Origin of the sequence: Caballeronia sp. LZ043, from assembly GCF_031451075.1 — a bacterium.
Taxonomy (GTDB): domain Bacteria; phylum Pseudomonadota; class Gammaproteobacteria; order Burkholderiales; family Burkholderiaceae; genus Caballeronia.
Genome location: NZ_JARUXT010000001.1, coordinates 2,830,779 through 2,886,603 on the forward strand (window position 1 = coordinate 2,830,779; position 55,825 = coordinate 2,886,603).

The following is a 55,825-nucleotide window of genomic DNA, read 5'->3' on the forward strand; positions in this document are numbered from 1 at the left end:
GCGAGATTGCGCCGCCTTGCGGGAAGAACCAGCCGCCGCGCGCAACCTCGACGCCTGCCATGCGCGAAGCTGCGCTTCGCGTCATCGGCTGCACATACTCCGATGGATACGCAAAGCGCGCGATGGCGGCCGCGAGGGCCTCCGCGTCTGCGGGCGTATCAGCGATCTGGAGCAGGCCGGCGCTGCTTCGGCGCAAGTCGTGTCCGGCGTGTTCGAGCGGGCGCCAGCGCTGCAGCGCGTGGAGAAAGCCGGCGCGGGTGAGGCGGGCGGCGACGCTGTCGTCGCGCCAGACGATCGGATGGAACACGCCTGCCGGATTGCCCGATGCATCGCGCGCCGGCTGTTCATGCCGGTCGATGAGCGTCACGCGGAAGCCGCGCGCGGTCAGCCGCGATGTCACCGCACAGCCGGCCAGTCCCGCGCCGATGACGATGGCCTCGCGCGCGCCGTCGCCGTCGGGTAGCGGCGGTTCATGCCGACGCACGCGCCAGCGCGGCGCGAAACGTCCCTTGACTTGCTGGCTGGCGCCCGAGGCATGGCATACGAAACCGGCCGCTTTGAGCGCGCGTTCGAACGTCGCATGGATATCGACGGACGCGTTGATGCAAACGGTCGCGTCGTCGCTGGCGAGTCGCGCGAGCGACTTGCACAGCGTTCTCGCATCACGCACGTCTGCGTCGCTCGCATCGGCGTGCAAGGCATCCGCGCGCAGCCATAGCTTCGGCAGCATCTCCTGGCGCTCGCCGACCGCAAGCGTCAACACGACCCGGCCGTCCGCAAACTCCAGGCGATGCAGGCCCGGCACGCGCATCGGCCAAGCGCGCTGCAGCTCGGCTTCAAGGGGCGAACCCGTGTTCGCCGGAGGATGATCGAGCGCGGCGAGCGGTGCGACGGCAACGACATGGAGACGCTCGCAACGCGCTTCGTCGTCAAGCCAGCCTTGCCACGCGGCAAGAAAGCTTTTGCAAGGCGTGAAGGTCAGATCGACGACCGTGAAGACGCGCCGGCCGCGCCAGCGTGCGGGCAGGTCGTGCGACGGGAGAAGCGAAGGCCCAGTCATGCGCTCGGTCATGGGGATGGAGGAAAGGCGCGTTGGCGAGCCAAGGATTCGACGGAGATCAAGTGCGGCATGGGTTGTGCGGCTCGCCTTGGGCTTGCGACGCGCTTGCACCTTCCCGAAGACTGGGACCGACCGACGACCGGACCCATGGCCTTGATGAAAGTGCTTGCAAGAGCGCTGCACGGCCCTGGGCCGCAGCCGTCAAACCCAATGTGGGCAAGGCTGAGAGCGAGGGCGGGGGAAGTGGGCGGGAACGTTGGCAAAAACCAACGGCATCTTGTGATGAGGGATCCGTTTTTGCCACAAGCGTCGAAAGTCGATGTCCCACGCTGAAAAACCCCGCCGGAAGCCCGAAAAATATAAGGGTAAATCTTTGAAACCCTTATCCTGATTGGGTTTGCGCTGCGCTATCATACCAAGCGCTGCCTACAGAGGCGGCGTGAAGGCGACGATGTGGAGCAACGTCCGTGAAGTGACGCCGGAGAACGTCAAATCGTCGGGCGGGCCTGTCAGAAGGCCGTCCCTACTCGACGGCACGGCTTGCGCACGTATAATCGGCGCGTTCGCGCTGTTCGTGTCAACCTAAACTGATAAAGGAACCTTAATGAACAAACAGGAATTGATCGACGCCGTAGCCGCTCAGACCGGCGCCAGCAAGGCTCAAACCGGCGAAACGCTGGACACGTTGCTCGAAGTGATCAAGAAGGCTGTCTCGAAAGGTGACGCAGTGCAGTTGATCGGCTTCGGCAGCTTCGGTTCGGGAAAGCGCGCAGCGCGCACCGGCCGCAACCCGAAGACTGGCGAGTCCATCAAGATTCCGGCCGCAAAGACGGTCAAGTTCACGGCTGGCAAGGCATTCAAGGATGCAGTGAACAAGCGGTAAGTTTCTTGCCGATTGTCCGGCTACCCGTGGTAGCCAGTGATACATGACCCGCCTTTGGCGGGTTTTTTTTGTCTGCGCTCATTGATGCTTTGCCCGGCGACGGCACGCCGCGCAGGCGTGCCGTCTTGCCGGTCAGTGCCGGTCAATGCCGATGATCCTCGCAACCGCAGTCGGGACCATGATCGTGGTCGTGGTGATCGTGATCGTGATCATGGTCTTCGATGTCCCACGCAGGGAACGGATCGGCCAGATGCTTCCAGCCATCCGCGCCGAGCGCCCATTCATCGTCGGTGAGAAGACACGCGTCGAACGTGTCCTGCCAGTACGCCGGATCGAGATCCAGGCCGATCAGCACCAGCTCCTGGCGACGGTCACCGATGCTGTTGTCATCCGGATCGCCAACCCATTCCGCGACGATCTCTGCTTCGAGCTCGGGATCATCGGTGGGCCATTCGCTGCGATCCTGCGCCGCCCACCACACGCCCGCCGGCCCATGCCGGCATGTGCCGCCCGCCTGCGACAGCGAACCGCCCACTTCACTGCGCGTCGCGAGCCAGAAGAAGCCCTTGGCGCGCAGCACGCCGGTCCATTCGCGATGCAGCAGGTGCCATAGACGCTCCGGATGGAACGGCCGACGCGCCCGATACACGACATGACCGACTTCAGTGACGTCCGCTGCATCGTCCGGATTCGTCGATGGCGCTTCGTCGAGGATGGCAAGCCAGCCCGGCGCGCTTGCCGTTGCATCGAGATCGAAGCGTCCCGTGTCGAGAATTTCGCCCGGCGAAACGATGCCGGATTGCGTCGTGATCTGAAGCGCGCGCGGGTTGAGCGCGTGAAGAATTCGCGCGATCTTCTCCGTCTCCGCGGCATCGACGAGATCGGTCTTGTTGATCACGATCACGTCGCAGAACTCGATCTGCGCGATCAGCGTTTCCACGACCGTCCGGTCTTCCTCATCGTGCGCGCCTGTCTGCAGTCCGCGTTCGGCCAGCGAGTCCGACGACATGTAGTCACGCAGGAAATTCGCGGCATCGATCACGGTGACGAAGGTATCGAGCGCCGCGTGGCCGGCGAGTGTGGCGTCATCGTCGTCGCCGAACGCGAGGTTCTCGGCGATCGTCATCGGATCCGCGGCATGCGATGTCTCGACCAGGATCGCATCGAAACGCTGCTGTTCGGCAAGCCAGGTGATGGCGCCTTCCAGCCCGGACATGGATTGATCGCTCAAGGTGAGCAGCAGTCCGCCGTTGGGAAGCTCGGTCGTTTCCTGGTCGGCGGCCGGCGGGGCCTTGCCGCACGTGATCGCGCCGATGCGTACGGCTTCAGTATTGGCAAGCAAGGCATCGACGAGCGTGGTTTTACCTGCGCCTGTGAATCCCGACAGCACGGTGATCGGAAGGGGCGATTGGTTCATTGCAGTGGACCGGACGGGGAAGAAGGCGCGCAAGCGCGGGTCCGCTGCGCTGCGCGCGGCGCGGACGATCGAAGAGGGGATTTTGCATCAATTGCGCCGGACGCGGATGCGGGCGCGGGTGATGTCAGGGATGAGGGACCGCGCGCCCGCTCAGCGCTTGGCTTCGACCAGCTTCCAGCGGCGCAGGATTTCGATGATCTGGGCCGAGTACTTGTCGCGCAGCGCAGGCGTTTCGGAATGGTAAGCGCCGACCGCCTGCCATGAATTGCCGTACTTGTTCATCTTCTGGCGCAGATGCCACGCAGCGACGTAGACGCTCTTGCACGGCTGCATCAGCGTGCCGCTGGAGATGCCGTATTGAGCCAGTGTGTCGAGGTGGATGGAGTTGATCTGCATCAGGCCGTAATCAGTGGACCCGTTGGCGTTCTTGTTGATCGCGTCCGGCCTGTTGTGCGACTCCTGCCAGGCGATGGCGCGCAGGATGAGCGGATTGACCTTCTGATACTTGGCGGCTTCGTCGAAGCAGTCCGCGTGTGCGGAAGCGGCCGCCAGCAGCGACCCGCATAACGCGACGCATGACACAAGTCTGCGCGTGATTCTCTTCATCTTCTTTCTGCTCCATCCGCCCATGCGGAACGTCATGCCGCCGTTGCGGCGCCTTGGCGCCAACGCCAAACAACACACGTCCGCGGCCGGGTTCGCAGGCTCGAAGGGAACCAATGTTTCGGGAAAACCCACCCTTTTCGAGACAGCCCGTCAAGCGGAACCGACCGTATCATACCGGCTGATGTTTCTGGTAATAAGTTGGCTATCAGACATACGCCAATGCGCGCGCGAGAAGGCCGTTCGCGTGCAAGTGTGCCAGACCTGCAGTTGGCTGTGCGCTAAATGTATGAATATTAAGAGTTCTGGACGCGCTACAATTCGGCTCCCGCGCAAATCGGCTCGTTCCTGAAACCTGTTACGAGCATGGTCTAACGGCAAGTTCCTTGAAGGCTTGAGCGCTGGAATGCATCGCGCGATGCAGCTTCAGACAGATTGCGATCTGGTACGAATTGGCATAATTTCGTTACATAAAGCTGTTATCGTCATATTTTTTTACCCGACTGAGACCGTGCGCCCCGCGCGTCCGATCGCGGTCGGCAGCGCATCCCGCTGACGGGCAGCGCTGCCTTGGCCGGCTTCCCGGTGATCCGGCTCTGATATCACATCCATGAGAAGACAACCTATGGCACTGCGTCGCATCGCGACGGCACTGCTGGCGGCGGGACTCATCGTCGCCCAAGTCGCGCACGCGCAAGTGACGTTGAATTTCGTCAACGCGGATATCGACCAGGTCGCCAAGGCGATCGGCGCCGCCACCGGCAAAACCATCATCGTCGATCCCCGCGTCAAGGGGCAACTGAACCTTGTTTCGGAAAATCCGGTTCCCGAAGATCAGGCGCTGAAGACGCTTCAGTCGTCGCTGCGCATGCAGGGCTTCGCGCTCGTGCAGGATCACGGCGTCCTGAAGGTCGTGCCCGAAGCCGATGCCAAGCTGCAGGGCGTGCCGACCTACGTCGGCAATACGCCGGGCGCGCGCGGCGACCAGGTGATCACGCAAGTCTTTCAGTTGCGCAACGAGTCGGCCAACAACCTGCTGCCGGTGCTGCGCCCGCTGATCTCGCCGAACAACACCATCGCGGCCTATCCGGCCAACAACACGCTGGTGGTCACCGATTACGCCGACAACATTCGCCGTATCGCGGGCATCATCGCGGGCGTGGATACGGCGGCGGGCCGCGAGGTCGATGTCGTCACGCTGAAGAACGCGAACGCCATCGATGTCGCCGAGCAGATGAACAAGCTGCTCGATCCGGGCACGATCGGCAGCACCGACGCGACGCTCAAGGTCACCGTCACGCCGGACGCGCGCACCAACTCGCTGATGTTCCGCGCGTCGAGCAGCGCGCGGCTCGAGGCAGCCAAGGCGCTCGCGAAGAAGCTGGATGCCCCGACCGGCCAGCCCGGCAACATGCACGTCGTCACGCTGCGCAACGCCGACGCCACGCGCCTCGCCAAGACGCTGCGCGGCATGCTCGGCAAGGGCAGCGGCTCCAGCGACAATTCCAGCTCGTCGAACTCGAACTCGAATAACGGCTACGGCAACAGCGGCGGCGGCCTCGGCAGCAACTCGTCGCTGTCCACCGGCCAGTCCGGCGTGCCCCCGCTGCCGGGCGGCCTCGGTTCGTCCAGCTCGGGCAGCGGCAACAATCCCTTGACGGGCGGCAGCGGCAACCGCGACTCGAGCTTCTCGTCGAACAAGGACAGCGACAACGGCAACGATCAGGGCGGCGGCATGATCCAGGCGGATTCGGCGACGAACTCGCTCATCATCACCGCGCCGGATCCGATGTACCGCAACCTGCGCGCCGTGATCGACCAGCTCGACGTGCGCCGGCCGCAGGTCTATATCGAGGCGCTGATCGTCGAGCTGGATGCGACGTCCAATGCAAGCCTCGGCATTCAGTGGCAGGGCGCATTGCTGTCCAACAGCGGCAATAACGCGCTCTACGGCAGCACGGGCTTTCCGACTGTCTCGGGCACGAGCAACAACATCGTCGATCTGACGCTGGCGGGCGGTGCGGCCGCGCAGAATACGTCCGCGCTCACGGCGGCGACCGGCTTGCTCGCTCCGGGCCTCAACGTCGGCTTGCTGCACCGTTTCGGCAGCCTGTTCGGACTGGGCGGCCTGCTGCAGGCGCTGGCGACGTCCTCGGACGCCAACGTTCTCTCGACGCCTAACCTCATCACGCTGGACAACGAAGAAGCGAAGATCATCGTGGGCCAGAACGTGCCGGTGGCGTCGGGCTCCTACTCCACGCCGACCGCGAATACGACCACCGGGATCAGCGCCTTCAACACGTACGATCGTCGCGACGTCGGCGTGGTGCTGCACGTCAAGCCGCAGATCACCGACGGCGGCGTGCTGAAGCTCCAGGTCTACCAGGAAGACTCGAGCGTCGATGCCACGACCGTGAACAACGTGTCCGGGCCGACCATCAACACGCGTTCCGTGCAGTCCACCATCATGGCGGACGACGGCGAGATCGTCGTGCTGGGCGGCCTCATGAAGGACGAGTACGACAGCAGCACCAGCAAGATTCCGTTGCTTGGAGACATTCCGTTCATCGGCAGCCTGTTCCGCAGTGAAAGCAAGGTCCGCACGAAGACCAACCTGATGGTGTTCCTGCGGCCGGTGATCGTGCGCGACCAGGCCACGTCCTCGCAGATCGCGAACACGCGCTACGACTACATGCGTCAGCAGCAATACGGCGCGACCTCCGACAACCGCCTCATCAAGGACCAGAATGTCCCGATGATTCCGCCGAAGCCGCTCGGCCCGAGCGAAGGCGGCGGCGCGCCGGCCGACAACCTGCTCGACTGGAGCAGCATGGCGCGCGGACCGGGACCGAGCACGACGCTGCCGCAGAACCCCGATGCGGGACCGGCGCCGCAACCGGTGCAGACAGCGCCGCAGTCCACGTTGCCGTCGCAGAACAGCTATCCGGCGCCCGCCGGCGCAGGCGGCAATACAGGCAACGGCCAGACCGGAGTACGGCCGTGAGCACGGTGAACGGCGCGGAAGGCGCGCACGACCACGCGAGCACGGCGGCGTCGCCGCTGGCGGCGCGGCTCGTGCCCTACGGCTTCGCGCGCAGCGGACAGATCCTGCTGGCGCACCAGCATCCGGACGGCATCGAGGTCTGGATCAGCGAGCGCACCAGCGACGCCGCGCTCGCCGAGGTCGCGCGCAACTTCGGCGCGTTGTCGATCGTGCGCAAGTCGTCCGACGAACTCGCCGCCGCCATCAACGCCGCCTATGCGCGCAATGACGGCAGCGCGGCGCAGGTGGTGGGCGAGGTGGAAGGCGAGGTCGACCTGTCGCGCCTGATGCAGGACATTCCGGAAGTCGAGGACCTGCTGGAGTCGGAGGACGACGCGCCGATCATCCGCATGATCAACGCGCTGCTTACGCAGGCGGCGCGCGAGCAGGCGTCGGACATTCATATCGAGCCGTTCGAGAATGCCTCGGTGGTGCGCTTTCGCGTGGACGGCACGCTGCGCGACGTCGTGCGCCCGAAGAAGGCGCTGCACGGCGCGCTGATCTCGCGGATCAAGATCATGGCGCAGCTCGACATCGCGGAGAAACGTTTGCCGCAGGACGGGCGCATCACGCTGCGCGTCGGCGGACGTCCGGTGGACGTGCGCGTCTCCACGCTGCCCACCGGCCACGGCGAGCGCGCGGTGCTGCGTCTGCTGGAAAAGGACGCACAGCGCCTGAATCTCGAAACCCTCGGCATGGCGCGCGACACGCTCGTCCACTTCGACAAGCTGATCGGCCGGCCGCACGGCATCGTGCTCGTGACGGGGCCGACCGGCTCCGGCAAGACCACCACGCTGTATGCATCGATGTCGCGGCTGGAGACCACCACCACCAACATCATGACGGTGGAGGATCCGATCGAGTACGACCTTTCGGGCATCGGCCAGACGCAGGTGAACGAGCGCATCGGCATGACCTTCGCGCGGGCGCTGCGCTCGATCCTGCGTCAGGATCCGGACATCATCATGATCGGCGAAATTCGCGACCTCGAAACCGCGCAGATCGCCGTGCAGGCGTCGCTGACGGGCCACCTGGTGCTCGCGACGCTGCACACCAACGATGCCGCCTCCGCCGTCACGCGTCTCACCGACATGGGCGTGGAGCCGTATCTGCTGGCGTCGTCGCTGCTGGGCGTGCTGGCGCAGCGGCTCGTGCGGCAGCTGTGTCCGGTGTGCAAGGAAGAGCGCGTGGAAGAAGACGGCGTGCGCCACTGGCATCCGGTGGGCTGCGAGCGCTGCGGCCAGTCGGGCTATGTGGGCCGCCGCGGGGTCTATGAATTGCTGCTGATCGACGACACGATCCGGCCGCTCATCCACCGCAACGCCGCCGATGCCGAGATTCTCGAAGCCGGCCGCAAGCAGGGCATGCGCACGCTGCGCGAGGACGGCGACCGCTGGCTGGCCGCAGGCGTTTCGTCGCTCGAAGAAGTGCTGCGCGTGACCGGCGGCGATTAAGAGCGAACCAGCGCGGAGAACCAACGTATGCCGGCTTTTCGTTTTGAAGCCATCGATTCGGCGGGCAAGACCCAGAAAGGCGTGCTCGACGCCGACAGCGCCCGCGCCGCGCGCAGCCAGTTGCGCACGCAAGGGCTGACGCCGCTCGTCGTCGAAGCGGCGGGATCGCGCACGCGCGGCGAACGGCAGCAGCGGCTGTCGCTCGGGCGCCGTCTGTCGCAGCGCGAGCAGGCCATCCTGACGCGCCAGCTGGCGAGCCTGCTGATCGCCGGCCTGCCGCTCGGCGAGACGCTCGCCGTGCTGACGGACCAGTCCGAGCGCGACTACATCCGCGAACTGATGGCCGCGATCCGCGCCGAAGTGCTCGGCGGCCATTCGTTCGCCAATGCGCTCGCGCAGCATCCGAAAGACTTCCCGGAGATCTATCGCGCGCTGGTGGCGGCGGGCGAGCATACCGGCAAGCTCGGTCTGGTGCTGTCGCGCCTGGCGGACTACATCGAGCAGCGCAACGCGCTCAAGCAGAAGATCGTCCTGGCGTTCACCTATCCGGGCATCGTGACGATCATCGCGTTCGGCATCGTGACCTTCCTGCTGAGCTACGTCGTGCCGCAGGTCGTGAACGTGTTCGCGAGCACGAAGCAGCAGTTGCCCTTCCTTACCATCATGATGATGGCGCTGTCCGCCTTCGTGCGCAGTTACTGGTGGGCGATGCTGATCGGCGTGGCGCTGTTCGCCTGGATCGTGAAGAGCATCCTGGCAAGGCCCGGGCCGCGCATGTCGTTCGACCGCTGGCTGCTCGGCGCGCCGCTGGTCGGCAAGCTGGTGCGGGGCTACAACACGGTGCGCTTCTCCAGCACGCTCGCCATCCTCACCGCCGCCGGCGTGCCGATCCTGCGCGCGCTGCAGGCCGCCGGCGAAACGCTCAGCAACACGGCGATGCGCGACAACGTCGACGACGCCATCGTGCGCGTGCGCGAAGGCTCGTCGCTGTCGCGGGCGCTCGGCAACACGAAGACCTTTCCGCCGGTGCTGGTCCATCTGATCCGCTCGGGCGAGGCGACCGGCGACGTCACCACGATGCTCGACCGCGCCTCCGAAGGCGAAGCGCGCGAGCTCGAACGCCGCACGATGTTCCTGACGAGCCTGCTCGAACCGCTGCTGATCCTCGCGATGGGCGGTGTGGTACTGGTGATCGTGCTCGCGGTGATGCTGCCGATCATCGAACTGAATAATCTGGTGCAGTAATGAACGCCCTGCAAACCCGACTCTTATCGCTGGCCGCCCTTGCGCTCTTTTGCGTGACGATCACCTACTGGGTCGTCACGCTGACCGCGCGCCAGACCACGCCGCTGCCCGGCGCGGCCGCGACGCGCACGCCTTCGGTCGAGCAGGCCGCGACCATCTTCGGCGGACGGCTCGAACGCCAGGCCAACTCCGACGTCCACCTGTTCGGCATCCTGGCGCTGCAGGGCGGCGCCGCGGCCATCGTGAGCTACGGCGGCGAGCCGGCCAAGGCGGTGTCGCTCGGCGGGCCGCTCACGCAGGGCGTGAAGCTGTCGGAAGTGCGCGCGCGCTCGATCATCATCGAGCGCAACGGCGTGAAATCGGAGATTTTCCTGCCGCAGAATCCGCCCGGGCCGACCATCTGGGTGCGCTGAACGCGGCGCGGTCCGGCTCGCTGCGACGCGATGCCCGCATGCGGCGGCCACGCATGATGAAAGCGGATCGATAGAATGAGCGGCGGCGGCGTCCCACGCACGGCCGCGCGATTGTTTCAGAACACCGGACGCGAAAGTCCGGAACGTTATTTTCAATTGAAGAGGGTGTTATGCATATGTTGACCCAACGCCGCATGCGGCTTCAGCAAGCCCAGGCGCAAGGTCGTCGCCAGCGCGGCTTCACGCTGATCGAAATCATGGTCGTGATCGCGATTCTCGGCATTCTCGCCGCGCTGATCGTGCCGAAAATCATGAGCCGTCCGGATGAAGCGCGCCGCGTCGCCGCGAAGCAGGACATCGGCACGATCATGCAGGCGATGAAGCTCTATCGCCTCGACAACGGCCGTTATCCGACCCAGGAGCAGGGCCTGCGCGCGCTGATCGAGAAGCCCTCCACCGAACCCGTGCCGAACAACTGGAAGGACGGCGGCTACCTGGAACGCCTGCCTGCCGATCCGTGGGGCGGCCAGTATCAGTATTTGAATCCCGGCGTGCACGGCGAGATCGACGTCTTCAGCTACGGCGCGGACAACAAGGCGGGCGGCGAGGGCAACGATGCCGACGTCGGCTCGTGGCAATGACCGTCCGGCGGTAGGAAGGAACGCAGCGTGAACAGGCACGGCAGGCACATCGACGCACGGCGCAACGCCGGCTTCACGCTGCTCGAGATGCTCGTCGTGCTGGTGATCGCGGGTTTGCTGGTGTCGCTTGCGTCGCTGCAGCTGACGCGCAATCCGCGCACCGATCTCAACGAGGAAGCGCAGCGGCTCGCGCTGCTGTTCGAAGCGGCAGGCGACGAAGCCCAGGTGCGTGCCCGGCCCATTGCCTGGCAGCCGCAGGACGGCGGCTTTCGCTTCGACATCCGCAGCGAAGACGGCTGGCGCCCGTTGCGCGACGACCTGCTGCGCGCGCGCCACTGGGAAGGCGGCGTGACCGGCGTGAGCATCCAGTTTCTCGATTCGGACAAGTCGGTGAGCCGGCTCGTGTTCGGCACCGAAGCGATCGACACGCCGATGGAAATCACGCTGTTCTCGGCCGCGGGCCGCGCGACCATCGTGGGCAGCGGCAACGGCCGCTTTCAGGTGCGATGATGCGGCGCCGAAGTCATCGAACCGGTCAACGCGGCTTCACGATGATCGAAGTGCTCGTGGCGCTGGCGATCATCGGCGTGGCCCTGGCGGCGTCGATCCGCGCGGTCGGTTCGCTCGCGACCGGCGAGGCCGACCTGCACCGGCGTCTGCTGGCGGGCTGGAGCGCGGACAACGAACTCGCGCAGCTGAGGCTCTCGCATCAGTTTCCGCCGCTCGGTTCGCGCAGCTTCGACTGTTCACAAGGCAATCTCAAGCTCACCTGCACGCAGCGCGTGAGCCAGACGCCGAATCCGATTTTCCGGCGCGTCGAAATGTTCGTCTCGACGCCGGGCCGCTCCGGCAATCTCGCGCAAATGGTCACGGTGGTGGCGAATGAAACGAACCGCTCGCTCTGACCGCCGGCCGCTGACCGGCAAACGCGGGCAGCGCGGTTTCACGCTGCTCGAAATGCTGATCGCCATCGCGATTCTCGCGGTGATCGCGGTGCTGTCGTGGCGCGGACTGGACTCCGTGATCCGCGCCCGCGCGACCATCGAGAATGCGATGGAAGACGAGCGCATCGTGGCGCAATTGTTCGACCAGATGCGTATCGACGCCCGCCAGGCCGCCACTGACGACGAAGCCGGCCAGCCCGCCGTGCAGATCGGCAACGGCTCGCTGCAGATCGTGCGCGGCGTGTTCGCGGCGAATGTGCCGCCGCGCCTGCAGGTGGTGCGCTACCGGCTGTCGAACGGGCGTATCGTGCGCTATGCGTCGCCGCCGCTGGCGAACGTCGGCGAAGTGCGGCGCGCGTTGTCCGGCGACACCGGCGGCTGGAGCTCGATTCCGCTGATGGGCGGCGTGGGGTCGCTCGCGACGCGCGTGTTCATCCCGGAGAAAGGCTGGACGACGCGCATGAGCGACGTGCTCGCGCAGATCAACCAGAACGACAACAACCTGAAGGTGCCGCAACTGGGCAACGCGCCGCTGCCGCGCGCGGTGTCGGGCATTCAGGTGGCGGTCGCCGCGCAGACGTTGAAAGCGCCGCTCACACGCGTGTTCCTGGTCGGAGAATGACAATGCGCCATCGTTCGAACCGTCGGCCGGAAAGGAAGCAACGCGGCGTGGCCATCATCACCGCGCTGCTGGTCGTGTCGCTGACAGCCATCCTCGTGTCGGGCCTGCTGTGGCGCCAGCAGGTGCAGATCCGGCGCATCGAGAACCAGCGGCTGCTCGCGCAGGCGCAATGGATTTCGCGCAGCGCGCTCGACTGGACGCGCCTCATCCTGCGCTCGGAGGCCGATACCTCGCCCACCGTCACCTATCTCGGCGGCGTCTGGGGCGTGCCGATCGCACGGACCAAGCTGTCGGACTTCCTCGGGCAGATCGGCGAGGTGCGCGCGCAGCAGGGCGCATCGACCTATCTGTCCGGCTCGATCGAGGATGCGCAGGCGAAGTTCAACCTGCGCAATCTGGTGTCCACGCCGACGCCCGGCGTGCTCACCGTCAACGTCGAGCAGATCCAGGCGTTCCAGCGGCTCCTGACGATGCTCGGCATCAACGGCTCGCTGGCGAAGACGGTCGCGCTGCAGATCCGCGCGGGCCTGCAGCGTTCGGCGACGCGCTTCCAGACGCAGACCGGCACCACCGCAGGCACCAGCGGCACGACGGCGGAAGCGCAGATTGCCGCGCTCGCGCAGGGCGGCGGCGTGGGCGGCGGCAACTTCACGGACGATCCGGGCCTCAAGGACTCGGATGACAACTCGCCGGTCGCACCGCTGCAGATGATCACGGTCGATTCGCTGCTCGACGTGCCGGGCTTCTCGCCGGAGGCGGTCGCGAAGCTGCGGCCGTTCGTGACGGTGTTGCCCACCACGTCGGCCGTCAACATGAACACCGCGCCGGCGGAAGTGGTGGCGGCGATGGTGCAGGGCATGAGTCTCTCGCAGGCGCAGGCGTTCGTCGCGCGCCGCGAGACGGTGTTCTTTCACGACGTCGGCAACGTGCAGCTCGCGCTGTCCGGCGCGGGCGTGAAGACGACATCGATCGATCCGAACGAACTCGATGTCACGACGAAATACTTTGTGATTCACGGACGCGTCGATCATGAACGCGCGCAGCTCGAGCGCACGACGCTCGTCTATCGCGATCCGACGACGCATGCGACGCGCATCGTCTATACGCGCGATTCGACCTGATGGTCGTGTCGCAGTCATTGTTGAGGGGAAGTGTCGCTTGAGCACACTGATCGTTTCATTACCGCCGCGCGATCCCGCGGTGCGCTCGGAAGAGTGGCATCTGCCGGATCTGCCTTTTCTGCTGCTCGACAAGCGCGGCGAGCCGCAACGCATCGGCCGCGCGGCGCTCGGGCTTCTGCCGCGCGCGAGCGCGACGGTGCTGATCGTCGCCGCGCGCGACACGCTGTTGCTCGCCGCCACCGTGCCGCCGCTCAAGGGTCCGCGCTTGCGGCAGGCGCTGCCGAACGTGGTCGAAGACCAGCTCATCCAGGATCCGCAGACGTGCCATATCGCCGTCGATCCCGTTGCGCTGGCGGACGGACGGCGCGTCGTGGCCGTGATCGACCGCGGCTGGTTCCGCTTTGTCGTCGGCGCCTTCGCGGGTGCGGGGCATCGCAACCTGAAGGCGGTGCCCGCGATGCGCTGCCTGCCGGTACCGACGGCTGCGGCTGCGCCTGTCGAGCCTGATGCCGCGCTCGATGCCGACGCAGATGAGGGCGCGCTGCCCTCGACGCCGTTCATCGCCGGCCTGCTGGGCCCGGTGATCTCGACGGCGCCCGCGCTCATCGGCGAGATGGCCGCGCCCACGCCGGCGTCGCTCGGCGCGCCGCGCATCGAGATCGCGATCGCGCGCGGCGAACGCGCGGCGCTCGGCGAAGGCCTCGCGCTGTCCGCCGAATCCATCGTGCCGACGCTGACGGCGCTCGCCGGCGACCATCCGGCGACGCTCTATTCGCTGGTCGACCTGCCCGGCGACGAGCCGCGTCTTGCGAGCGTACGTCCCGTCGCGGGCCATGTGGACATTCCGGGCGCGCAGCCGATTGCCTTCGAAACGCTCGCGCGCAATGCGCTCGCGAGCCGCTTCGACCTGTGTCAGTTCGAGTTCGCCGCGCAGCCGTGGAAACTCGATCGCGCGACCGTGCGGCGGCTGCGCGTGCCGATCGCGCTCGTGGCGCTGTCCGTGCTGGTGTCGATCATCGGCATCAACGTGCAGTGGCTGCAACTCGCCCGCCAGCGCGACGCGATCAACGCGCAGATGACCGAGTTGCTGCTCAACGCGTTCCCGACGACGACCGTCGTGCTCGATGCGCCCGATCAGATGACGCGCAACCTCGACCGCCTGCGCACGGCGTCGGGGGAACTGTCGCCGGCGGACTTCCTGTCGCTGGCCGACGGGCTCGCGCGTTCGCTCGGTCCCGTGCCGGTGAACGGCATCGCGGGGCTCGACTATCGCGACCGTCATCTGGAAGTGACCTTCAAGCCCGACACCAAGGTCGATCCCGATCTCACCAAGCGCCTCGCCGCGAATGGCCTGAGCGGTTCGATCGACAGCAACACCGGCAAATGGACCATCGGGAGCGGCCAATGAAAGCGGAACTCCTCCGTTCCCTGGCGGAATTCTGGGAAGCGCGCACGCCGCGCGAAAAAACCATGCTGATGTGGGGCGGCCTCGCGCTCGGCATCCTGCTCGTGTATCTGGTGCTGTGGGCGCCGGCGTTCGAAGGCCGCGCGCGGCTGCGCGACACGCTGCCCGGGATGCAGCGCCAGCTTGCGACGATGAACGCGCAGGCCAATGAAGCGCGCTCGCTCGCGCCGGCCGCGGAAGGCGTGACGCCGACCGGCGGCGCGCTGCGCGACGCGTTGCAGAAATCGCTCGCCGACAACGGCATGCAGCCGACGCAGGTGCAGGTGATCGGCGCGGCGGTGCAGATCCAGTTGAAGAACGCGTCGTTCCCGAACTGGACGATGTGGCTCGACGACGCGCGCAAGCAGTTCAAGGTGCAGGTGTCGGAGGCGCACATCACCGCGCTGAAGCCGGATGGCCAGGTGGACCTGACGGCGTCGCTGCAACCGGCCGGCGTGAAATGAGCTACTGGACCCGACGCATCCGGCTGGCGGTGCCGGCGTTGCTCGTGATGATCGTGTCGATCGGCGGGACGCTGCTCGTGATGATGCCGGCCGCGTGGATCGTGCCGCAGTTTTCGAAGGCCACTGATGGCCACGTGAACCTGGTCGATCCGTCCGGCTCGCTGTGGCGCGGTTCCGCCACCCTGATGCTTGCCGCCGGCAGCGATGGTTCGGGCGCGACGCTGCTGCCGGGGCGCATCGAGTGGAGCACGGCGTTCTGGCCGCTCTTCACCGGCCGCGTGCACATGACGATGCGCCAGACACAGGCGATGCCCGATGCCGTGATCGTCGACGCCAGTCCGCGCGGGGCGACGCTCAGCGCGAGCGAGATTGCCGTGCCGGCGACGCTGCTGTCGGGCCTGGGCGCGCCGTTCAACACGCTGAATTTAGACGGCAACGTGCGGCTCGCCTGGACCGAACTGCGTTTGTTGAACCGTAATGCCTACGGGCAGGTGGTGGTGACGCTCGACGACATGGCATCGAGCGTTTCACGCGTGAAGCCGCTCGGTTCATATCGCGTGGCGTTGCAGGCGCAGGGCGGGCAGGCGAGCATCGATCTGTCCACGAGCAAGGGCCCGCTGATCCTCAAGGGCAATGGCTCGATCTCGCAGGAATCGACGTCGTTCCAGGGCACCGCGACGTCCACGCCCGAACAGCGCGAGAATCTGGCCGGGCTGCTCAACCTGCTCGGCCGTCACACGGATCCGGATACCGTCGCGCTCGTGTTCGTGCGCTGAGGCTGAAGCTGGAGTTGTAGCGTTCAGCGCGCGATTGTGCGGCTTGCGTCCGCCGCGTTGGCCACCGGAGCCGATGCAGCCGCGGGCGCTTGCACGTCGCCGGTTTCGTGGTCCATCTGTGCGACGTCCCAGCCGCCGCCCAGCGCCTTTACGAGTCCCACCGACGACACCATCCGCTGCCCCGCGATGTTCGCGAGCTTCTGCTGTGCGGTGAAGGCCGTGGTCTGCGCGGTCAGCACGTTGATGTACGCGACCGTTCCCGCCTTGTACTGATTGTTGATGATCGCCAGTGCCTGTTGCGCGGATTCGACCGCCTGCTGCTGCACGACGATTTCCTTCTCCAGGATGCGCAGCGACGCAAGGTTGTCTTCGACATCCTGGAACGCCGTGAGCACGGTCTGGCGATAGGTCGCGACGTTCTGTTCGTAGGCGGCGCGCGCGGCGTCGGTGCGGGCGGAGCGCAGGCCGCCGTCGAACAGCGTGGCCGCGATATCCGGCCCGAGCGTCCAGAAGCGCGACGGCGCGCGCAGCAGCTGCGACAACACCGAACTCTCGAAACCGCCTTGCGCCGACAGTGTCAGGGTCGGGAAATACGCGGCCATTTCCACGCCGATCTGCTCGTTCGCCGCGGCGGCCTTGCGTTCCGCGGACGCGATGTCCGGACGCCGTTCGAGAATGGCCGACGGCATCTGCACCGGGACGGTCGGCGGGGTGGCGTCGAGCGGAATGGGCGGGATGGAGAAGGTCGAGGCCGGCTCGCCGACCAGCACGGCGATCGCGTGCTCGTATTGGGCGCGCGCGACGCCGTTGTCGATCGCCGACGCCTGTGCCGATTGCAACTGCGTCTGCGCCTGGATCACGTCCGAGCGCGCGACAATGCCTTGTCCGTACTGGTTCTGCGTGAGCTTGAGCGACTGCTCGTAGGCGGCGACGGTGTCGTCGAGCAGCCTTTGCTGGGCGTCGAGCGAGCGCAGCTGGAAGTAGGTCTGCGCGAGCGTGGCCTGCGCGGAGAGCCGGGCGTTGGCGAGATCGGCGGCGGCGCCCTGTTGTCCCGCTTTCTGCGATGCCACCGTGCGCGACACGCTGCCCCACAGGTCCGGCTCCCACGAAGCATCGAGCGAAGCGCTGAACTGGTTGTTCACGGAGCCTTGCTGGCCGAAGCTGGAACTGCTGGTCGAGCGGTTGCCGGCGCCGGTACCCGACCGCGAGCCCGATGCGGACGCGCCGATGGTCGGGAAATAGGCCGCGCGTGCTTCGCCGACGAGCGCGCGCGCCTGCCGATAGGCGGCGGCATATTGCGCGACGGTCTGGTTCGATTGATTCAGCTGGGCTTCGAGCGCGTCGAGGCGCGGGTCGGTGTAGACGGTCCACCAGGTGCCGCGATCCGACTGATCCGCCGGTTGCGCGACCTTCCACCCTTCGGGTGCTTCCTTGTAGCTTGCCGGGAGCGTCACGGACGGACGCTGATAGTCGGGCCCGACCGCGCACCCGGCGATCAGCATCGCGAGCGTGGCGGCGAGCGCCGTGGCAGTGAGCCGGCGCGGGCTGAGGGAAGCGGAGAGGGCGGTACGGTGCGGCATCTGCGGGTCGGAAGTCCTGTCGGCGCCGCGCCGTTCAAAACGACGGACGCGGCAAGCCGGGATGATAGTGGAGCACTCGTGGAACGCCAACGCCGTGCGCTCGGCGCGCGATCAAGGCGCTTTCTGCGCCTGAACAGACCTGGCGGGCGTGTCGGGCAGACGTTAGCGTACCGGGTTCGCCGTAAGCCGGGTGTTACGCGACTGAGGAAATCGGTTACGACGCGTTACCGGCTGGCGTGACGGCCTGGATTCAGGCGCCGGTGGCGCCGCCGTTTCCAGGGCAGGGCGCGCAGGGCGGCTGGAGCAGCGGCCGGGCGGCCACGGGTGACGCTGCAGGAGTTTTCGCAGGCGCGGCTTCCTTGCGCCGATGCCGGTTCTCGTACCAGCCCATGCCCAGCACAATGAACGATCCGCCCGGCAGCAGAAAAACGATCAGATACAGCGCAAATTTCCACGTATTCAGCTTCGGCGGGACGAAGTGACGGGAAGCGTGGGCGATCGTGCTGCTGAGAGTGCCGAAACGTCGGCGGGCGGTGCGTACGAAGCGGGTCATGGGAGGGATCCTGGGGGCGTCGGCGGGCGACGCTGCGGGCGATCAGAACATGGTCTCGGGTGGCGCGGGAAGCGCGTAACTCGTTGCATGAAATAATATTGACTGTGCAAGTATTTTTCAAGATACTTCCGACGGCTTTTTTGTGAGTGTGGCCCCTTTGAAACGCGGTGCAGCATCGCGGGCTTCGCACTCTTAGCAAGACATGAGCCGCGTGCTCGAGGCTTCCATGAACAGCGACCCGCTCTACGATCCATCGACCATCCGGCTCGAAACGAGCCTCGGCTATCTGCTCGCCAAAGCGCGTAACGTGCTCGTCGCGCGGACCGATCAGGCGCTCAAGCCGCTCGATCTCACCGCGCAGCAGATCGGCGTGATGCTGGCTTTGGCTTCGGGCCGCGCGCGTACGCCGCTGGAGCTGTCGCGCGAGATGTCGTATGACAGCGGATCGATGACACGCATGATCGACCGGCTCGAGAAGAAGGGCTTCGTCAGCCGGTCGAGAAGCGAGGCGGACCGCCGCATCGTCGAACTTGCGCTGACCGAGCGCGGGCGCACCGCGGCGGGGCAGCTTCCGGCGATCGGCGCCGCCGTGCTCAATGAGCAACTCGACGGCTTCAGCCGTGCAGAACTGGATCAGTTGACCGGACTGCTGGCGCGCTTCATCGGCAATGCGGCAGCGGGCGACTGTCCCCCCTGTCCACTCGGCGACGAATAGCAGCGAGTCGAAATCAAGGCGTTTGAATGCCCGTATCGCTGTCTGGGCAGAGAATGTCGCGACAAGAGAAAGATTGCATGCGATGCGAGCCTTCACCCTCGCCCCGCTGCTGGAGCTAAAGACGATGTCAACAACGACAACCTCCGCACTACCCGCGCCCATGCCGCTCAAGGGCGGCATCCTGGCCCTGCTGACGCTGGGCCTGGCGCTCGGCACCTTCATGGAGGTGCTCGACACGTCCATCGCGAATGTCGCGGTGCCCACCCTCTCCGGCAGTCTCGGCGTGGCGACGAGCGAAGGCACCTGGGTCATTTCCTCGTACTCCGTGGCGTCGGCAATCGCGGTGCCGCTGACCGGCTGGCTCGCGCGGCGCGTCGGCGAAGTGAAGCTGTTCACCATCTCCGTACTGCTGTTCTCCGTCGCCTCGGCGCTGTGCGGCCTCGCGCACAACTTCGAATCGCTGATCGCGTTCCGGTTGCTGCAAGGGCTCGTGTCCGGACCCATGGTGCCGCTCTCGCAAACCATCCTGATGCGCAGCTATCCGCCCGACAAGCGCGGCCTCGCGCTCGGACTCTGGGCCATGACGGTGATCGTCGCCCCCATCTTCGGCCCGATGATGGGCGGCTACATCACCGACAACTTCACCTGGCCGTGGATCTTCTACATCAACGTGCCGATCGGTGTGCTGTCGGCGGCGCTCGCGTGGTTCCTGCTGCGCGGTCATGAAACGAATACGACGGCGCAACGCATCGACGGCGTCGGGCTCACGCTGCTCGTGATCGGCGTCGCGAGCCTGCAGATGATGCTGGACCTCGGCAAGGACCGCGACTGGTTCAGCTCGCATCTGATCACCACACTGGCGATCGTCTCGGCCATCTCGCTCGCGTTCATGTTCGCGTGGGAGCTGACCGAGAAGGAACCGGTGATCGACCTCTCGCTGTTCCGCGACCGCAATTTCGCGATGGGCGTGCTCATCACGTCGCTGGGCTTTCTGGCGTTCTTCGGTTCGGTCGTCGTGCTGCCGCTGTGGCTCCAGACCGTGCTTGGCTACACGCCGTGGCTCGCGGGTCTCGCCACCGCGCCGGTCGGCGTGCTTGCGCTCGTGCTGTCGCCGCTCATCGGGCAGAACATGCATCGCCTGAATCTGCGTGTGGTGGCGAGCTTCGCGTTCCTGACCTTCGCGTTCGTGTCGCACTGGAATTCGACCTTCACGCTCGACACGCCCTTTCATCAGATCATCATGCCGCGTCTGATCCAGGGCATCGGCGTCGCCTGCTTCTTCGTGCCGATGACGACCATCACGCTCTCCAGCGTCTCCGACGACCGGCTCGCGGGCGCGGCGGGATTGTCGAACTTCCTGCGGACGCTGTCGGGGGCCATCGGCACGGCGGTCAGCACGACCTTCTGGGAGAACGACATGATCCGCCATCACGCGCGGCTCACCGAGTCGGTCACGCCGTATGCGACCGGCACGACGGCCTATTCGGATCTGCTGTCGGGGCTTGGGCTGGGCGGCCAGGCGCTCACGGCGCAACTGGATCGCGTGGTGTCGGCGCAGGCGTACATGATGTCGACCAACGACTTCTTCCGCATTTCGTACTATGCGTTTCTCGTGCTGGCCGTGATGGTCTGGCTGACGCGGCCGAGAAAGGGCGCGTCAGCCTCGATGGGGCATTGAAGGGCGTTACTGCGGTGTGAGCGGAGTCGCGGATTGACCCGGCTGGCTCTCGAGATTGAGCGGCGGCGGGGTGTCGAGCGGACTGACCTGCACGCCGCCCGGCACGGGAGCCGGCACCGGTGCGGGCAGCGTTGCGCCCGACTGCACGGCTTGCGGCGTCGCGGACTTGCGCAGTCCCGGACCATTGCGGATGAACTGCTTGAAATCCGCGCCCGCCTGCCACGGATTCGGCTCGCAGCCGAGCGGGTTGTCGCAATGCGCAGCGAAACCGATGGTCGCGGTGCCCTCGTTGGTCGGCGTCTTGGTGACCTGGTAGGCAAGCGCGCGTTTGCCGCTCGACGGACCGGCCGTCATGATGATCGAGTCGGTGACGGTCTGAATGCGGTATTCCGAATGATTCGTGACCCAGACCTGCGCACGGGCCCACCAGGCGTCGCATTCCGGCTTGCTCATGCAGGTGAGCGGCTGGGTGGCCTGCTCCATCGTCGTGCTGCTGACCTGATCCTGCACCGCGCAGCCGCCCAGTAACGCGAGCGACGCAGCCCCCAGCGCGGCCGCGCCGAAGAACTTCTTGTTCATTGCTCCCCCGATCGTCGAAAAATGAGCCACATTTTGACCCGCCAGACCGGCCGATGTTGCGCTGCGTTGCGCACTGTTGCACACGCCGGTAAGCGTTGCCGTCGGCGCCTGACACCGGCGTGGCAATTCTGCCAGTGAACGGCGAGCGGCCGGTTTAGACGCTTTCGGTGTCCGGCTTGTAGGCCTGATAGGCGGCGACGAAGGCCTCGAACGATTCGCTGTCCCGGCTTTCGGCCTCGACCTGTTCCACCAGCGACTTCGCCGCGAGCTCTTCCATCCTGCGTTCCTCGTCCGCATTAAGCGGTCGTTCGCGAAACGCCGCTGCGTGGCGCGTGCTGAGTTCGAGCGCGAATGCGTCGAAGGATTGCTGCTTGTCGTGCATGATGCGCAGCACGCGCGCCGACGGCGTGAGCGACGCATCCGCCAGCCGCGGCCGCAACGCCGCGAGTGCACGCGTGTGATCGTCACGGCCCGCGAGGGCGTCGAGCGTCTTTGCCACGGGCTCGATGGCATCGAACAGTTGTTCGGCCCATTGCCGCATCGGCACGCTGGCGCCGCCGCGTTGCAAGGCCAGACCCGGCTTGCGCCCTTCCTTCGCCACCGCGCTGAAGTTGGCGTTGGCTTCGAGATTCGCGTCGGGCGGCAGCAGCGGACTCTCTTCCAGTGCGCAGTAAAGCAGATAGGCATCGAGGAAACGCGCGGTTTCGAGCGCGATGCCGGTCGGCTCGAACGGATCGATGTCCAGGCAGCGCACCTCGATGTACTGCACGCCCCGCTCGCACAACGCGTGCAGCGGACGCTCGCCGGAATGCGTGACGCGCTTGGGGCGGATCGTCGAGTAGAACTCGTTTTCGATCTGCAGCACGTTGGTGTTGATCTGCACCCATTCGCCCTCGCGCTGCGTGCCGATCTCCTCGTACGGCGCATACGGCTGGCTGACCGCGCGGGAGAGCACGCGCAGATAGGCGCCGAGGTTGTCGTAGCTCGGCAGCAGGTCGGCCTGTGCAGGGTTGTTGGTGTAGCCGAGATCGCTCATGCGCAGGCTGGTGGCGTGCGGCAGGAAGAACGTGTCGGCGTCGAAGGATTCGAGATGATGCGCGCGGCCTTCGACGAAACGCCGGTTCAACGCCGGCGATGCGCCGAACAGGTACATCAGCAGCCAGGCCGTGCGGCGGAAGTTGCGGATCAGCGCGAAATAGCGCTCGGACTGGAAGTCCTTCGCCGATAACGTGCTGTCCGGATCGAGCGCCTGCCAGGCACGCCAGACGTTTTCGTGCAGCGAATAGTTGTAGTGAATGCCGGCGATGCACTGCATCGTGCGGCCATAGCGCAACGCGAGGCCGCGCCGGTACACGTGCTTCAGCTTGCCGATGTTCGACGTGCCATACGTGCCGAGCGGAATCTCGTCTTCCGCCGGCAACGTGTTGGGCATCGAGTTGTTCCACAGCAGTTCGTCGCCCATGCGCGAATACACGAAGCGATGCAGCACATCGAGCCGTTCGAGCGTGATCGACACATCCGTTTCAGCGGGCGTGATCAGCTCGACGAGCGCTTCCGAGTAATCGGTTGTGAGCAGCGGATGCGTGAGCGCGGATCCGAATGCACGCGGATGCGGCGTCATGGCGAGTTCGCCCAACGGCGTCACGCGCAAGCTTTCTTTCTCGATGCCGCGCAAGCCTTGACGCAAGGCGTCGGCATGCGTGCCCGACGCGAGCGCGGCGAGCCTGCGCTGATAGGCGCCGGCTTGGGGATCAGCGGGATTCTGGTTTGCCATGAAGCAATCTGCGAGGAGCGCGAGCGATGAAGCCCGGGTCGTATTTTTAGGGTAGCGGGCACTTTAACATCTCGGTGTAAGGCGTGCTTGAGCGCAAGACCAGCAAGGGTTTGCGGGTTTTTCGGGGTATTCGCGCGAGGTTTCGCGGAGGATGTCGGAGCCGTCTGGAGCGGCTCGCGAGGAGAACGAAGCGCCGACGGGCGCTTCGGTTCCAATGATGACGAGCGCGTCAGGAACGGTCAGGCGATTTCGTCGGCGGCGTGCTGCGTGCGCTCGGTGTGGAGCAGCGTTTCCTTGCGCGACGCGCCCCAGCGATAGCCCGCAATCGCGCCGTCCTTGCCGATCACGCGATGACACGGAATGGCGAGCGCCACCGGATTCGAGGCGCACGCGTTCGCGACGGCCCGCACCGCGCGCGGCGAGCCGAGCGTTTCCGCGATGTCGCTGTAGCTGCGCGTCTGCCCGTACGGAATGTGGCGCAGCGCATCCCAGACGCGTCGCTGGAACGCGGTCGCGCCGATGTCGAGCGGCAGGTCGAAGCGCTCGCGCGTGCCTTGCAGATAGGCGCGGATCTGCGCGACGAACGGTTCCATCCGCGCGGCGTCCTCGAGGCGCTCGGCCTGGGAGAAATCGGCGGCCAGCTGATCGACGAGCGTGGCGGCGTCGTCGCCGAACGCGATCTTGCACACGCCCTTGTCCGTGGCCGCGACGATCACGATGCCGAGCGGCGTGGCGGCGGTCGTGTAACGCACCGTGAGTCCCGCGCCCTGGCGCTTGTAGGCGGAGGGCGTCATGCCGAGTTCGGCGGGCACGGCGTCATACATGCGCGACGGCGAGCCGAATCCGGCATCGTGGGTGGCGCGCGTGACGTCGCGGCCGCGCTGCAACGCGTCGCGTAGCACCCCGGCGCGCTGCGCGGCCTGATACTGGCGCGGCGAAATGCCGACGATCCGCGAAAACAGCCGTTGCAGATGGAACGGGCTGACGTGTACTTCATCGCTCAGCTGGGCGAGCGTCATGCGCTCCTGCGAATGGGCGTCGAGCACTTTGCACGCACGTTCGACGATGGCCAGGTCGCGCGGCAGACGGGTCGGCTGGCAGCGCTTGCAGGCGCGATAGCCGGCGGTTTCGGCCGCGTCGGTCGTCGCGAAGAACTCGACATTCTCGCGGCGCGGCGCCCGCGACGCACACGACGGCCGGCAGAACACGCCGGTCGTGCGCACGGCGAAGAAGAACACGCCGTCGGCGTGGGCGTCGCGCTGCACGACGGCTTGCCAGCGGCTGTCGTCAGAGGAAAAAACGGGGGCGGTTTCGGTTTTCATCACAAGCCTCGGTGGCGCAGTGGGTATGCGACCACTGTAGAGCCGTGCCGATGAGGTTACGCGCCGATTCTTGCGCTGTCATTGCATGGCCGGGCGCGGAATCTCAGGGGCAGATACCACATAGTGACGCCATAGGGGTTTTTACTAAAATTTCTATTGCGTCGCATCAAGGGGCTGTGTATTATTGGAACTGTCTCCTCCATGTCTCCTCCTGATATGGATTCAGCCCGCCAACCTAGGCGGGCTTTTTTTCGTCCGTACGTTTCGTTTGGCACCCTTCCGAGCACCCACGAAAAAGCCGGGCACACTGGCCCGGCTTGGCTGGATCAGCTTCCTGAAAGGCCGCTCAATTCCTCACAGCACGTAACGCGACAGGTCTTCGTCCTGCGCCACGTCGCCGAGTGCGCGATCCACATACGCCGCGTCGATTCGCACCGGCTGGCCCGCGTGATTGCCGGCCGCGAACGACACTTCTTCCAGCAGCTTCTCGATCACCGTATACAGCCGCCGCGCGCCGATATTCTCCGTTTTCTCATTGACCGAGAACGCGATCTCGGCGAGACGCCGGATGCCTTCCCCGGTGAAATCGAGTTCGACGCCTTCCGTCGCGAGCAGCGCCTTGTACTGCTTGACGAGACTGGCGTCGGTGGAATTCAGGATCGATTCGAAATCGCCCACCGACAGCGAATCCAGCTCGACGCGAATCGGGAAACGGCCCTGCAATTCGGGAATCAGGTCGCTCGGCTTGGCCAGATGGAACGCGCCGCTCGCGATGAACAGAATGTGATCCGTCTTGATCATCCCGTACTTGGTGTTGATGGTCGTGCCTTCTACGAGCGGCAGCAGGTCGCGCTGCACGCCCGCACGCGACACCTCGGCGCCGCCGGCCTCGCTGCGCGACGCGATCTTGTCGATCTCATCCAAGAACACGATACCGTTCTGCTCGACGTTCTGCACGGCGCGGCTCTTGACCTCTTCGTCGTTGAGCATCTTGCCGGCTTCTTCGTCGGTCAGCAGCTTGAGCGCTTCCTTCACCTTCACCTTGCGCCGCGTCTTCTTGCCGCCGCCCATGTTCGCGAACATCGAACGGATCTGCTCGGTCATGTCCTCCATGCCCGGCGGCCCCATGATGTCCATGCCGGTCTGCGGCATCTCGATGTCGAGTTCGATCTCCTTGTCGTCCAGCGCGCCTTCGCGCAGACGCTTGCGGAAGGTCTGCCGCGTGGCGTTGTCGCCTTCGCCCGACGACGCGCCGGCCGACGCATCCGCCGTGCCGAAGCCCACCGGACGCGCGCCCGGCAGCAGGATGTCGAGAATGCGGTCTTCGGCGCGATCTTCGGCCTTGGTGCGCACCTTCTTCATTTCCGACTCACGCGTCTGCTTGACCGAGATTTCGATCAGGTCGCGCACGATGCTGTCCACGTCGCGGCCCACGTAGCCGACTTCGGTGAACTTGGTCGCTTCGATCTTGATGAACGGCGCGTCCGCGAGCTTGGCGAGACGCCGCGCGATTTCGGTCTTGCCGACGCCGGTCGGCCCGATCATCAGGATGTTCTTCGGCGTGATTTCCTGGCGCAGCGGCTCGGCCACCTGCTGACGGCGCCAGCGGTTGCGCAGCGCGACGGCGACAGCCTTCTTCGCGCGGCCCTGGCCGATGATGTGTTTGTCGAGTTCCGAGACGATTTCGGCGGGAGTCATGGTGGTCATCGTCATAGTCCTTTATTCGATCGTCTCGATGACGCGATTGTGATTGGTATAGATGCACATGTCGCCGGCGATGGTCAGCGCCTTCTCGACGATCTCGCGCGGCGAGAGGTCGGTGTTCTCCATCAGCGCCTGCGCGGCGGCCTGCGCGTAGGCGCCGCCCGAGCCGATTGCCGCGATGCCGTGTTCGGGATCGAGCACGTCGCCGTTGCCGGTGATGACGAGGGTGGCATTCGCGTCGGCGGTGATGAGCATGGCTTCGAGGCGGCGCAGCATGCGGTCGGTGCGCCAGTCCTTGGCGAGCTCGACGGCGGCGCGCGTCAGGTTGCCCTGATGTTTCTCGAGCTTCGCCTCGAAGCGGTCGAGCAGCGAGAACGCGTCGGCGGTGCCGCCGGCGAACCCGACGAGGACCTTGCCGCCATAGATGCGGCGCACCTTCTTCGCGCCCCCTTTCATGACGATGTTGCCGAGCGTCACCTGACCATCGCCGCCCAGCGCGACCTTGCCGTCGCGGCGCACGGAAACGATGGTCGTGCCGTGAAATTGTTCCATGTGCGTTCCTTAAGAAAACCGGATGAACGCGGGGCGGTTTCGTGTCTTAGAAGGCCGCCACGCAGTCGAGAATTCGATGGAGTGCACGGCGCGGGGTTCCGTCTATGAGTGGTCACGGACGAACGGCGCCGCGCACGCGCCCGGCCGCACGGATGCCGTACCGTGCGTTTGCGAGGCGCGTCGGATTGATTTTAGGGCGAGGGAGGAATAATCAAGACGTGCGGGGCGATGCATCCGCTTTTTACTGGCAGAAAGCAAAAAAGGCACACGTTCGACGTGTGCCTTTTTGGTGATGCGCGTGACCGTGGTCCGGCTTTTCGCGGCGGCGTGTTCCCCGCTGCGGGCGGTCCCGCAACGAGCGCCCGGTTGCGGCGGGATCAGTCGCCGAAGAGCTTCTGGCGCAGTTCGCGGCGTTCCTGGGCTTCGAGCGAGAGCGTGGCGGTCGGACGCGCGAGCAGACGCGGAATGCCGATCGGTTCGCCCGTTTCCTCGCACCAGCCGTAGTCGCCGGACTCGATGCGCGCGAGCGATTGCTGCACTTTCTTCAGGAGCTTGCGTTCGCGGTCACGCGTGCGCAGTTCCAGTGCATGCTCTTCCTCGATGGTCGCGCGATCCGCCGGGTCCGGCACGATCACCGTTTCCCGGAGATTTTCGGTTGTCTGGCCGGCATTCTTCAGAATGTCCGCTTGCAACTGTTCGAGCCGGTTCTTGAAGAAGGCGAGTTGCTCCGCATTCATGTAGTCCTTCTCGCTCATCTTCAGGATTTCGGCTTCGGTCAAGAGTTTCGTTGTCATCTGCTTGCTTCTTCAATGTGAGGCGCTGTCTTCGCAACGCCCGCAACTGCGTTACCCGCATGCAACGCACCGGTACGCGCGAGCATCAGGCGACACGCCCATGCGGGGCCGAACTCCTCTGGAAACCGATTCTGGATGATGCTCCGGACTGACTGGCGTGTGCTGCAAGGCCCGACATGACCGGCCCCGGTGCTTTGACTTGATTTGCCTTCCCCCGGCAAATCGAGGCATCGTCCCGACGGGACATCCTTTCTCCTGGTCCGCTGACCGAACATCCGAAGATGTGCGTGCAACGAAACTGCCCTTCTCCAGTGGGGCTGTATTGTAACTGAACCGCAATTTCCGACGACAACCGAGGAAAACCCTGTCGATTAGTGCCGGAATCCCAAAAATATAACGCCTGGTCGTTCAAAAAGCGATGCCGAAGCGTGCCCGCGACTACATAACCGTGCCGAAAGCCGATGTCGAAAAAAACGCCGCGCGCGAATGCCCGCGGCGGCGTCTGGTCTTTCAAGGCTGCTTGCGCCGCGCGGAACACGCGCAGGTCAAGCGAGATGCATGCCGGTTTATTTGACGAGGCAGGCGTCGAGACCGTCGATGATCAGATCCTTCGGCAATTCAATGCCGATGAACACCATCTTGCTGTTCTTCTTCTCGATCGGCAGCCACTTGCTCGCGAGGTCGCTGCCCATCATCTGATGCACGCCCTGGAAGACGACCTTGCGATCGACGCCCTTCATGTAGAGCACGCCCTTGTAACGCAGCAGGCGTTCGCCATAGATCTGCAGAATGCCGCCGAGGAAGTCTTCGAGGCGGTTCGGGTCGAACGGCTTGTCGCTGCGATACACGAACGACTTGATCTTGTCGTCGTGATGCGCGTGATGATGGTTGTGGTGGTGCCCGTGCTCGTGATCATGGCTGTGATCGTGACCGCAGGTCGCGTGGTCGTGATCATGGTCGTGATCGTGCGCGTGGTCGTGATCATGGTCGTGATCGTGCTCGTCTTCGGCGAGGAAGTCCGGGTCGATCTCGAGCTTCGCGTTCAGGTTGAAGCCGCGCAGGTCGAAGATTTCCTTGATGTCCGCTTCGCCGAAATTGACGACCTTGATCGCCGCGCGCGGGTTCATGTGCAGCAGGCGATGCTTGAGCGCGTCGAGCGCGGCGGCATCGACGAGATCGGACTTCGTGATGAACAGGCGGTCCGCGAAACCGACCTGGCGCTGCACCACTTCCTGCTGGTCGAGCTGCTGGTTCGCGTGCTTGGCGTCCACCAGCGTGATGATGGCGTCGAGCAGGAATTCGTCGGCGACGGTGTTGTCCATGAAGAACGTCTGCGCCACCGGACCCGGATTCGCGAGACCGGTGGTTTCGATCACGACGCGGTCGAAATCCAGCGTGCCCGCTTTCTTGCGGTTGGCCAGGTCTTCCAGCGCGCGCGCCAGGTCGCCACGGATCGTGCAGCAGATGCAGCCGTTGCTCATCTGGATGATCTGCTCGTTCGTTTCCTGCACGAGAATTTCGTTGTCGATGTTCTCTTCGCCGAACTCGTTCTCGATCACGGCGATCTTCATGCCGTGCTGCTCGTTCAGGATGCGCTTGAGCAGCGTGGTTTTGCCGCTGCCCAGAAAGCCGGTCAGGATGGTTACGGGAATCATGGAGTCGCCTGTGTCCTTGTCTGTGTTCGGGAGATGCGCGGCGGCGCGTCGAACTGTTTATTGAAACATATTTGTCAAGCGGACGCCGCAGCGGTCCGCGCGGCCGTCAATCGCGCGTAGGTGGAGACGTTCACGCGATTTGCAACATCAGGCCCTTCAGGTATTCGCCTTCCGGAAACGCCGTCAGCAGCGGATGATCGACCCCGGCGCCCAGCCGCTTCAGGATACGGGCATCGACGCGGGCGTCCGCCGCCGCGCCCGCGACGATCTTCTGAAACAGGTCCGAATCGATCGCGCCGGAGCACGAATACGTGAACAGGAGGCCGCCCGGACGCAGCAACTTGAAGCCGCTCAGATTGATGTCCTTGTACGCGCGCGCGGCGCGATCCACGGTTTCCTTCGACGGCGCGAACTTCGGCGGATCAAGCACGATGAGGTCGAAGCGCCGGCCTTCGTCGTGGAGGCGGCGCAGGGTCTTGAACGCATCGGCGTCCAGCCATTCGGCCTTGTCGGCGTCGAAGCCGTTCGCCTTGACGTTGTCCTTCGCGAGCGCGAGCGCATCGCCGGACGAATCCACCGAGGTCACGTGCGTCGCGCCGCCCTTGAGCGCCGCGAGCGAGAAGCCGCCCGTGTAGCAGAAGCAGTTCAGCACCTCGCGGCCCGCCGCGCTCTGGGCGACGAGCACGCGGTTGTCGCGCTGGTCGACATAGAAGCCGGTCTTGTGGCCGTGGCGCACGTCCACGTGATGACGCACGCCGCACTCATTGGTGATGAGCGTCTCGGGCGGCGCGGCGCCGGCGAGCACGCCGGTGATCTGTTCGAGTCCTTCCTTCTGGCGGATCGACACGTCCGAGCGTTCATAGACGTTCGGGCATCCGGTCGCGCCGGTCAGCGCCTGCACGAGCGCTTCCTTCCAGGCTTCGACGCCGGTCGCCATGAACTGGCAGACGAGCTGCGCGTGCGCGCCGTCATCGGCGATGTAGTAATCGACGATCAGGCCCGGCAGGCCGTCCGCCTCGCCGAACACGAGCCGGGTCGCGCCGGTGTCCTTCACCAGCGTGCGCCGATGCTCGACCGCACGCTGCACGCGGCGCTTGAAGAACGCGTGATCGACGGGTTCGCTTTCATCAAAGGTCCAGACGCGCGCGCGGATCTGCGACTGCGGACTGTACGAAGCGCGCGCGAGAAAGCGGCCGTCGGCGGCGCGCACGGTCACGGTGGCGCCCGGCGCCGGATCGCCGTCAATGCGCGCGATGGCGTTGGCGTAGATCCAGGGATGACGGCGGGCGAGCGATCTGTCCTTCGCCGGTTTGAGGGTGATGGTGTTCATGGCCATGCGGATTAGCCGCGTGTGGACGCGGCTGGATTAATCGTGCGCTCAGTCGCGTTTTTTGGCGCGCGGATGCGCCGAGTCATACACGCGGGCGAGATGCTGGAAGTCGAGCGAGGTGTAGACCTGCGTCGCGGTGATGCTCGCGTGGCCGAGCAGTTCCTGTACGGCGCGCAGATCGCCGCTCGATTGCAGCACGTGCGTGGCGAACGAATGGCGCAGCACGTGCGGATGCACGTTCGACGGAATGCCCGCCAGCAACGCCAGCCGCTTTACGCGCGTGCGCACGACGCCCGGCGCCATGCGGTTGCCGCGCACGGAGAGAAAGAGCGCGTGGGGATCGAGCTTGACGAATTCGCCACGCACGGCGATCCACGCGCGCAGTGCCTCGATCGCCTTGCGCCCGACCGGTACCGAGCGACGCCGGCTGCCCTTGCCGAGCACGGTCACTTCCTCGTGCTCGAGATCGAGCCAGCCTGCCGAGCGGTAGCCGTTCTCTTCGACGAAGCGCACGTCGAGTCCCACCAGTTCCGCGAGCCGCAAGCCCGACGAGTAAAACAGTTCGAGGATCGCGTGATCGCGCAGCGCTTCGGTCGTGCCGGCTTGCGGCGCGTCCATGAGCGCCATGGCGTCGTCGACGGAAAGCGCCTTCGGCAAGGTCTTTTCGCCTTTCGGCGCGCGCACGGTCGAGACCGGATTGGCCGGCATCTCGACCCGTTCGGCCAGCCAGCGATAGAACGCGCGCCAGGCCGACAGCCGGTGTGCGATGGAGCGCGGCGACAGTCCGCCCGAATGCGCCCGCACGACGGCGCCGCGGATATCGGCGGCCGTGAGCGTTTGCAGAGGACGCTCCCTGGCCAGCGCGCGCAGTTCACCGAGCTCGTAGGCGTAGGCGCGCAACGTGTGCTCGGACAGCCGCCGCTCGTGTTCGAGCATCGCGAGATAGGTGGCGATGGCCTCGGCGGTGTCCATGGCTCAGTGCGGCAGCAGGCGGGACACGGCCGCGCTCGCGAGCGCGCCGATCTGCATCAGGAAGTCGGTGGCCATGCCATCATGGAAGCGGCGCGGGTCGGGCGAACCCATGACCAGCAAGCCGATGCTCGGCGCATCCGGACCAGCCTGCGGGTCGCGCAGCGTGACCAGCGCGACCGACTCCACCTTGCGTTCGATGTCGGAAGGACCGTCGCCGGGCGCGACTGTCGCCGAGGCCGAGTTCTCGACGCCGAGCCATTGCGCCGCCGCGAAATCCGTGTTCGCGCCGCAGTACGGCACGGTCAGGCTGTTCGCGAAGATGCGCACTTCCTCGCCCACCTGCCGCGCGAAGTCCGCCTGGCGATACGCTTCGTCGATGTCCCACAGGCGCAGCGCCGCATGCGGCACGTCGAAGACTTCGCACAGGCCCGCGCTGATGGTCTTGGGCAACGCGTACGGATCGCGCTGCGAGATCACGCGCACGGTCCAGCGGTTGAACTTGGTCGAGATGCTGTCGTTCTCGTGGCCGTAGCGCAGCAGTTCGGCGAGGCGCCGTTCGAGCTGCTTGTTCTTGTCGCGCAGCATTTCCATCTGGCGCTCCTGCAGCGACACGGCGGCCTTGCCATGCGGATTCGAGAGCCGGATGCTGCCGAGCAGTTCCGCGTGCTCGGCGAAGAAATCGGGATTGTCGAGCAGGTAGTCGGCGACTTCGCGTGGATTCATGGTCGATAGGGTTGCGTTAGACGATGCGATCGAGCTCGATTTCGCCTTCGAAGACCGTCGTGGCCGGGCCCGCCATGAACAGCGCGGCGGAGGCGTCGCGCGCGCCGTCCCAACTGATCGTGAGCGTGCCGCCGTGGGTCTCGACGCGCACCGGCGAGTCCAGCACGCCACGGCGAATGCCCGCCGCCACGGCGGCGCAGGCGCCCGTGCCGCACGCGAGGGTTTCGCCCGCGCCGCGTTCGAAGACGCGCAGCTTGACCGAATGCCGGTCGATGACCTGCATGAAGCCCGCGTTCACGCGCTTCGGAAAGCGCGCGTGGCGTTCGATCAGCGGTCCTTCAGTCAGTACCGGATATGCCTCGACGTCCGCGACGATCTGCACCGCGTGCGGATTGCCCATCGAGACGGCGGAGATCCAGCGCGTTTCACCGGCTACATCGAGCGGCCAGAGCGTGTCGTCGTGCTCGCGGCGGCCTTCGAGCCCGTGCGCGTCGAACGGCACCAGCGGCGGATCGAACACGGGCGTGCTCATGTCGACGACGACCTCGCCGTTGTCTTGCATCGTCAGCGTGATGACGCCGTTCTGCACCTGCACGCGCACGCTCGACGCATCCGTCAGCCGCCGCTCGCGCACGAACTTCACGAAGCAGCGGGCGCCGTTGCCGCAATGCTCGACTTCGCCGCCATCGCAATTGAAGATGCGGTACTTGAAATCCACGCCGCCGATGGTCGGCTTCTCCACGAGCAGCAGCTGGTCCGCGCCGATGCCGAAATGACGGTTGGCGAGCGCGCGCACCTGCGCGGCGCTCAGGTCGAGCACCTGCGTATAGCCATCGAGCACGACGAAGTCGTTGCCCGCGCCCTGCATCTTGGTGAATTTGAGTTTCATGGCCGCTATTGTATGTGAGGCGTCGCGCGGCGTTTCCTGCCGCGCCCGCTTCAGTGCCGCTTCAGTAGAAGCCGGGCTCGCCCGGCGGCCGCGTCTTGAAGCGCTTGTGCACCCAATAATATTGCTCGGGCATGTCGGGAATGTGCTCTTCGAGGAACGCGTTCATGCGCCGGGCATCGGCTTCGTCGTCGCCGGTCGGATAGTTGTCCCACGGCGCGAAGATCTTGAGCCGGTAGCCCTTGTAGTCGGGCAGCACTTCGCCGATGAACGGCACTACCTGCGCGCGTCCCGTCTTGGCGAGCCGGCCGACCGCCGTCAGCGTACACGTGGGGATGCCGAAGAACGGCACGAACGCCGAGTTGCGCATGCCATAGTCCATGTCCGCGCCGAGCATCACGGGCTTGCGGTCGCGCAGCCAGCGCAGCACGATGCGCGCGCTGTCGGCGCGGCTGGCCATGTCGGCGCCGAAGCGGCCGCGCTGCTTCTTCGCCATCTCCTCGACCTGCGGGTTCGAGAACGGCTGGTAGAGCGAGCCGCATTGCCGGTGCAGCGAGTAGTTGAGGAAGATGGAGCCCGCCTCGATGCCGACGAAATGCAGTCCGAGAAACAGCGTGGGCGGCAGGTTGGGGTCGGTGAGGTCGACGGCGCTGTCGAGCTGGATCAGCTTTTCGAGCTTCCTGGCCGAGCCGAACCACTGCACGCTGCGCTCAACGTAGCTGCGGATCGCGTGGCGGAAATGCTTCTGCGCGATGTCCTCGCGCTTCTCGTCGGACCACTCCGGAAAGCACAGCTTGAGGTTGGTGTGGACGATGCGCTTGCGGCGGCTCGGGATCTGATAGAGCAGCCAGCCGAGACCGTCGCCGAAACGCGCGGTGATGCCGTATGGAATGATCGCGAGGAACTTGAGAAAGCCAATCGCAAGGGCTACCCCGATACGCCCTAGCATGATGTGCTCCAGCGAACATACGGGTGGCCGCGAGGTACGGAAGATTGATGCGGGGCGATTGGCGTCAAGCGGTCGGCTCTGAAAAAATAAGGGAAACCGGTATAATAAAACCTTCGCCGAGTTAATGGACAACTTGCGGGGCGAAGCGGGCGCGGGGCTTCATGCAGTCATGGAGTTGCCGGCCTGGTAAGGATATCCGCTAAAGCGTCGCCGCTTCAGACTCCAAACGAAGTCGGCTACGTGAATACCAACCGTACTCAAACTGGAGTCTGAAGCGTGTCGAACGACTATCTCTTTACTTCCGAATCTGTTTCCGAAGGCCACCCGGACAAGGTCGCCGACCAAATTTCCGACGCCATCCTCGACGCCATCCTGGCTCAGGACAAGTATTCGCGCGTCGCAGCGGAAACCCTCTGCAACACCGGTCTCGTCGTGCTCGCCGGTGAAATCACCACCACGGCCAATGTCGACTACATCCAGGTCGCGCGCGAAACCATCAAGCGCATTGGCTACGACAACACCGATTACGGCATTGATTATCGCGGTTGCGCGGTGCTCGTCGCGTATGACAAGCAGTCGCCCGATATCGCGCAAGGCGTGAACAAGGCGCACGACGACAACCTCGATCAAGGCGCCGGCGACCAGGGCCTGATGTTCGGCTACGCATGCGACGAAACGCCCGAGCTCATGCCGCTGCCCATCCATCTTTCGCACCGTCTGGTCGAGCGTCAGGCGAACCTGCGCCGTGACGGGCGCCTGCCCTGGCTGCGTCCGGATGCGAAGTCGCAGGTCACCGTGCGCTACGTGGACGGCAAGCCGCATTCCATCGACACCGTGGTGCTCTCCACGCAGCACGCACCGGACATCGACCTGCCGCAGCTGCGTGAAGCCGTGATCGAAGAGGTCATCAAGCCGACGCTGCCGAAGGAACTCATCAAGGGCGACATCAAGTTCCTGGTGAACCCCACGGGGCGCTTCGTGATCGGCGGTCCGCAGGGCGATTGCGGTCTGACGGGCCGCAAGATCATCGTCGATACGTACGGCGGCGCGGCGCCGCACGGCGGCGGCGCGTTCTCGGGCAAGGATCCGTCGAAGGTCGACCGTTCGGCCGCATATGCGGGCCGCTATGTGGCGAAGAACATCGTCGCGGCGGGCCTCGCGTCGCGTGCGCTGATCCAGGTGTCCTATGCGATCGGCGTGGCGCGTCCGACCTCGATCATGGTCAACACGTTCGGCACGGGCCGCATCTCGGACGCCGAGATCACCAAGCTCGTGCAGGAACACTTCGATCTGCGTCCGAAGGGCATCATCCAGATGCTCGACCTGCTGCGTCCGATCTACGAGAAGACCGCCGCCTACGGCCACTTCGGCCGCGAAGAGCCGGAGTTCTCGTGGGAAGCCGCCGACAAGGCGCTCGTGCTGGCCGAAGCGGCAGGCACCGAGCCGGTCGCGAGCGTCGCGTAACACGCTTCGCCGCACCGTAGTACAGGTCGTCAAGGGACCGGCAGGCAGCGCGCCTGCCGGTTTTTTTTGCGCACGTTTCTTGCGCTGCAATGAGCGGATTCTCGGAACTTCCGGAGCCGCCATGTCGCATGAAACGCTCTTCTCGCCGCTCGGCATCGGCCGTCTTGAACTGCCGAATCGCATCGTCATGGGGCCGCTCGCGCGGCATCGCGCCGCACAGCCCGGCGACGTTCCCGTCGAAATGAATGCCCGCTATTACGCGCAGCGCGCGAGCGCGGGCCTGATCATCACGGAGTCCGCGCAGATTTCACCCGCGGGACGCGGCGGCTATGCCACGCCCGGCATGGTTTCGGATGCGCAGGAAGCGGGATGGAAAGCCGTCGCGGGCGCGGTGCATGCCCGGCATGGTCGCATGGCGCTGCAACTAGCCCACGCCGGGCGACTGTCGCATCGGCGCTTGCAGGAAAGCGGCGCGCCGCCCGTCGCGCCCTCGGCGATCCGGGCGCGCGACGCAAAACTCCTCGTGCGCGAAGACGACGGCGCGTTCGCCTTGATCGATGCCGATGACCCCCGCCCGCTGGAAACGAACGAGATCGCGAGCGTCGTGCTGCAATACGTCGATGCCGCGCACCGCGCCGATCGGGCCGGTTTCGACCTGCTCGAAATTGACGCGTCCGACGGCGCGCTGCTGCATCAGTTCATCGCGACCGGCACGAACCGTCGCAGCGACGAATACGGCGGCGGCGTCGAGCAGCGAACGCGGCTCGTCGTGGACGTGCTCGAGGCGGTGTCAAGCGTGCTTGGCGCGGATCGTATCGGCTTGCGGCTGTCGCCGCTCTTCGCAGGCGCGGATATCGAGGATGCCGAAGCACGCGAATCGGCGACGTACCTGGCGCATGCACTCGAGCGGATCGGCATCGCGTATCTGCAGCTGGCCGATTTCGACGACGCCCTGCTTCACAGCGTGCGCGATGCGTATAGCGGCGCGCTCATCGCGGCTGGCGACTGGCGCATCGACGAAGCGAGCGCGCTGATCGGGCGCGGCGCCGCCGATGCCGTGGCATTCGGCCGCGCCTTCGTCGCGAATCCGGATCTGGTGGAACGGGTGAAGGAGAACGCGCCGCTGGCCGAGGCCGATCCCGCAACCCTTCGAGGCGGCGGCGAGGCGGGCTATACCGACTACGCGGCGCTGAACGACAAGAGCGCCTAGCGCGCGGCGAATGCGTACCAGCCGGCGCTGCTCGTCGACAGGCGGCGCGGACGGCGGCTCGTCAATGCAGCCGGTTTGGGTTTGGGCGTGGGTGCGCGCAATGACACCGGGCGTCGCAACAAGGCTCGCAACGACACGCGGCGCGATGCTGCACGTACCCGAAGATTGAAGAAAAGTCCGCGGAACCACGAGCGAATGCCATCGACGGGATGGACCTGCTTCAATTGCTCCGCAAGCAGGCGAGTGCGGGTGGAATGATGGCGCAGTGCGCGGATCATGCCGCGGCGGGCAGGACGCGCCGCGCGTGATGCTGCACGGGAAAGGCCCATGGCGATTCGGGAGTTCATGTCGGCGGGAGGTCGGTTTGCTGGATGGCAAACCTGACGGTAGTCGTCTCAAAAATAACGTTCAAGCCTTCGATCCAACTCTATTCATCAAGTTGCACCGAATTGATGCGGCCAATGTACAAGAGCTTCATGACCCGGGTAAGTCCGCGTTTTCCCTGTAATTTTCTGAAGCGTTCGCTGACAAGAATCAGGTAAAGCTCCACCGCATGGGCCTTGGCGCCACGACGGAATTACAATCGATGAATTCAAACCAATTCCGGATATAGCGTCATTGGCATGAATGATCGAGCCAAGGCACGCGGAACTGAAATGTCTGATCAAAACTGGCTGAAATCCAAAAAAGAACAGGTGCGTGAACTGCGCGAAACGGGCTTCGTCATCGTCAAGGGACTCGTTTCCCAAGAACGTTGCGACGCCATGCGTGACGTCGCGCGTCAGCAACTCGCCGAGGCCGCGGCGCCCATCGAGTTCGAAGCGGACCTCAGGTATCCGGGCGCGCCGGATTCAAAGGAAGCGCCCGGCGGCCACACGGTGCGTCGTCTGCTGGACGCCTACGCGCGGCATCCGCTGTTCGCTGAGTTCGCGACATCGCCGGAAGTGCGCGGCTGGATGGAACTGTACTTCGGGGAAACGCCGTATCTCTCGCGCGCGCATCACAACTGCATGATGACCAAGCATCCGGCGTACGGCAGCCTGACCGGATGGCATCGGGACGTGCGCTACTGGGCGTTCGAACGAGACGACCTGGTGTCGGCGTGGGTCGCGATGGGTCGCGAGACGGTGGATAACGGCGGGCTGTGGTTCGTGCCGGGATCGCACAAGCTGCCGTTCACGTCGGATCGTTTCGACGACGCCAAATTCTTCCGCTCCGACGTGCCGGAAAACGCCGCCCTGATTCGCACGGCGGTGTCGCCGGAACTCGCACCGGGCGACGTCGTGTTCTTCCACTGCAATACGCTGCATTCGGCCGGCAAGAACCTCACTGACCAGGTGAAGTTCTCGCTCGTCTACACCTATCGCGGGGCGAGCAACGCGCCGCTGCCGGGCACGCGTTCGGCATCGAAGCCGGAAGTGGCGCTCGCCTGATCCGGCGGGCTCAGCGCCGCGAAGGAATGGCCAGTCCGATCAGCCCGGCCAAACACGCCACGACGCCGCCGGCGATCAGCCAGATGGTCTTGTTCGTCGGCGAGCCTGTGAAGAAACGGGCCACGTCGTTGGACAGCGAATGGAACGACTGGCCGCCGAAGTACAGCAGCACAATGCCGCCGACAAGCAGCGCAACGGAAATCGCTCGGGTCATGGTCTGGTCTCGTGACTGAAAGGCGCGTCAGGTTAATCGGTTGGCAAGCCGGCGTCCACCCGCCCGTTGGCCAACCGATTCAGGCGGCCTGCGCTTCCCCGCGCGTGAGCGGCTGGATCTTGCGCAGCAGATCGGCCATCACGTTGGCGTGATCGCCCCGGCTCGTCCACGCGCCGAGGTTGTACTTGACGCCGGTATCGGTGTAATCCGTCACCGCAATCCACGGCGCCGACGGCCCTTCCTGCACGATGCGCGCATCCTCGCCGACCAGCCGGCGCAGTTCGCCGAGCACGTGATCCACTTTCAGCCCGTGCTGCGCCTGGAAGTTGATGACGACGCGCCGGCGGTCGTTCGCGCTGTAGTTGGTGATGGCGTTCGCCCAGATCAGGCTGTTCGGCACGTACATGACGATGCCGTCGGCTTTCGTCAGACGCGTGGTGAACAGTCCGATTTCATTGACGGTGCCCGCCGTGGTGCCGACGCCTTCGATGTAATCGCCGACCCGAAACGGCCGCAGCAGCAACAGCATCAGCCCCGCCGCGATGTTCTGCAGCGTGCCCTGCAAGGCCAGCCCGATAGCCAGGCCCGCGGCGCCGAGCACGGTGAGGATGCTGGCCGCCGCGATGCCGAACTTGCCGAGCGCCGCGACGATGGCGACCACGCGGATCGCCCATAGCGCGATGCTGGCGAGCACCGGCGTGAGCGTCGCGTCGACATTGGTGCGGGCCAGCGCACGGCGCAGCGCGTTGGCGACGACATTGGAAATCCACCATCCGGCCAGCAGGATCAACAGGGCCAGCAAGATGTCGATGCCGTACGTCACGGCGATGGCGGTAAAGGAGTCGTAGGCGGGGCGCAGTCGGTCGATCGAATCCATGGGAAGCTCCAGAAACGGGATGAGCATTGGTCCGGCTGGACCGGCGAACGTTCACTGTAGCTGGCAGCGTCCCGGTGAAAGGCGGTGCCAAATAACGGGACGGCGGGAAGGACGCTGCACGCCCGACGTCGATCGGCTTACCATGGACGCCCTTGGCAGGTCGCGTGCCCGCACGGCGTACGCTGCCATGCCGGTCGCAAGTCCGTTCAACATGCAAATCCGCAGAGGAAATCCGTCATGGCTTACCACGCATCATCCGAGCGCTATACGCAGATGCAGTACCGCACCTGTGGCAGAAGCGGGTTGAAGCTGCCGGCGCTTTCGCTGGGCCTGTGGCATAACTTCGGCGACACCACGCCCATTTCCACCCAGCGCGAAATCCTGCGTACCGCGTTCGACCTGGGCGTCACGCATTTCGATCTCGCCAACAACTACGGCCCGCCCTACGGCAGCGCCGAAACCAACTTCGGGCGCCTCTTCAAGGACGATTTCCGGCCGTACCGCGACGAACTGCTGATTTCGTCGAAGGCCGGATGGGACATGTGGCCGGGACCGTACGGCCAGGGCGGCGGCTCGCGCAAGTACGTGCTCGCGAGCCTGGATCAGAGCCTGAAGCGCATGGGCCTTGATTACGTCGACATCTTCTATTCGCATCGTTTCGACGCCGACACGCCGCTCGAGGAAACCGCCGGCGCGCTCGCCACCGCGGTGCATTCCGGCAAGGCGCTGTACGTGGGCATTTCGTCCTATTCGGCGACGAAGACGCGTGAAATGGCGAAGCTGCTCGCCGAACACAAGGTGCCGCTGCTGATCCATCAGCCGTCCTACAACATGCTGAACCGCTGGATCGAGAAGGAACTGCTCGACACGCTTGACGACATCGGCGCCGGCAGCATTGCGTTCACGCCGCTCGCGCAGGGTCTGCTGACGAACAAGTATCTCAACGGCGTGCCGCAGGATGCGCGCGTCAACAAGCCGGGCGGTGGGTCGCTCAAGCAGGAGCATCTGAGCGACGCCAATCTGGCGCACGTGCGCAAGCTCGATGAACTGGCGCAGAAGCGCGGCCAGAGCCTCGCGCAAATGGCGCTGGCGTGGGCGTTGCGCGGTTCGCGCGTGACTTCGGTGCTGATCGGCGCGAGCCGCGCGGAGCAGGTCACGGAGAACGTCGCCGCGCTGAAGAACCTGGAGTTCACGGCGGAGGAACTCGCTGAGATCGACCGGCATGCGCAGGAAGGCGGCATCAATCTGTGGGAGAAGCCCTCCACCGATCAGCGCATCTGACCGGCGCAAACGCGTCCAAGCCTTTCTGCGGAAAGGGGTTTTTCCAGCCGGCGACGGTTCCGTTGCTATCATGCGGGCTCGGCGGCTTCCGGCGATTCGATCATTGCCAGGAAGCCCGCTGAAGCCCGCCGCCCGCCAGCCACACGCCAGCCAGCGACATCCGTTCAGCGCGCTTTTCGTCCGCGCGTTACGTCTGGAGACAGACGTGCGCGACTCTGCCGCAGCGGCGTCCCGCGCGGCCCCGGACGACGCGGATTCGCTATCGGGTTAAAATGCACGACTCCGCCGGGCTGTCGCGCTGCCTGGGTGTAGTCCGAGTCGTAGCCTGAGTCGTACCGAAGCGCCTGGGTCGTACCGATCCGCGGCCGTCACCACTCGATCGTCCTTTCGCGCAGCGCAGCGCCTTCGTCGTGCGCGCGTTTGCAGCGCGGCCCCGGCGTGGCGATGGTTGCCGCAAGCCGGCCGCGATCGTCGGAGCGCCACCGTTTTCGCACAGTTCAAGAAGCCATGAGCAACCTTAACTCTCAAACCGTCCTGAGCGTCCATCACTGGACCGACACGCTTTTCAGTTTCACCTGCACCCGCGACAGCTCGTTCCGCTTCGAGAACGGCCAGTTCACGATGGTGGGCCTCGAAGTCGAAGGCAAGCCGCTGCTGCGCGCCTACAGCCTCGCGAGCGCCAACTACGAAGAGCATCTCGAATTTCTGAGCATCAAGGTGCCGGACGGTCCGCTGACCTCGCGCCTGCAGCACTTGAAGGTGGGTGATTCCGTGCTGATCGGCAAGAAGCCGACGGGCACGCTCATGGCCGACAACCTGCTGCCCGGCAAGACGCTGTGGCTGCTGTCGACGGGCACGGGGCTCGCGCCGTTCATGTCCATCATCAAGGACCCGGACGTGTACGACCGCTACGAGAAGATTGTGCTCACGCACACCTGCCGTTTCGTCGACGAGCTCGCGTACAAGGACTTCATCACCGAGCATCTGCCGGCGCACGAGCACATTGGCGAGATCGTGTCGGAGAAGCTGGTCTACTACCCGACCGTCACGCGCGAGGAATTCGCCAACCGCGGCCGCATCACGGATCTGATCGAAACGAAGAAGCTGTTCGCGGATCTGGCGGTTGAGCCGTTCTCCGTCGAAAACGACCGCGTCATGCTCTGCGGCAGCCCGCACATGCTCCGCGACACGCGCGAACTGCTCGACGCCATGGGCTTCAAGGAAGGCAGCAACAATCATCCTGGCCACTATGTCGTCGAGAAGGCGTTCGTCGGCTGATCGTTGCGCCGCATTCGCTGGGCAAGAACCGGAGCCACGCGCTCCGGTTTTTTTTCGCCTCGACTCACAGTGCGCAGTTACAAATTTGCCGTCGCCGCCAGCGTGTCGTAGGTGTTTTTCCTACGCATTGTGTGCGCCGGACTTGGCAAACGACATGAAGTTCACCGTTCCAGGCCTTGTCAGACATGGATTTATCATATTTTTGAGATATGATCCGTTTACGCCTGAGACGGCGCGCGCGCCGCGCGCCCCATCTTCGATGTTACAGAGTGTAAATTCAGTTACGCCGCTCGCGGGTCAGCCGAGGACGTAGCTCCAGTTGCGCTCAAAGCGAGGAATGTGAATGAACCCGCCGGCCAAGATCTCGCTCGACGAGACTCCGATTCGTCGCGCCCCGTTGCGCGGGGTGTCGTCACCGCCGCCGGAATGTCCCGGCGCGTCTTTTAGCCTTCCGTCTTCGTCTCCGTGGTCCGCGCTCATCGACGCCAAGCTCAAGGGCGATCGGCAGATCCAGCGTCTCACCGCGCGCGTACAGGAACTGGCCGCGCTGCTCGCCGCCACCGAAGAACGCGCGCGCCAGGCGCTTGCCCAGGATCTCCACGACGAAACCGGCGCGGCGCTCACCATCGCCAATCTGGCGCTCGCGCGCGCCGGACACTGGCTTCCCGCCGATGCCCCCGCCGCACTCGACGACGCGCTGCATCAGGCGCGCGCCGCGCTGGCCGAGGTCAGCGAAACGAGCCATCGCATTGTCGAGGGTCTGCATGCGCCGACCTTCGCCGCCGGTCTCGGCGCCGAACTGCTCAACTGGATCGAAAGCTTCCAAGCCCGCACGACGCTTGCCGTGACGTTCGTCTGCGCGCAAGACGCGCATCTCGACCGCCTGTCCGATGACATGTCGCTCGCGCTGTTTCGCGTGGCGCAGGAAGCGCTCGGCAATGTCGCGCGCCACGCCGGCGCCACGCGCGCGAACGTCACCCTCGACGCCGACAACGACGCCATCACGCTGACCGTCGAGGACGACGGCATCGGCATCAGCACGGCCGCGCGTCGCAAGAGCGGGCGCTTCGGCCTGTCCGGCATGCGTGCGCGCTGCGAGTCGCTGTGCGGCAGCCTGCGCGTCGTGGCGGCAAAACCGGCGGGAACCATCGTGCGCGCGCGCCTGCCGTGGGCCGCGGCGCGGCCGGCGTTGTTCGCGGTCGGCGTCATGAGCGCCTGAGGCCGCCGATGCTCAAGGTCCTGCTCGCCGACGACCACGCCATCGTGCGCCGCGGCGTCGCGCAATTGCTGGTGGAGCGCGGCGTCGCCGCTGAAGTGTCGGAGGCCGAAACCGGCATGCAGGCGCTCGCGCTTGTCGCGCGCCGGCCATTCGATGTCGCGATGCTCGACATCTCGCTGCCCGACGTCAACGGTATCGACCTGCTGAAGCGCATCAAGCGCGACGCGCCGCGCTTGCCGGTGCTGATGTTCTCGATGTACCGGGAGGATCAGTACGCGGTGCGGGCACTGAAGGCGGGCGCGGCGGGCTATCTGTCGAAGACGGCCGATCCCGCGCTGATGCTCGGCGCGATCCGCCAGGTGGCGGAGGGCCGGAAATACGTGAGCCCGGAAATGGCCGAAGCGCTCGCAACCTACGTTTCGCTCGATACCGAACGGCTGCCGCACGAAAAGCTGTCGGACCGCGAGTTCCAGACGCTGTGCATGCTGGCGTCCGGCAAGCGCCTGACGGATATCGCGAACGCCTTATCGCTTTCGGTTAAAACGGTGAGTGTTTATCGCGCGCGGTTGTTGGAGAAGATGAAGCTCGCCAACAACGCGGAGCTGACCTTCTACGTCATGAGCAACCGTCTCGTCGACATGAATCCGGGCATCGCCAGCTGATAATTTATCTTTCTCAAGATAAATTCGTAAAACTTCGCCACAGCATGCGTGACGTGCCCCATCTCAGGGCAATCTTTGAGTCTCCGATAAAATGCCGGGTTTCCCGCAGCAGGGCGCCCGCGTGCCAGAAGGAGATTCATCGCAATGTCGTTGTTCCGCAGGAAGAATGTCGAGCACATGCTGGCCAGCGCGTCCGGCACCTCGCTCAAGAAAACACTCGGCGCCCTCGATCTGACCTTTCTCGGCATCGGGGCGATCATCGGCACCGGGATTTTCGTGCTGACCGGCACGGGCGCCGTGCAAGCAGGCCCGGCCCTGATGATCTCGTTCATCGTCGCGGCAGTCGCCTGCGGTTTCGCCGCGCTGGCCTACGCCGAATTCTCATCGACGATTCCCGTCGCCGGCTCCATCTACACCTATTCCTACGCGACACTCGGTGAACTGGCCGCGTGGATCATCGGCTGGGATCTGATGCTCGAGTACGGGCTCGCGTCGTCAGCCGTGTCCGTGGGTTGGTCCGGCTATCTGCAATCGCTGTTGTCCGGCTTCGGCGTCGCCTTGCCCACCGTCCTGACCGCTGCGCCCGGTGCGCTGCCCGGCCAGGTCACCTGGTTCAACCTGCCCGCGTTCCTGGTAATGATGGCCATCACCACGCTGCTCTCGGTCGGCATCAAGGAATCGACGCGCGTCAACAACCTCATGGTCGCGATCAAGGTGACGGTCGTGTTGCTGGTGATCGCCGTGGGCGTGTTCCACGTCAAGCCCGCGAACTGGCATCCGTTCATGCCGCACGGCTGGTCCGGCGTGTTCGGCGCGGCCGCCGTGATGTTCTTCGCGTTCATCGGCTTCGACGCGGTGTCGTCGGCGGCGGAAGAAGTGAAGAATCCGAAGCGCGATCTGCCCATCGGCATCATCTCGTCGCTGGTCGTGTGCGCCGTGCTGTACGTAGCGGTGGCGGGCGTCGTGACGGGGATCGTGCCGTCGGCGCAGTTTGCGAACAATCCGCATCCGGTGTCGTTCGCGCTGCAGTTGGCGGGGCAGAACTGGGTGGCCGGCTTCATCGATCTCGGCGCGGTGCTCGGCATGCTCACCGTGATTCTCGTGATGAACTACGGCCAGACCCGCATCATCTACGCGATGTCGCGCGACGGTCTCCTGCCCGCGCGCCTGTCGAAGGTGCATCCGCGCTTTTCGACGCCTTTCTTCACTTCCTGGCTCGTCGGCATCGTCTTCGGGCTGATCGGCGCGCTCGTGCCGCTCAACGTGCTGGCGGAACTCATCAACATCGGCACGCTGGCCGCGTTCTCGCTGATGTCCGTCGCGGTGCTGATCCTGCGCCGTACGCACCCCGACCTGCCGCGTGCGTTCCGCTGCCCGGGCGTGCCGGTGGTGCCGGTGCTGGCCGTCGCCTCGTGCCTCTTCCTCATGGCCAACCTCCAAGCGACCACCTGGATTGCCTTCCTCGTGTGGCTGGTGGCCGGCCTGGCGATCTATTTCGCCTATTCGCGCCGTCACGCGCTGCTGGGCCGCGCGCCGTCTGAAGCGTCGGGCGCGTCTGCCCGTTTGAATGAGCGCGAAACCGCGACGCACTGAACGCTCTGCACAGGTTTCCAAACGCCGCCTCCGGGCGGCGTTTTGCAGTGCGGCGGCCTGAACCGGACGGGCGTTCGCGCGGATGGCGACGCCCGTCGATTTGTGTTTTACTCGACGTCACAAACACAACACCCAACCCAGCTGAACGCTCACGGCGGCAGTAAGGCAGGTGCAACGGCGTGAAGCGGGTCCGTCCTCACATGGAGACAGTGAAATGGCGCTCAGCATCAGCCTGACGGTCAACGGCAAGCCCGTGACCGCCACCGTCGAACCGCATCTTCTGCTGGTCCAGTTTCTCCGCGATCAACTCCGCCTCACCGGCACCCACATCGGCTGCGACACCGCCCAGTGCGGTGCGTGCACCGTGCACCTCGAAGGCCGCGCGGTGAAGTCGTGCAACATGCTCGCCGTGCAGGCGGACGGCATGGACGTGACGACCATCGAAGGCATGGCGCGAGACGGCCAGCTCCATCCGATGCAGGCGGCATTCAAGGACTGTCACGGCTTGCAGTGCGGCTTCTGCACCCCGGGCATGGTGATGAGTGCGAGCGCGCTGGCCGAGCAGTCGGCCAACCTGTCCGAGGAAGAAGTCCGAGAGCAGCTCGACGGCAACCTGTGCCGCTGTACGGGCTATCACAACATCGTCAAAGCGGTGCTCCAAGGCGCGCAGGACATGAAAGCGGGCGCCTGATCCCGGTTCCGATCCCCCTCCGAAACGATGAATCGCGCCTGAACAGGAGACCGCGATGAATGCCCCTGAGCAACAGAAATTGATCGGCGCCGGCGTCAAGCGCAAGGAAGACTATCGCTTCCTGACCGGCGCGGGCCAGTACACGGACGACGTGGTCCTGCCGCAGCAAAGCCATGGCGTGTTCCTGCGCTCGCCGCATGCGCACGCGCGGATCACGCGCATCGATATCGAGGCGGCGAAGGCGTCGCCGGGCGTGATCGGCATCTTCACGGGCCGGGATCTGGCGGGCGAGAACGTCGGCGGCCTGCCGTGCGGCTGGCTGATCCACAGCACCGACGGCTCACCGATGCACGAACCGCCGCACCCGGTCATCGCCCACGACAAGGTGCTGCATGTGGGCGATCAGGTGGCGCTGGTGATCGCGGAGACGGTCAAGGAGGCGAAGGACGCGCTCGAACTGATCGAGGTGGATTACGACGAGCTGCCCGCTACGGTCGATACCGGCAGCGCATCCGACGCCGGCCAGCCGCTGGTACACGACAGCGTGCCGAACAACATCTGCTACAACTGGGGCCACGGCGACAAGGCCCGGACCGACGCCGCCTTCGCGCAGGCCGCGCACGTGACGACGCTCGATATCGTCAATCAGCGTCTCGTGCCGAATGCCATCGAACCGCGCGCCGTCAACGCGAGCTACTCGAAGCACGACGAGAGCTACACGGTCTACGTCGCGAACCAGAACCCGCACGTGGAACGTCTGCTGATGGCGGCGTTCGTACTGCAACTGCCGGAGTCGAAACTGCGCGTGATCGCGCCGGACGTCGGCGGGGGCTTCGGCTCGAAGATCTTCCTGTATCCGGAAGATGTCGCGCTGACGTGGGCATCCCGGAAAGTCGGGCGGCCGGTCAAGTGGACAGCGGAACGTTCCGAAGCCTTTCTCTCCGACGCGCACGGCCGCGACCACGTCACGAAGGCGGAACTGGCCATCGACGGGGACGGCAAGTTCATCGGCATGCGCGTGCATACGACGGCGAACATGGGCGCGTATCTGTCGACCTTCGCCTCGTCGATCCCGACCGTGCTCTACGCGACGCTGCTCGCCGGCCAGTACACGACGCCCGCCATCTACGCCGAAGTGAAAGCCGTGTTCACGAACACCGTGCCGGTGGATGCGTATCGCGGCGCGGGCCGGCCGGAAGCGACGTATGTGGTCGAGCGGCTGGTGGAAACGGCGGCGCGCGAGCTGAACATCGACCCGGTGGAACTGCGGCGCCGCAACTTCATCCGCGAGTTTCCGTATGCGACGCCGGTCGGCCTGACCTACGACACCGGCGATTACGACGCCTGCCTCGATCGCGCGCTGGAACTCGCCGACGTGAAAGGTTTCGCGGCGCGGCGCGAGGAATCGAAGCAAAACGGCAAGCTGCGCGGCATCGGTTATTCGTGCTACATCGAGGCGTGCGGACTGGCGCCGTCGAACGTGGCGGGCGCACTGGGCGCGCGCGCCGGTCTCTTCGAAGCAGGCGAAGTGCGCGTGCATCCGACCGGCTCGGTCACCGTCTTCACCGGCTCGCACAGTCACGGCCAAGGCCACGAAACCACCTTCGCGCAAGTGGTCGCGGACCGGCTCGGCATCGCGATCGAAAACGTCGAGGTCATCCACGGCGATACCGGACGCATTCCCTTCGGCATGGGCACGTACGGGTCGCGCTCGATCTCGGTCGGCGGCTCGGCGATCATGAAGGCGCTCGACAAGGTCGAGTCGAAGGCGAAGAAGATCGCCGCGCATCTGCTGGAAGCGGCGGTGGAGGACATCGAGTTCCAGAACGGCGTGTTCCGGGTCGCGGGAACGGACCGCACCAAGACCTTCGTCGATGTCTCGCTGGCCGCCTACGTGCCGCACAACTTCCCGCTCGACCAGATGGAGCCAGGCCTCAACGAGAACGCGTTCTACGATCCGACCAACTTCACCTATCCGTCCGGCGCCTACGTGTGCGAAGTGGAAGTGGACCAGGACACGGGCGAGACGCGCATCCAGAAGTTCACCGCCGTCGACGACTTCGGCAACGTGATCAATCCGATGATCGTCGAAGGCCAGGTGCACGGCGGGCTGGGACAGGGCATCGGGCAGGCGATGCTCGAGCGCTGCGTGTATGACGACAGCACCGGCCAGTTGCTGTCCGGCTCGTTCATGGACTACGCGATGCCGCACGCCGTGGATCTGCCGAACTTCACCGTGGAGACCGCGAAAGGCACGCCGTGCACGCACAATCCGCTCGGCGTGAAGGGCTGCGGCGAAGCGGGGGCGATCGGCTCGCCGCCCGCCGTCATCAACGCGATTCTCGACGCGCTCGCGCCGCTCGGCGTGAAGGACTTGCAGATGCCCGCGACGCCGCACCGCGTCTGGACCGCGATGCACGCCGCCCAACCCGCATAAGGAGACCGGCCATGTACTCATTCGACTATCAACGGCCGGGCGAAGCGCAGGCAGCCGTCGCGGCGCTTTCCTCAAACGACGAGGCCAAGTTCCTCGCCGGCGGCCAGAGCCTGCTGCCGACCATGCGCCTGCGTCTCGCGCAGCCGTCGGCGTTGATCGACGTGACGCGCATCGCGTCGATGAAAGCTGTCACGTTGAATGGCGGCACGCTCACCATCGGCGGCGCCGTGTGCCATGCCGCCGTGGCGGCGAACCCCGACGTGCAGCAGGCATTGCCGGGCCTCGCGGATCTCGCGGGCCGGATCGGCGACCGCCAGGTGCGCGAACGCGGGACCATCGGCGGCTCGCTCGCCAACGACGATCCCGCCGCGTGCTATCCGTCCGCCGTGCTCGCGCTGAACGCGACCGTCGTGACGGACCGCAGGCGCATCGCCGCCGACGACTTTTTCATCGACATGTATCAGACCGCGCTCGAACCCGATGAACTCATCACCGCGGTCGAGTTTCCGCTGGCCGAGCGCGCGGCGTATGAGAAGTTTCGCAATCCCGCGTCGCACTTCGCGCTGGTCGGCGTGTTCGTCGCGAAGTTCAAGGATGGCGTGCGCGTCGGCGTGACCGGCGCGGCGCCGTCGGTGTTCCGGTCCGCCGAGCTGGAGGCGGCGTTGTCGAGGGACTTTTCGGTGGCGTCGGCGCGCGGCGTGACCATCGCGCCGGATCAACTCAACGCGGACATGCACGCCAGCGCCGCATACCGCGCGCACCTGATACCGGTGCTCGCGGGCCGCGCGGTGGAACGTGCGCTGTCCTTCTAGCCGCGATGCAGGACGACCCCGCTTCCATCGACGAAACGCTCGCGCGCCTGCGCGAGCAGCAGTACTTCGCGACCCGCGAACTCGCGACGGCGCTCTTCCTCGCGCTGAAGCTGCAGCGCCCGCTGTTTCTCGAAGGCGAGCCGGGCGTCGGCAAGACCGAGCTCGCGAAGGCGGCGGCCGGCGTGTGCGGCACGACGCTGCTGCGGCTGCAATGCTACGAAGGACTCGACACCGCGAGCGCGCTGTACGAATGGGACTATCCGCGGCAGATCATGGCGCTGCGGCTGGCGGAAGCGGCGGGCGAGACGCCGTCGAACGAATCGCTGTATCGCGGCGAGTTCCTGCTCAAGCGTCCGCTGCTGCAGGCCTTGCTGCCCGACGCCGCGCATCCGGAAGCCCGCCGCGTGCTGCTGATCGATGAAATCGACCGCGCCGATGAACCGTTCGAGGCCTTTTTGCTGGAACTGCTGTCGGACTTCCAGGTGTCGATTCCCGAGTACGGCACCGTACGCGCCGCCCGGCCGCCGCTCGTCGTGATGACGTCGAACCGCACGCGCGAAGTCCACGATGCGCTGAAGCGCCGCTGCCTGTATCAGTGGATCGGCTATCCGGCGCGTGACGTGGAACTGGCGATCGTCGCGGCGCGCGCGCCTGAAGCGGGGCAAGACTTGCAGGCGCGCGCTGTCGCCTTTGTCCACGCGCTGCGCACGCTGGACCTGTTCAAGGCGCCGGGCGTGGCGGAGACGATCGACTGGTGCCGCGCGCTGGCGGCGTTGTCGGTGTCGGAGCTCGATCCGCAATCGGTGCAGGACACGCTGGGCGTGCTGCTCAAGTACCAGGACGATCTCGCGCGCATGGACGCCGATACGCTCGCGCGCTGTCTCGCGGCGGCGCCATGACGCTGGGACCGTTCGCGCGCAATGTCGTGCATTTCGTGAGGCTGCTGCGCGGCGCGGGGCTCGGCATGTCGCCTGCGCAGGCCGTCGATGCAATCGACGCATTGCGCCATGTGGATCTCGGCCGGCGCGACGATGTCCGCGCGACGCTCGCCTGTCTGCTGGTGCACGCGAGCGACGAGCGCGAGATCTTCGACGCAGCCTTCGATCTGTTCTGGCGCGATCCCGACTGGGAAGGCAAGCTGCGCGCGCTGCTGTTGCCGAAGGTGACGAACGGCATGCCGCCGCCGAAGCGCAACAACCGTCTCGCCGATGCGCTGGCGGCGCGCGCCGCGCCAGTGCAGACCCCGCAGCCGCCGCCTGCCGACGCGCAGCCGGAGCAGGCGCATGCGCGCATCACGTTCAGCGCGCAGGAGCGCCTGAGTCACCGCGACTTCGACACGCTCAGCGCCGACGAATGGCGCACACTGCGGCATCAGATTCGCGCGCACCGCATTCCGCTCGCGACCGAGCCGACCCGCAGGCTCAAGGCTGCGTCGCGCGGCACGCACGCCGACCTCAAAGCGAGCGCGCGGCATGCCGTGCGTTCAGGCGGCGACTGGACCGTGTGGAAGTATCGCGCGGTCGTCGAGCGCCGGCCTCCGCTGGTGCTGCTGCTCGATATCTCGGGCTCGATGAGCGCCTATTCGCGCGCGGTGCTGTATTTCTGCCACGCGCTCGTGCAGTCGCGTGAACGGCTACAGGTGTTTCTGTTCGGCACGCGCCTGACTCATGCCACGCGCGCGCTGCGCGAACGCGATCCCGATATCGCGATTGCGGCGCTCGGCCAGAGCGTCGCGGACTGGTCGGGCGGTACGCGCATCGGCGCGGCGCTCGCGGAGTTCAACCGGCGCTGGGCGCGCCGCGTGCTGGCGGGACGCGCAACGGTGCTGCTCGTGACCGATGGCCTCGATCATGAAGCCAACGACGTGCTCGATGCCGAGATGCACCGGCTCAGGCGCTTCGCACATCGGCTCGTGTGGCTCAATCCGCTGCTGCGCTACGCCGGTTTCACGCCGCGCGCGCGGGGTGCGCGCGCGATCCTGCCGCACGTCGATGCGATGCTCGCGGCGCATAACCTCGACAGTCTCGCGGCCGTCGGACGCGAGCTTGCTGCCTTGTCGCAACATCCGCCCTCCGGAGGCCCGCGATGGAACTGACCGAAACGCACATCTTGCCCGTCACGCAGGAACGCGCGTGGGAAGCGCTGAACGACACGTCGATCCTGAAAGCCTGCATTCCGGGCTGCGACAGCATCGAAGCCGACGGCGAAAACACCTACGCCGTTGCGATGACGGCGGCGGTCGGTCCGGTGAAGGCGCGTTTCAAGGGCAAAATGGAGCTGACGAACATCGACGCGCCTCGTACCTATACGATCGTGTTCGAAGGGCAGGGCGGCGCGGCGGGTTTCAGCAAGGGCAGCGCGACGGTGCATCTCGAACCCGGCGACGAAGCCGATTCGACCAAGCTCAGCTATTCGGCCACCGCGCAGGTGGGCGGCAAGCTGGCGCAGATCGGCTCGCGTCTGGTCGACGGCGCGGCGCGCAAAATTGCGGCAGAATTTTTCAAGCGCTTCGGCGCGCAGCTTCAGGGCGGTCAGGCGCCGCAGGATGCCGCAGCCGAGGGCAGCGGCGAGGCGCCGGATGCGCCCGAAGAACAGGACGTGCAGCAAAAGGGAAAGAAATCATGGACAGCGTGGATCTCGAAGTCCTGAAGAACAGCGCGCGATGGCTCGAAGAAGGCCATCGCGCACTGCTCGTCACGGTCGTCAAAACATGGGGCTCGTCGCCACGGCCCGAAGGCGCGATGCTCGCCGTGCGCGGCGATGGACACGTGGTCGGTTCGGTATCGGGCGGGTGTATCGAGGATGATCTGATCGAGCGGGTGCGGCAGCGGGGCATCGAGCAGACCGCGCCCGAGGCGGTGAAATACGGCATCAGCGCCGAAGAGGCGCATCGCTTCGGCTTGCCGTGCGGCGGCACCATCCAGCTCGTGCTGGAGCCGCTCACGCGCGCGAGCGGCATCGCGGAGCTGTGTGCGGCCGTGGAAAGCGGCAGGCTGGTGGCGCGCACGCTCGACATGGCAACCGGCGCCGCGCGTCTCGAACCGGCCCAGGCCACCGATGGCGTCCTCTTCGACGACCAGCAACTGCTGACGATCCACGGCCCGCGTTACCGGATGCTGGTGATCGGCGCGGGGCAGTTGTCGCGTTATCTGTGCAGCATTGCGGTCGGGCTGGATTATCAGGTGACCGTGTGCGACCCGCGCGAGGAATACACGGAAGAGTGGAACGTGCCGGGCACGACGATCGTCCGCACCATGCCCGACGACACCGTCATGGAGATGCAGCTCGACGAACGCTGCGCGGTGATCGCGCTGACGCACGATCCGAAGCTCGACGACCTCGCGCTGATGGAAGCGCTGAAGACGCCGGCGTTCTATGTCGGCGCGCTGGGATCGCGGCGCAATAACGCGGCGCGGCGCGAACGGCTGAAGGAGTTCGATCTCAGCGAAGCCGAACTGGCCCGGCTGCATGGGCCCGTAGGCATTTATATCGGCAGCAGGACGCCGCCGGAGATCGCGGTGTCGATACTCGCCGAAGTCACCGCCGCCAAGAACGGCGTCTCGCTGCCGGAGCTGCTGCAGGTGGAAGGCGCAAAGGCGGCGCGTGAAGTGGCGGGCAAAGGAGAGGTGTGCGGCGTGTGAGCGTCGGAGAACGCTCATCGCGTGACTGAGCGCTCAGATCAGCCCGCAGACGATCGCCGCAATCAGCGAAGCCGCCACGATCACTGCGCCTGCCGTGCGCTTCTTGTTGAGTTCGGTCCAGAGCAGCACGCCCGTCAGCGACAGCAGCACGATGCTGCCCGCGAAGGTATCGATGAGCAGGATCCAGCCGACGCTCAGGCCCACGCCCTTGTGCAGGTTGGTCATCATCGCGAGGAAGGTGTTGTCGGTGCGCTTCACCGAAACGAAGTTGTTGCCCACCCAGTATTCGGCCATCACGTTGCCGCCCGGCGAAGCCACCATCACCGACCACTGTTCCGGCTGCATCGTGCTCTTGTCGCCCCAGCCCACGGCATGCGACGGTTCGCGGCGCGTGCGGCCGAGATTGCCGTCGAGCTTCAGTTCGCGCTTGAGCCAGGCGCCCATGTCGCGCGGCGTCTTGAAGCCTTCCGCCGGCAACGGCATTTGCAGCTGCGACACCTGCGGCTCGCCCGTCGAGATGCGCAGTGGCGGCGCGCGATGATTCAGCAGAAAGCCCGTCACGCCGAACAGGAGACCGAGCAGCGCACCCCACAGACCAATCCAGCCATGCACCTTGCGCAGCCATTTGAGAAAAGTTGAGCGGCGCGAGCGGTTCTTGCGCACGAACTGCTCGGCGTCGTCGATCAGACGGCCATGCGGACGATAGTGGGCCGGGCCGCTCGCTGCAGGCGGCTGCGGATTGAGGGTGTCGGGCGCGTTCAAGCGTCTCTCCAGGATTTCGAAACGGATGCACAAGCCCGCCCCCGATCGCAAGAACGGCGATCGACAGGAGGCGGGAAGATGAGAATCGTTATCGTTACACGCGCTAAAAGGCTTTGCAATCGTTTGTGATTGTTTAAAACGCCCGGGGTGTCACGAAAGATTTCAGACGGGCCAGAGCGGCCCTTCCTGCATGGCGCCGACCTGCTCCCGCAATTCGAGGATGCGCTCCTCCCAATAGCGCTGCGTGTTGAACCACGGAAACGCGGCAGGGAAGGCCGGATCGTTCCAGCGGCGCGCGAGCCACGCCGAATAGTGGATCAGGCGCAGCGTGCGCAGGGCTTCGATCAGATGCAATTCGCGTGGATTGAACTCGCAGAAGTCCTCGTAGCCGGCGAGCAGGTCCGTCAGCGCCCGCGAGGCGTCCGCGCGGCCCGCCGGCAGCAGCAGCCACAGGTCCTGGATGGCGGGGCCCATGCGGCTGTCGTCGAAATCGACGAAATGCGGGCCGCTATCGGTCCACAGCACGTTGCTCGGATGACAGTCGCCGTGCAGGCGCAGATGCTGCACGTCGCCCGCCCGCTCGAAGCAGTGCGCGACGCCTTCGAGCGCCATCGCGACGACCGTTTCCCATGCCTCGCGCACGTCGGCGGGCACGAAGTCGTGCGCGAGCAGATAGTCGCGCGGTTCGTAGCCGAAGGTGGCGATGTCGAGCGTCGGACGCTCGCGATACGGCTCGATTGCGCCCACCGCGTGAATCCGCCCGATGAAGCGCCCGAGCCACTCGAGCGTATCGGTGCGATCGAGATCGGGCGCGCGTCCGCCGCGCCGCTCGAACACGGAAAAGCGGAAGCCGCCGAACGCGTGCAGCGTGGCGCCTTCGAGCACGCGCGCGGGCACGGCCGGAATCTCGCGTGCGACGAGGCTCGCGACGAACGCGTGCTCTTCGAGGATCGCGCCGTCCGACCAGCGTTCCGGCCGATAGAACTTCGCGATAACCGGCGGGCCGTCCTCCACGCCCACTTGATAGACGCGGTTCTCGTAGCTGTTCAGGGGCAGCAGGCGGCCGTCGGTGCGCGTGCCTGCGGGAATCAGGACGCTGTCGAGTGCATCGAGCACGCGCTCGGGCGTGAGGCCGGCGAAGGGGGGCGCGTCGCCATCGCGGGGAACGGGCGCGCCGTGGGAGTCGGGATCGATCGGGTTCATCCCGGCATTGTGCCGCGCCGGCGCGCGGACGGCATCAGCACGGCGGGTTTTCAGTGAGACTCAGTGAACGACCGTGTTCGCCGGCCGCACGATGTCGCCGGTGTCGATCAGGTCTTCAAGGAAGAACGGCTCCGTGTTGAGGAGCTGGGTGACGCCGGGCTCGCCTGCGTACCAGGCGACCATGGCCATGTCGCCGAGGATGCGCATGACGATGCCGCGCGCGCCCTGAGGCACGGCGATATGCACTGAGCGGACAATCGAACCGATTTGCATGATGAATCCCCGTTTCAACGCCGGCTGAGGATGACGCGCCGGTCAAAAAATATCGCAACAAGCACAGGCTTCTGACGGCTCGTGCACCACACTTTCGCTGCGTCAGCCTTGCGCGAAGGGGCTCGGCGCGCGGCGATCATGAACGATTGTGCGCTTACTTTAGCGCATCGCGGCGCGCCGACGCGACGCCAATTGCCGTCTTATGTTGTCGAGCGCAGACGGTTGGAAGTAATTACTCGCTGATCTTCCGCCAAACCGTTCCGCGCATTAGGCAAAACCCTCGGCGCGGCGTATCGTTGAAGGTTTGTCAGAGAATACTTAAAAAATGAGCGCTGCTTCGGCCGGGCAAACTCCGGAAGGCGATGTCGATGAGCCCCCGTATCTCGAACGCGGCTCGCGGGCCTACTGGCGGGCGTCGCTCGCGCTGCTGTTCGCCGGCTACGCCACCTTTTCGCTGCTGTATTGCGTGCAGCCGCTGCTTCCGGAGTTCACGAAGGCGTTCGGCGTCAGCCCGGCAGTCAGCGCGCTGGCGGTGTCGGTCAGCACGGCCGCCCTGGCGATCGCGATCTTCATCGCGGGATTCGTCTCTGAAAGCTGGAGCCGTCATCGGCTGATGACGCTTTCGCTGCTGGCGTCGTCGGTGTTGACCGTGCTCGCGGCCGTGCTGCCGGACTGGCACGCGCTGCTCATCGTGCGCGCATTGGCCGGTTTTGCGCTCGGCGGCGTGCCCGCCGTCGCAATGGCCTATCTCGCCGAGGAAGTGCATCCGAAGGGTCTCGGCCTCGCGATGGGACTTTATGTTGGCGGAACGGCCATCGGCGGCATGGCCGGGCGCGTGATCAGCGGCGTGCTGGCGGACCTGTTCGGCTGGCGCGTGGC

The 55,825-nt window shown here is 65.5% G+C and carries 54 protein-coding genes (2 of these 54 only partly in view); 31 read left to right on the forward strand and 23 right to left on the reverse strand.

Features of this window, described 5'->3' with window-relative positions; all coding sequences use genetic code 11:
* Window positions 1-1,060 carry the 5' portion of a bifunctional tRNA (5-methylaminomethyl-2-thiouridine)(34)-methyltransferase MnmD/FAD-dependent 5-carboxymethylaminomethyl-2-thiouridine(34) oxidoreductase MnmC gene (mnmC, locus tag QCE64_RS12955; RefSeq protein WP_310004030.1) on the reverse strand. Its footprint begins 782 nt before the window's first position, so 1,060 of the gene's 1,842 nt are visible here — the first part of the coding sequence; it begins with the start codon at window positions 1,058-1,060; its stop codon lies beyond the left edge, outside the window.
* A gap of 604 nt (window positions 1,061-1,664) precedes the next feature.
* On the opposite strand from mnmC, the gene QCE64_RS12960 reads away from it, so the two are divergent.
* Window positions 1,665-1,943 carry an HU family DNA-binding protein gene (locus tag QCE64_RS12960; RefSeq protein ID WP_008352404.1) on the forward strand — a complete coding sequence of 93 codons (279 nt, stop codon included), beginning with the start codon at window positions 1,665-1,667 and terminating at the stop codon, window positions 1,941-1,943.
* 142 nt (window positions 1,944-2,085) lie between these two features.
* Here QCE64_RS12960 and QCE64_RS12965 read toward each other — a convergent pair whose 3' ends face one another.
* Both QCE64_RS12965 and QCE64_RS12970 read right to left on the reverse strand, forming a co-directional pair.
* Window positions 2,086-3,360 (reverse strand): GTP-binding protein, encoded by a 1,275-nt coding sequence (locus QCE64_RS12965; RefSeq protein WP_310004032.1) that lies wholly within the window; start codon window positions 3,358-3,360, stop codon window positions 2,086-2,088.
* A 150-nt stretch (window positions 3,361-3,510) separates the two neighbouring features.
* Window positions 3,511-3,966, reverse strand: coding sequence for a lytic transglycosylase domain-containing protein (locus QCE64_RS12970; protein WP_309919289.1), 456 nt, complete (start codon window positions 3,964-3,966; stop codon window positions 3,511-3,513).
* A gap of 622 nt (window positions 3,967-4,588) precedes the next feature.
* On the opposite strand from QCE64_RS12970, the gene gspD reads away from it, so the two are divergent.
* The 12 genes from gspD to QCE64_RS13030 all read left to right on the forward strand — a co-directional run bounded on the left by gspD (window position 4,589) and on the right by QCE64_RS13030 (window position 16,130).
* Window positions 4,589-6,967, forward strand: a complete 2,379-nt coding sequence (gene gspD / locus QCE64_RS12975; RefSeq protein ID WP_309919292.1) for a type II secretion system secretin GspD — start codon at window positions 4,589-4,591, stop codon at window positions 6,965-6,967.
* Window positions 6,964-8,460: a type II secretion system ATPase GspE gene (gene gspE / locus QCE64_RS12980; RefSeq protein ID WP_309810993.1), complete on the forward strand. Its 1,497-nt coding sequence runs from the start codon at window positions 6,964-6,966 to the stop codon at window positions 8,458-8,460. The genes gspD and gspE overlap by 4 nt, the downstream gene beginning before the upstream one ends.
* A 27-nt stretch (window positions 8,461-8,487) precedes the next feature.
* On the forward strand, window positions 8,488-9,705 hold the full coding sequence (gene gspF, locus QCE64_RS12985; RefSeq protein WP_309919295.1) for a type II secretion system inner membrane protein GspF: 1,218 nt from the start codon (window positions 8,488-8,490) through the stop codon (window positions 9,703-9,705).
* Window positions 9,705-10,118 carry a hypothetical protein gene (locus QCE64_RS12990; RefSeq protein ID WP_309811001.1) on the forward strand — a complete coding sequence of 138 codons (414 nt, stop codon included), beginning with the start codon at window positions 9,705-9,707 and terminating at the stop codon, window positions 10,116-10,118. The genes gspF and QCE64_RS12990 overlap by 1 nt, the downstream gene beginning before the upstream one ends.
* 170 nt (window positions 10,119-10,288) lie before the next feature.
* Complete coding sequence (gene gspG, locus QCE64_RS12995; RefSeq protein WP_404987337.1) at window positions 10,289-10,759, forward strand: type II secretion system major pseudopilin GspG; 471 nt, start codon at window positions 10,289-10,291, stop codon at window positions 10,757-10,759.
* A 27-nt stretch (window positions 10,760-10,786) separates the two neighbouring features.
* Window positions 10,787-11,269, forward strand: coding sequence for a GspH/FimT family pseudopilin (locus tag QCE64_RS13000; RefSeq protein ID WP_309919298.1), 483 nt, complete (start codon window positions 10,787-10,789; stop codon window positions 11,267-11,269).
* Window positions 11,269-11,664 (forward strand): type II secretion system minor pseudopilin GspI, encoded by a 396-nt coding sequence (gspI, locus tag QCE64_RS13005; protein WP_309931364.1) that lies wholly within the window; start codon window positions 11,269-11,271, stop codon window positions 11,662-11,664. The genes QCE64_RS13000 and gspI overlap by 1 nt, the downstream gene beginning before the upstream one ends.
* Window positions 11,642-12,325, forward strand: coding sequence for a prepilin-type N-terminal cleavage/methylation domain-containing protein (locus QCE64_RS13010; protein ID WP_309919304.1), 684 nt, complete (start codon window positions 11,642-11,644; stop codon window positions 12,323-12,325). The genes gspI and QCE64_RS13010 overlap by 23 nt, the downstream gene beginning before the upstream one ends.
* Window positions 12,322-13,446, forward strand: coding sequence for a type II secretion system minor pseudopilin GspK (gene gspK / locus QCE64_RS13015; RefSeq protein WP_309931366.1), 1,125 nt, complete (start codon window positions 12,322-12,324; stop codon window positions 13,444-13,446). Before QCE64_RS13010 ends, gspK begins: the two co-directional genes overlap by 4 nt.
* A gap of 37 nt (window positions 13,447-13,483) precedes the next feature.
* Window positions 13,484-14,854, forward strand: a complete 1,371-nt coding sequence (gspL, locus tag QCE64_RS13020; protein WP_309931368.1) for a type II secretion system protein GspL — start codon at window positions 13,484-13,486, stop codon at window positions 14,852-14,854.
* On the forward strand, window positions 14,851-15,354 hold the full coding sequence (locus QCE64_RS13025) for a type II secretion system protein M (RefSeq protein WP_309919313.1): 504 nt from the start codon (window positions 14,851-14,853) through the stop codon (window positions 15,352-15,354). Before gspL ends, QCE64_RS13025 begins: the two co-directional genes overlap by 4 nt.
* Window positions 15,351-16,130: a type II secretion system protein N gene (locus QCE64_RS13030; RefSeq protein WP_310004034.1), complete on the forward strand. Its 780-nt coding sequence runs from the start codon at window positions 15,351-15,353 to the stop codon at window positions 16,128-16,130. Before QCE64_RS13025 ends, QCE64_RS13030 begins: the two co-directional genes overlap by 4 nt.
* Window positions 16,131-16,153: 23 nt before the next feature.
* On the opposite strand, the gene QCE64_RS13035 is transcribed toward QCE64_RS13030, so the two are convergent.
* Both QCE64_RS13035 and QCE64_RS13040 read right to left on the reverse strand, forming a co-directional pair.
* Window positions 16,154-17,710: an efflux transporter outer membrane subunit gene (locus tag QCE64_RS13035; protein WP_309931369.1), complete on the reverse strand. Its 1,557-nt coding sequence runs from the start codon at window positions 17,708-17,710 to the stop codon at window positions 16,154-16,156.
* 250 nt (window positions 17,711-17,960) lie between these two features.
* On the reverse strand, window positions 17,961-18,263 hold the full coding sequence (locus QCE64_RS13040) for a hypothetical protein (protein WP_309919318.1): 303 nt from the start codon (window positions 18,261-18,263) through the stop codon (window positions 17,961-17,963).
* Between the two features lie 226 nt (window positions 18,264-18,489).
* On the opposite strand from QCE64_RS13040, the gene QCE64_RS13045 reads away from it, so the two are divergent.
* Window positions 18,490-18,978: a MarR family transcriptional regulator gene (locus QCE64_RS13045; RefSeq protein WP_310004036.1), complete on the forward strand. Its 489-nt coding sequence runs from the start codon at window positions 18,490-18,492 to the stop codon at window positions 18,976-18,978.
* Window positions 18,979-19,102: 124 nt separating this feature from the next.
* Complete coding sequence (locus tag QCE64_RS13050; protein WP_310004038.1) at window positions 19,103-20,656, forward strand: DHA2 family efflux MFS transporter permease subunit; 1,554 nt, start codon at window positions 19,103-19,105, stop codon at window positions 20,654-20,656.
* A 6-nt stretch (window positions 20,657-20,662) separates the two neighbouring features.
* Here the strand turns inward: QCE64_RS13050 and QCE64_RS13055 are convergent, their stop codons facing one another.
* The 12 genes from QCE64_RS13055 to QCE64_RS13110 form a co-directional block, all read right to left on the reverse strand.
* The gene (locus QCE64_RS13055) at window positions 20,663-21,235 is read right to left on the reverse strand and encodes a hypothetical protein (RefSeq protein ID WP_309811040.1); all 573 of its coding nucleotides are present in this window, start codon (window positions 21,233-21,235) and stop codon (window positions 20,663-20,665) included.
* Window positions 21,236-21,389: 154 nt separating this feature from the next.
* Window positions 21,390-23,009, reverse strand: a complete 1,620-nt coding sequence (gene gshA, locus QCE64_RS13060) for a glutamate--cysteine ligase (protein ID WP_310004040.1) — start codon at window positions 23,007-23,009, stop codon at window positions 21,390-21,392.
* Between the two features lie 239 nt (window positions 23,010-23,248).
* Complete coding sequence (ada, locus tag QCE64_RS13065) at window positions 23,249-24,331, reverse strand: bifunctional DNA-binding transcriptional regulator/O6-methylguanine-DNA methyltransferase Ada (protein ID WP_310004042.1); 1,083 nt, start codon at window positions 24,329-24,331, stop codon at window positions 23,249-23,251.
* A 354-nt stretch (window positions 24,332-24,685) separates the two neighbouring features.
* The gene (gene hslU / locus QCE64_RS13070) at window positions 24,686-26,038 is read right to left on the reverse strand and encodes an ATP-dependent protease ATPase subunit HslU (RefSeq protein ID WP_309919334.1); all 1,353 of its coding nucleotides are present in this window, start codon (window positions 26,036-26,038) and stop codon (window positions 24,686-24,688) included.
* Between the two features lie 12 nt (window positions 26,039-26,050).
* Window positions 26,051-26,587, reverse strand: coding sequence for an ATP-dependent protease subunit HslV (gene hslV / locus QCE64_RS13075; protein WP_309811053.1), 537 nt, complete (start codon window positions 26,585-26,587; stop codon window positions 26,051-26,053).
* 377 nt (window positions 26,588-26,964) lie between these two features.
* On the reverse strand, window positions 26,965-27,381 hold the full coding sequence (gene dksA / locus QCE64_RS13080; protein ID WP_309898454.1) for an RNA polymerase-binding protein DksA: 417 nt from the start codon (window positions 27,379-27,381) through the stop codon (window positions 26,965-26,967).
* Window positions 27,382-27,947: 566 nt separating this feature from the next.
* Window positions 27,948-29,036, reverse strand: a complete 1,089-nt coding sequence (locus tag QCE64_RS13085) for a GTP-binding protein (protein ID WP_310004044.1) — start codon at window positions 29,034-29,036, stop codon at window positions 27,948-27,950.
* A 130-nt stretch (window positions 29,037-29,166) separates the two neighbouring features.
* Window positions 29,167-30,366 carry a class I SAM-dependent rRNA methyltransferase gene (locus QCE64_RS13090; protein WP_309919340.1) on the reverse strand — a complete coding sequence of 400 codons (1,200 nt, stop codon included), beginning with the start codon at window positions 30,364-30,366 and terminating at the stop codon, window positions 29,167-29,169.
* 48 nt (window positions 30,367-30,414) lie between these two features.
* Window positions 30,415-31,338: a tyrosine recombinase XerC gene (xerC, locus tag QCE64_RS13095; RefSeq protein ID WP_310004046.1), complete on the reverse strand. Its 924-nt coding sequence runs from the start codon at window positions 31,336-31,338 to the stop codon at window positions 30,415-30,417.
* Between the two features lie 3 nt (window positions 31,339-31,341).
* Window positions 31,342-32,061: a DUF484 family protein gene (locus QCE64_RS13100; protein WP_309931381.1), complete on the reverse strand. Its 720-nt coding sequence runs from the start codon at window positions 32,059-32,061 to the stop codon at window positions 31,342-31,344.
* A 16-nt stretch (window positions 32,062-32,077) separates the two neighbouring features.
* Window positions 32,078-32,950 carry a diaminopimelate epimerase gene (gene dapF / locus QCE64_RS13105; RefSeq protein WP_310004048.1) on the reverse strand — a complete coding sequence of 291 codons (873 nt, stop codon included), beginning with the start codon at window positions 32,948-32,950 and terminating at the stop codon, window positions 32,078-32,080.
* Between the two features lie 61 nt (window positions 32,951-33,011).
* Window positions 33,012-33,896 carry a lipid A biosynthesis lauroyl acyltransferase gene (locus QCE64_RS13110; protein ID WP_309931383.1) on the reverse strand — a complete coding sequence of 295 codons (885 nt, stop codon included), beginning with the start codon at window positions 33,894-33,896 and terminating at the stop codon, window positions 33,012-33,014.
* Window positions 33,897-34,172: 276 nt separating this feature from the next.
* Between QCE64_RS13110 and metK the strand changes: the two genes are divergently transcribed.
* Entirely contained in the window at window positions 34,173-35,360 is a 1,188-nt protein-coding gene (gene metK, locus QCE64_RS13115) for a methionine adenosyltransferase (RefSeq protein WP_309919354.1), read from the forward strand.
* Window positions 35,361-35,481: 121 nt separating this feature from the next.
* Window positions 35,482-36,570 carry an alkene reductase gene (locus QCE64_RS13120; protein WP_310004050.1) on the forward strand — a complete coding sequence of 363 codons (1,089 nt, stop codon included), beginning with the start codon at window positions 35,482-35,484 and terminating at the stop codon, window positions 36,568-36,570.
* Here QCE64_RS13120 and QCE64_RS13125 read toward each other — a convergent pair.
* A complete protein-coding gene (locus QCE64_RS13125; RefSeq protein WP_309811079.1) occupies window positions 36,567-36,848 on the reverse strand; it encodes a hypothetical protein in 282 nt (93 codons plus the stop codon). The genes QCE64_RS13120 and QCE64_RS13125 overlap by 4 nt on opposite strands.
* 378 nt (window positions 36,849-37,226) lie before the next feature.
* On the opposite strand from QCE64_RS13125, the gene QCE64_RS13130 reads away from it, so the two are divergent.
* Window positions 37,227-38,003 carry a phytanoyl-CoA dioxygenase family protein gene (locus QCE64_RS13130; RefSeq protein WP_309931389.1) on the forward strand — a complete coding sequence of 259 codons (777 nt, stop codon included), beginning with the start codon at window positions 37,227-37,229 and terminating at the stop codon, window positions 38,001-38,003.
* A gap of 10 nt (window positions 38,004-38,013) precedes the next feature.
* On the opposite strand, the gene QCE64_RS13135 is transcribed toward QCE64_RS13130, so the two are convergent.
* Entirely contained in the window at window positions 38,014-38,217 is a 204-nt protein-coding gene (locus QCE64_RS13135) for a DUF3185 family protein (RefSeq protein ID WP_309811085.1), read from the reverse strand.
* A 79-nt stretch (window positions 38,218-38,296) separates the two neighbouring features.
* Window positions 38,297-39,094, reverse strand: a complete 798-nt coding sequence (locus QCE64_RS13140) for a mechanosensitive ion channel family protein (protein WP_309931391.1) — start codon at window positions 39,092-39,094, stop codon at window positions 38,297-38,299.
* Between the two features lie 237 nt (window positions 39,095-39,331).
* Here QCE64_RS13140 and mgrA point away from each other — a divergent pair, with 237 nt between their 5' ends.
* From mgrA to QCE64_RS13200, 12 genes are all read left to right on the forward strand, one after another.
* Window positions 39,332-40,375, forward strand: a complete 1,044-nt coding sequence (gene mgrA / locus QCE64_RS13145; RefSeq protein ID WP_309811091.1) for an L-glyceraldehyde 3-phosphate reductase — start codon at window positions 39,332-39,334, stop codon at window positions 40,373-40,375.
* A gap of 507 nt (window positions 40,376-40,882) precedes the next feature.
* Window positions 40,883-41,653 carry a ferredoxin--NADP reductase gene (locus QCE64_RS13150; RefSeq protein ID WP_309811093.1) on the forward strand — a complete coding sequence of 257 codons (771 nt, stop codon included), beginning with the start codon at window positions 40,883-40,885 and terminating at the stop codon, window positions 41,651-41,653.
* 343 nt (window positions 41,654-41,996) lie between these two features.
* On the forward strand, window positions 41,997-42,872 hold the full coding sequence (locus QCE64_RS13155) for a sensor histidine kinase (RefSeq protein ID WP_309931394.1): 876 nt from the start codon (window positions 41,997-41,999) through the stop codon (window positions 42,870-42,872).
* Window positions 42,873-42,880: 8 nt separating this feature from the next.
* Window positions 42,881-43,534 carry a response regulator transcription factor RqpR gene (gene rqpR / locus QCE64_RS13160; RefSeq protein WP_309919373.1) on the forward strand — a complete coding sequence of 218 codons (654 nt, stop codon included), beginning with the start codon at window positions 42,881-42,883 and terminating at the stop codon, window positions 43,532-43,534.
* A 144-nt stretch (window positions 43,535-43,678) separates the two neighbouring features.
* Window positions 43,679-45,127: an amino acid permease gene (locus QCE64_RS13165; RefSeq protein ID WP_310004052.1), complete on the forward strand. Its 1,449-nt coding sequence runs from the start codon at window positions 43,679-43,681 to the stop codon at window positions 45,125-45,127.
* A gap of 214 nt (window positions 45,128-45,341) precedes the next feature.
* Window positions 45,342-45,818 (forward strand): 2Fe-2S iron-sulfur cluster-binding protein, encoded by a 477-nt coding sequence (locus tag QCE64_RS13170; protein WP_310004054.1) that lies wholly within the window; start codon window positions 45,342-45,344, stop codon window positions 45,816-45,818.
* A 55-nt stretch (window positions 45,819-45,873) separates the two neighbouring features.
* Entirely contained in the window at window positions 45,874-48,255 is a 2,382-nt protein-coding gene (locus QCE64_RS13175; RefSeq protein WP_310004056.1) for a xanthine dehydrogenase family protein molybdopterin-binding subunit, read from the forward strand.
* Window positions 48,256-48,266: 11 nt separating this feature from the next.
* Window positions 48,267-49,067, forward strand: coding sequence for a xanthine dehydrogenase family protein subunit M (locus tag QCE64_RS13180; RefSeq protein WP_309919382.1), 801 nt, complete (start codon window positions 48,267-48,269; stop codon window positions 49,065-49,067).
* A 5-nt stretch (window positions 49,068-49,072) separates the two neighbouring features.
* A complete protein-coding gene (locus tag QCE64_RS13185; RefSeq protein WP_309811114.1) occupies window positions 49,073-49,966 on the forward strand; it encodes a MoxR family ATPase in 894 nt (297 codons plus the stop codon).
* Entirely contained in the window at window positions 49,963-51,162 is a 1,200-nt protein-coding gene (locus QCE64_RS13190) for a VWA domain-containing protein (RefSeq protein ID WP_310004058.1), read from the forward strand. The genes QCE64_RS13185 and QCE64_RS13190 overlap by 4 nt, the downstream gene beginning before the upstream one ends.
* On the forward strand, window positions 51,153-51,716 hold the full coding sequence (locus QCE64_RS13195; protein ID WP_309919387.1) for a carbon monoxide dehydrogenase subunit G: 564 nt from the start codon (window positions 51,153-51,155) through the stop codon (window positions 51,714-51,716). Before QCE64_RS13190 ends, QCE64_RS13195 begins: the two co-directional genes overlap by 10 nt.
* Window positions 51,689-52,708 (forward strand): XdhC family protein, encoded by a 1,020-nt coding sequence (locus QCE64_RS13200; RefSeq protein ID WP_309811122.1) that lies wholly within the window; start codon window positions 51,689-51,691, stop codon window positions 52,706-52,708. The genes QCE64_RS13195 and QCE64_RS13200 overlap by 28 nt, the downstream gene beginning before the upstream one ends.
* Before the next feature lie 33 nt (window positions 52,709-52,741).
* Here QCE64_RS13200 and QCE64_RS13205 read toward each other — a convergent pair whose 3' ends face one another.
* The 3 genes from QCE64_RS13205 to QCE64_RS13215 all read right to left on the reverse strand — a co-directional run bounded on the left by QCE64_RS13205 (window position 52,742) and on the right by QCE64_RS13215 (window position 54,946).
* Window positions 52,742-53,470, reverse strand: coding sequence for a PepSY-associated TM helix domain-containing protein (locus QCE64_RS13205; RefSeq protein ID WP_309919390.1), 729 nt, complete (start codon window positions 53,468-53,470; stop codon window positions 52,742-52,744).
* A 162-nt stretch (window positions 53,471-53,632) separates the two neighbouring features.
* Window positions 53,633-54,673, reverse strand: a complete 1,041-nt coding sequence (locus QCE64_RS13210) for a serine/threonine protein kinase (RefSeq protein WP_310004060.1) — start codon at window positions 54,671-54,673, stop codon at window positions 53,633-53,635.
* Window positions 54,674-54,733: 60 nt separating this feature from the next.
* Complete coding sequence (locus tag QCE64_RS13215) at window positions 54,734-54,946, reverse strand: hypothetical protein (protein ID WP_309811131.1); 213 nt, start codon at window positions 54,944-54,946, stop codon at window positions 54,734-54,736.
* Window positions 54,947-55,271: 325 nt separating this feature from the next.
* On the opposite strand from QCE64_RS13215, the gene QCE64_RS13220 reads away from it, so the two are divergent.
* Window positions 55,272-55,825: the start of an MFS transporter gene (locus tag QCE64_RS13220; protein ID WP_310004062.1), read on the forward strand. Its footprint extends 745 nt past the window's final position; only the first 554 of its 1,299 coding nucleotides appear in the window; its start codon is at window positions 55,272-55,274; the stop codon falls past the right edge of the window.

What these genes read in the sequence shown, in the direction of transcription:
- QCE64_RS12960 (WP_008352404.1), top strand. Translation starts at nt 1,665, where the DNA reads ATGAACAAACAGGAATTGATCGACGCCGTAGCCGCTCAGACCGGCGCC.
- QCE64_RS12965 (WP_310004032.1), bottom strand. Translation starts at nt 3,360, where the DNA reads ATGAACCAATCGCCCCTTCCGATCACCGTGCTGTCGGGATTCACAGGC.
- QCE64_RS12970 (WP_309919289.1), bottom strand. Translation starts at nt 3,966, where the DNA reads ATGAAGAGAATCACGCGCAGACTTGTGTCATGCGTCGCGTTATGCGGG.
- gspD (WP_309919292.1), top strand. Translation starts at nt 4,589, where the DNA reads ATGGCACTGCGTCGCATCGCGACGGCACTGCTGGCGGCGGGACTCATC.
- gspF (WP_309919295.1), top strand. Translation starts at nt 8,488, where the DNA reads ATGCCGGCTTTTCGTTTTGAAGCCATCGATTCGGCGGGCAAGACCCAG.
- QCE64_RS12990 (WP_309811001.1), top strand. Translation starts at nt 9,705, where the DNA reads ATGAACGCCCTGCAAACCCGACTCTTATCGCTGGCCGCCCTTGCGCTC.
- gspG (WP_404987337.1), top strand. Translation starts at nt 10,289, where the DNA reads ATGCATATGTTGACCCAACGCCGCATGCGGCTTCAGCAAGCCCAGGCG.
- gspI (WP_309931364.1), top strand. Translation starts at nt 11,269, where the DNA reads ATGCGGCGCCGAAGTCATCGAACCGGTCAACGCGGCTTCACGATGATC.
- QCE64_RS13010 (WP_309919304.1), top strand. Translation starts at nt 11,642, where the DNA reads ATGAAACGAACCGCTCGCTCTGACCGCCGGCCGCTGACCGGCAAACGC.
- gspK (WP_309931366.1), top strand. Translation starts at nt 12,322, where the DNA reads ATGACAATGCGCCATCGTTCGAACCGTCGGCCGGAAAGGAAGCAACGC.
- QCE64_RS13025 (WP_309919313.1), top strand. Translation starts at nt 14,851, where the DNA reads ATGAAAGCGGAACTCCTCCGTTCCCTGGCGGAATTCTGGGAAGCGCGC.
- QCE64_RS13030 (WP_310004034.1), top strand. Translation starts at nt 15,351, where the DNA reads ATGAGCTACTGGACCCGACGCATCCGGCTGGCGGTGCCGGCGTTGCTC.
- QCE64_RS13035 (WP_309931369.1), bottom strand. Translation starts at nt 17,710, where the DNA reads ATGCCGCACCGTACCGCCCTCTCCGCTTCCCTCAGCCCGCGCCGGCTC.
- QCE64_RS13040 (WP_309919318.1), bottom strand. Translation starts at nt 18,263, where the DNA reads ATGACCCGCTTCGTACGCACCGCCCGCCGACGTTTCGGCACTCTCAGC.
- QCE64_RS13045 (WP_310004036.1), top strand. Translation starts at nt 18,490, where the DNA reads ATGAACAGCGACCCGCTCTACGATCCATCGACCATCCGGCTCGAAACG.
- QCE64_RS13050 (WP_310004038.1), top strand. Translation starts at nt 19,103, where the DNA reads ATGTCAACAACGACAACCTCCGCACTACCCGCGCCCATGCCGCTCAAG.
- QCE64_RS13055 (WP_309811040.1), bottom strand. Translation starts at nt 21,235, where the DNA reads ATGAACAAGAAGTTCTTCGGCGCGGCCGCGCTGGGGGCTGCGTCGCTC.
- gshA (WP_310004040.1), bottom strand. Translation starts at nt 23,009, where the DNA reads ATGGCAAACCAGAATCCCGCTGATCCCCAAGCCGGCGCCTATCAGCGC.
- ada (WP_310004042.1), bottom strand. Translation starts at nt 24,331, where the DNA reads ATGAAAACCGAAACCGCCCCCGTTTTTTCCTCTGACGACAGCCGCTGG.
- hslU (WP_309919334.1), bottom strand. Translation starts at nt 26,038, where the DNA reads ATGACCACCATGACTCCCGCCGAAATCGTCTCGGAACTCGACAAACAC.
- hslV (WP_309811053.1), bottom strand. Translation starts at nt 26,587, where the DNA reads ATGGAACAATTTCACGGCACGACCATCGTTTCCGTGCGCCGCGACGGC.
- dksA (WP_309898454.1), bottom strand. Translation starts at nt 27,381, where the DNA reads ATGACAACGAAACTCTTGACCGAAGCCGAAATCCTGAAGATGAGCGAG.
- QCE64_RS13085 (WP_310004044.1), bottom strand. Translation starts at nt 29,036, where the DNA reads ATGATTCCCGTAACCATCCTGACCGGCTTTCTGGGCAGCGGCAAAACC.
- QCE64_RS13090 (WP_309919340.1), bottom strand. Translation starts at nt 30,366, where the DNA reads ATGAACACCATCACCCTCAAACCGGCGAAGGACAGATCGCTCGCCCGC.
- xerC (WP_310004046.1), bottom strand. Translation starts at nt 31,338, where the DNA reads ATGGACACCGCCGAGGCCATCGCCACCTATCTCGCGATGCTCGAACAC.
- QCE64_RS13100 (WP_309931381.1), bottom strand. Translation starts at nt 32,061, where the DNA reads ATGAATCCACGCGAAGTCGCCGACTACCTGCTCGACAATCCCGATTTC.
- dapF (WP_310004048.1), bottom strand. Translation starts at nt 32,950, where the DNA reads ATGAAACTCAAATTCACCAAGATGCAGGGCGCGGGCAACGACTTCGTC.
- QCE64_RS13110 (WP_309931383.1), bottom strand. Translation starts at nt 33,896, where the DNA reads ATGCTAGGGCGTATCGGGGTAGCCCTTGCGATTGGCTTTCTCAAGTTC.
- QCE64_RS13120 (WP_310004050.1), top strand. Translation starts at nt 35,482, where the DNA reads ATGTCGCATGAAACGCTCTTCTCGCCGCTCGGCATCGGCCGTCTTGAA.
- QCE64_RS13125 (WP_309811079.1), bottom strand. Translation starts at nt 36,848, where the DNA reads ATGATCCGCGCACTGCGCCATCATTCCACCCGCACTCGCCTGCTTGCG.
- QCE64_RS13130 (WP_309931389.1), top strand. Translation starts at nt 37,227, where the DNA reads ATGTCTGATCAAAACTGGCTGAAATCCAAAAAAGAACAGGTGCGTGAA.
- QCE64_RS13135 (WP_309811085.1), bottom strand. Translation starts at nt 38,217, where the DNA reads ATGACCCGAGCGATTTCCGTTGCGCTGCTTGTCGGCGGCATTGTGCTG.
- QCE64_RS13140 (WP_309931391.1), bottom strand. Translation starts at nt 39,094, where the DNA reads ATGGATTCGATCGACCGACTGCGCCCCGCCTACGACTCCTTTACCGCC.
- mgrA (WP_309811091.1), top strand. Translation starts at nt 39,332, where the DNA reads ATGGCTTACCACGCATCATCCGAGCGCTATACGCAGATGCAGTACCGC.
- QCE64_RS13150 (WP_309811093.1), top strand. Translation starts at nt 40,883, where the DNA reads ATGAGCAACCTTAACTCTCAAACCGTCCTGAGCGTCCATCACTGGACC.
- QCE64_RS13155 (WP_309931394.1), top strand. Translation starts at nt 41,997, where the DNA reads ATGAACCCGCCGGCCAAGATCTCGCTCGACGAGACTCCGATTCGTCGC.
- rqpR (WP_309919373.1), top strand. Translation starts at nt 42,881, where the DNA reads ATGCTCAAGGTCCTGCTCGCCGACGACCACGCCATCGTGCGCCGCGGC.
- QCE64_RS13165 (WP_310004052.1), top strand. Translation starts at nt 43,679, where the DNA reads ATGTCGTTGTTCCGCAGGAAGAATGTCGAGCACATGCTGGCCAGCGCG.
- QCE64_RS13170 (WP_310004054.1), top strand. Translation starts at nt 45,342, where the DNA reads ATGGCGCTCAGCATCAGCCTGACGGTCAACGGCAAGCCCGTGACCGCC.
- QCE64_RS13175 (WP_310004056.1), top strand. Translation starts at nt 45,874, where the DNA reads ATGAATGCCCCTGAGCAACAGAAATTGATCGGCGCCGGCGTCAAGCGC.
- QCE64_RS13180 (WP_309919382.1), top strand. Translation starts at nt 48,267, where the DNA reads ATGTACTCATTCGACTATCAACGGCCGGGCGAAGCGCAGGCAGCCGTC.
- QCE64_RS13185 (WP_309811114.1), top strand. Translation starts at nt 49,073, where the DNA reads ATGCAGGACGACCCCGCTTCCATCGACGAAACGCTCGCGCGCCTGCGC.
- QCE64_RS13190 (WP_310004058.1), top strand. Translation starts at nt 49,963, where the DNA reads ATGACGCTGGGACCGTTCGCGCGCAATGTCGTGCATTTCGTGAGGCTG.
- QCE64_RS13195 (WP_309919387.1), top strand. Translation starts at nt 51,153, where the DNA reads ATGGAACTGACCGAAACGCACATCTTGCCCGTCACGCAGGAACGCGCG.
- QCE64_RS13200 (WP_309811122.1), top strand. Translation starts at nt 51,689, where the DNA reads ATGGACAGCGTGGATCTCGAAGTCCTGAAGAACAGCGCGCGATGGCTC.
- QCE64_RS13210 (WP_310004060.1), bottom strand. Translation starts at nt 54,673, where the DNA reads ATGAACCCGATCGATCCCGACTCCCACGGCGCGCCCGTTCCCCGCGAT.
- QCE64_RS13215 (WP_309811131.1), bottom strand. Translation starts at nt 54,946, where the DNA reads ATGCAAATCGGTTCGATTGTCCGCTCAGTGCATATCGCCGTGCCTCAG.